Raw genomic sequence first — 57,671 nt, 5'->3', positions numbered from 1 at the left:
GCCGGTGGCGATGTTCTGGATGTAGATGGCCGAATTGCCGCGCTCGAAGCTGACGTAGGCCAGCTTGCCGCCATCCGGGCTCCACGAAGGCGACAGCAGCGGTTCGGCCGAACGCACGATGGTCTGCGGGTTGTAGCCATCCGAATCGGCCACCATCAGCGCGTAGCGCATGGCATCGCCGCGGCCACTGGCGGTGATGTAGGCGATCCGGGTCCAGAACGCGCCACGCACGCCGGTGATCTTTTCGTAGATCGCATCGGCCATCTGGTGGGCGACATCGCGCATGGCGTTGCCGCGTGCGGTCATCGCCAGGCCCAGCAGGCGCTCGCCCTTGGGCACGTCATACAGCTCGTACTCCACGCGGTACGCGCCGGCCCCGGCGTCCTGCACGCGCCCGACCACGATGTAGTTCTGCTTCAGCGCGCGCCAGGTGGGGAACTGGATGTCACCGCCGCGGGTGGGCTTTTCCACGATCTGCGCTTCGGGCAGCGTGCGGAACTGGCCCGAACGGTCCAGGTCGGCGCGGATCACCGCGGCCACGTCGGTCTGCGGCGCAGCGGCCGAACCCTCGTAAGGCATCGGTACGACGGTGATCGGCGTGGCCGAGGCACTGCCGCCCACGATGTCGATCTCAAGGCCCTTCTGCTGCGCGAGCGCGGCAAAGGGAAGCAACAGGGCCGCGAACGCGACCATCCAGCGGGGCATCTTTTTCATGGAATGCTCAGTCAAGGAACCACAGCGAGGGATAGCAGGAACGGGGTGAACGGTTTCGCAATCATGAACCAGACCGGTGTGAAAGCAAGGTCGGTACGAGGTCACGGGGCTTCGGTGGGTGCCGGGGGCTTCGGTGGGTGCCGGGGGCTTCGGTGGGTGACGACCGTTGGTCGTCACGCTCCTTCTGTCCAAGGCGTGACGACCAACGGTCGTCACCCACCGGCACTCAATCCGGGCGGAAGTTGAGGATCAGCTCGCGGTTGAACACCTGCTCGAAGCCCGCGTATGGCAGCGGCTGGGCATTCAGCACCGCCGCTTCGATCGAGCGCTTGCCGGCCTCGTCGTAGGGACAGCTGGCGCCGACCTTGGCCGACAGCACGCGGCCACCGCGCAGCTGGGTGATCACGATCTGGCAGCGCTGGCCGGAGGCGATGTTGTCCGGACGGATCCACGCGTCCTGCACCTTGGCCTGGATCGCCGCGGCGTACTTGGCGGTCAGGTCGTCACTGGTGCCGCCTGCCCCACCCGCCGGCTGCGAGGCCGCACTGCTGCTGGCACTGGCATTGGACGCGGCCGCCGCGTTGCGCGCGGCCGCCACCTGGCGCAGCCGCTGCTCGGCCAGCTTGGCTTCCTTCTCGGCCTGCTCACGGCGCGAACGCAGCTCGGCGATCTTCTTCTGCTTGTCCGCCTCGGCTTTGGTTTCGTTGGCCTTGCGCTCGTCCTCGGCGATCTTCTTCTGGCGGTCCGCTTCCTGCTGCTTGGCCAGTCGTGCGCGTTGTTCGGCCTCTTCCTGGCGCTTGCGCTCGGTCAGGTCGATCTGCTCCTGGCGACGCTTCGCCTCCTGTTCCTGCTTGGCCTTTTCCTGCGAAATGGCCAGCGCGCTGACCGCGTCCTGATCGACCTTGTCCGGCTGCGCCACGCGCTCCTGCGCCTGCGACTGCTGCGGCGTGGGCGCGTCCATCGGGCGCGGTTCGGGGGTCGGCTGCGGCGGCGGGATGGTGTCTTCCGGGATCGGTTCGGGCTCTGCGATGGGCTCGGGGATCGGCTCGGGCAGGGTTTCCAGGCGCTCGGACTGGCGCAGGGCCTGCCGTGCCGCCGACGCCTCGGCGCTGGACAGGGCCATGTCGGCCTGCACCGCCGGGTCCCCGGCAGCGGCTTCGGTGTTGCGCTCGGGCGACCACAGCCAGGCCACGATGAAGACCAGCGCAAGCAGCAGGTGGACCAGCGCGGCCAGGCTTACCGGCCAGGCCCAGCCCTGTTCTTCGTCGCGCGGCGGCGGCAAGGCGTCACTGTGCATCGGTGGCCAGGCCAACCTTTTCCACGTTCGCGCGCTTCAGCACGTCCATTGCCGCCACGACCTTTTCATAGGCCACGGCACGGTCGGCGGCGACGATCACGCGGACCGACTTGTCCTGCGCCACGATGCCGCCCAGCCGGGCCTGCATCTCCTCGGCGGACATCGCCGTGGGCTGCTTTTCGTCGGACAGCTTCAGGCTCAGCTGGCCGTCCGCGCGCACGGAAACGACGATCGGATCCTGCTTGCTCTCCAGCGCCTTCGCGTTGGAACGGGGCAGTTCAACCTCGAAGCTCAGCGTCAGCAGCGGCGCGGTGACCATGAAGATGATCAACAGCACGAGCATGACGTCGATGTACGGCACGACGTTGATTTCGGATTTGAGCTTGCGCCGCTTGCGGCGACCGATGGCACTCATGGTGGGCTCCTCGCCTGGGCTCAGTCGTCTGCGCCGGTCTGGCGCTGCAGGATGGAGCTGAACTCATCGGCGAAGGTTTCGAACCGCACCGCCATGCGCTCCACGCGCGTGGTGAAACGGTTGTACGCCCACACTGCGGGGATGGCCACGAACAGGCCGATGGCAGTAGCGAACAGGGCTTCGGAGATGCCCGGCGCCACCGACGCGATGCCGGCCTGCTCACCGCTGTTGATCATGTCGTGCATGGTCACCATGATGCCGAACACGGTGCCGACCAGGCCCACGTAGGGGGCGGTGGAGCCGATGTTGGCCAGCAGCTCCAGGTTGCGCTCCAGGCGGTCCACTTCGCGGGTGTAGGTGGTCCGCATGGCGCGCTGCGCGCCTTCCAGCAGTGCACGGCCGTCCAGCCCGCGACGGTCGCGCAGACGGTTGTACTCGCGGAAACCGGCTTCGAAGATGGCTTCCAGGCCGCCCACGCTGCGGTTGCGGTCGGTGGCGGAGGAGTACAGCTTGCCGAGGTCGGCGCCGGACCAGAAGCGGTTCTCGAACTCATCCGCTTCCCGGGTGGCCTGCGAGAACACGCGGGCCTTGCGGAAGATGATCACCCAGCTGATGAACGAACCGGCCAGCAGCAGCAGCACGATGATGATCACCGGAATGCTGGCCTTGGTCATCAGCTCCCAGTAATTGATGCCGCTGCGCGAGGCCTGTACGGCGGTTTCGGCGGCGGCGCTGGTGACGTCCTCCGGCAGCGCCTCGACCACCGTGGCCTGCAGGCCCAGAAGCATTGCGATCATCGTTGTTCCTCAGTCTGCAAATCAGGATTGTGTGGAGTAAGGGGGTGTTCGTGCGACTTCAGGACCGCCAGCAGCGCATCGTCCATGCCGCGCGGGCGGAAGGATTCCGCATCCAGTGCGGCAATCCTGACCTGCGCGTCCAGCAGCACCTGGCCATCGCGCAGCACCTGCTGGGCAAAGACCATGCTGGCGCGCCGGCACTGCACCAGCGTGGCGCTCACCTGCAGCGCATCGTCCAGTCGCGCCGGCCTGATGAAGTCCATCTCCATGGAGCGGACCGCGAACACCATGCCGTGTTCGCTGCGCATGCGCTCCTGGCCGAAGCCCAGCGCCCGCATCCATTCGGTGCGTGCCCGTTCCATGAAAGCCACGTAGCGGGCGTGGTAGACCACCCCACCTGCGTCGGTATCTTCCCAGTAAATGCGTGTCGGCCAACTGAACCGCGGCTCACTCATTGTCGGATTGCTCGGCGAAAAGGTCTACCGGGGGGGCCTTCGGCTTCAGGCCGAGATGGCGATACGCGCGATGCGTGGCCATCCGGCCACGTGCGGTGCGCACCAGGAAGCCCTGCTGGATCAGGTAGGGTTCGACCACGTCTTCCAGCGTACCGCGTTCTTCGGACAGCGCCGCAGCCATCGATTCCACGCCCACCGGGCCGCCATCGAAGTAGTCGACCAGGGTGCGCAGGAAGCGCCGGTCGAGCTCGTCGAAGCCCTCCGGATCGACCTTCAGCATCACCATTGCAGCCTGCGCCACGTCCTGGTCGATGTGCCCGTTGGCCTTGACCTGGGCGTAGTCACGCACGCGCCGCAGCAGCCGGTTGGCGATGCGCGGGGTGCCGCGCGAACGCCGTGCGATCTCCCCTGCCCCGTCGGCGGTGCAGTCGATGCCGAGGATCTTCGCCGAGCGGCGCACGATGCGCGTCAGTTCTTCGGCGGTATAGAACTCCAGCCGCTGGACGATGCCAAAGCGGTCGCGCAACGGCGCGGTGAGCAGGCCGGCGCGGGTGGTCGCCCCGACCAGGGTGAACGGCGGCAGGTCGAGCTTGATCGAGCGCGCTGCGGGCCCCTCGCCGATCATGATGTCGATCTGGAAGTCTTCCATCGCCGGGTACAGCACTTCCTCGACCACCGGCGACAGGCGGTGGATTTCATCGATGAACAGCACATCGTGCGGCTGCAGGTTGGTCAGCAGCGCGGCCAGGTCACCGGCCTTTTCGATCACCGGCCCGGAGGTCACCCGCAGCGCCACGCCCAGTTCATTGGCGATGACATGGCTGAGGGTGGTCTTGCCCAGTCCCGGCGGCCCGAAGATCAGCACGTGGTCCAGCGCATCGCCGCGTGCCTTGGCGGCCTGGATGTAGATGTCCATCTGCTCGCGCACCGGCACCTGGCCGAGGTAATCGGCCATGCGTTTGGGGCGGATGCTGGCATCGACGGCGTCATCCTCGCGGGTGGCGTCGGCGCCAATGATGCGGTGTTCGGTCATCTGCCGATTATGCGGCAAATCGGGCGCGCGCCGTGCGATTGGGGGGTGATCGAACGGGTGATGCCCCCTCGCGGGTGGGGCTTTAAAGCTGCTTCTGGGGTTGGGCCGGGCGGTGGGGCTGGTCGGGGGACGGCAGAAACTGCATCCATGCGGGCCTCGTTTCGCGCCATCCATGGCGCTCAACGCCCCCGCCCAGCCCCACCGCCCGGCCCCTGACAGGTTCCGGTGGCCGCCACCCGCGTATGAAAAAAGAAGAAAAGCGGTAGCGCCGAAGGCAGCGGCAGGAGCCGCTGCCAACGTCGCCTGCGACGGCCCGTAGGGTGCCGGTCAGGACGACCGGCATAGCCACGCTCGGCGAGCGCAGCGGGCCGTTGGCGGAAACATCCGCCGACCATGGGTCGGCCCTACCATGGCCACCATGGACCTGTCGAAGGTGGGGCGGGGAGGCTGTGCAGGACCGTCTGTTGCCATGGATGGCAACAGCGAGCCCCCAGGGAGGGGTTCACGGCGTGTCCTGCACAGCCTCCCCGCCCCGCCTCCAAGCAGCCCGCAGCTTTTGCGGTTGCCTTTGCCGTTGCTCGCGCCTGAAAGCCGCGCGCAGCGCAATAAAAACTAGATCTCGACCTGAGCGCCCAGTTCCACCAGCCGGTTGCCGGGAATCCGGAAGAACCCCGTCGCCGGCGCGGCGTTGCGATGCATCAGCGCGAACAGCTTGTCGCGCCAGATCGGCATGCCGCGGTTGGCGGTGGCCACGATGGTCTCGCGGCTGGCGAAGAACGTGGTGTCCATCGGATCGAAGTAGATCCCGCCGTGGTCGCACGAACGCATCAGCGCCAGCGGCACGTCCGGGGTCTCCATGAAACCGAACTTGACGTAGACCCGGTGGAAATCATCGCCGACCGATTCAATCTTCAACCGATGCCCCTCCGGCGCGTACGGCACCGGCAGGGTCACCACATGCAGGAACACATTGCGCTCGTGCAGCACCTTGTTGTGCTTCAGGTTGTGCATCAGCGCATGCGGCGCCACGGTCGGATCGGCGGTCAGGAACACCGCCGTGCCCGGCACCCGGACCGGCGGCGCCAGCATCAGCCCCGGCAGGAAGGTATCCAGGCGGATGCCGTCCTTGCGGATCTCATCGCGCAGCAGCTCGCGGCCGCGGCGCCAGGTGCGCATCAGGGTGAACAGCAGGATGCCCAGCACCACCGGGAACCACGCGCCCTGCATCAGCTTGGCGCCGTTGGCGATCACGAAGCCCAGGTCGATGATGAAGAACACCACGCACAGCGCGACGATCCAGTGCCGCGATTTCGGCCACAGACTGCGCGCCACCAGGGCCAGCAGCAGGGTATCGATCAACATCGTGCCGGACACCGAAATGCCGTAGGCCACCGCCAGGTTGGACGAGCTCTGGAACGCCAGCACCAGGCCGATCACCATCACCGCCAGGCCCCAGTTGATGCCCGGGATGTAGATCTGGCCGATGGTGTCATGCGAGGTGTGCTTGATCCGCATGCGCGGGATGTAGCCCAGCTGCATCGCCTGGCGGGACACCGAGAACGCCCCGGTGATCACCGACTGCGAGGCGATCACCGCCGCCATCGTGGCCAGGATGATCATCGGGTACAGCGCCCAGTCCGGCACCGCTTCGAAGAACGGGTTTTTCACCGCTTCGGGATGCTCCAGCACCAGCGCGCCCTGGCCCAGGTAGTTCATCACCAGGCATGGCAGCACGAAGAAGTACCAGGCGTGGCGGATCGGCTTGGCACCGAAGTGGCCCATGTCCGCGTACAGCGCCTCACCACCGGTGACCGCCAGCACCACTGCGCCGAGGATGAACACCCCGTGCCAGCCATGGTCCATGAAGAACCGGATCGCCCACCACGGGTTGAAGGCTTTCAGCACTTCAGGAGCGTCGAAGATGTTGTACAGGCCGATCGCCGCCAGCGAAATGAACCAGATGCTGGTGATCGGCCCGAACGCCTTGCCGATTTTCTCCGTGCCGAAACGCTGCGCGGCAAACACCGCCAGCAGCACCACGATGGTGATCGGCAGGATGAAGCGATGCAGGCCGGGCGCGGCGATTTCCAGGCCTTCCACGGCGCCCAGCACCGAAATGGCCGGCGTGATCACGCCGTCGCCGAAGAACAGCGAAGCGCCGAAAATGCCGAGGATGCCAACCACGTAGGCCGAGCGCGAGCCCTTGCTCAGCGTGCGCTGGGTCAGCGCCATCAGCGCCATGATGCCGCCCTCGCCTTCGTTGTCGGCGCGCATGATGATGGTGACGTACTTCAAGGTCACCACCAGGATCAGCGCCCAGAACGACAGCGACAGCACGCCCAGCACGGTGTCATGGTCGCTGGTCAGCCCGTAGTGGCCGGAGAATGCTTCCTTCAGGGTGTACAGTGGGCTGGTGCCAATATCACCGAACACCACGCCGATCGCACCGACGACCAAGGCCATGCTGCTCCCGGTGGGGGCATGGCCGTGGCTGCCATCTTGCGGGTTGCTGGGGGTGGACATGGCGGGACTCGGTGGGGGTATCGAAAGGTAAGGGCAGGCTCAGCGCAGCGCCGACTGCAGGGCCTTGCGGATGACCATGGCGACGTCGTCGCCCTCGGCATTGGCATCGCGCGCCATGCGCGCCGCCTCGGCCGGCTTGTAGCCCAGCTGCTGCAGCGCGACGGTGGCTTCGGACACCGGATCGGCCGCGGCCGGCCCACTGCTGGAGGGCAGCGCGCCGCCGGCGCCCAGCTGGGCAGCACGGTCGCGCAGTTCCAGCACCATGCGCTCGGCGGTCTTCTTGCCGATGCCCGGGATGCGGGTCAGCGCGGTGACGTCCCCGGACTGCACCATCCGCACGAACTCCTCCACGCTGGCCGCCGACAGCACCGCCAGCGCGATCTTCGCGCCGATGCCGCTGACCTTCTGCACGTCACGGAACAGGCGGCGCTCGCCATCGCGCAGGAAGCCGTACAGCGACACGCTGTCTTCCTTCTGCGCGTAGTGCGTGTACAGGATCACCTCGCGGCCGATGTCGGGCAGGTCGTAGAACGTGCTCATCGGGGCTTCCAGCTCGTAGCCGACCCCGTTGACGTCCACCACCAGCCACGGCGGCGCCTTGTAGGCGACGATTCCACGCAGGCGACCGATCATGCAGCAGTGCTCCTCATTTCCGGCCCCACGCCTGGCGGGCGCTGAGCCCCAGGCGGTTGGCCGTGGCCCGTACGTGGGCATGGGTGATGGCCACGGCCAACGCATCAGCGGCGTCGGCCTGCAGCTTCGTCTTCAGGCCGAGCATGAGCCCGACCATGTGTTGGACCTGTTGTTTTTCCGCTCCGCCGCGCCCCACCACCGCCAGCTTGATCTCGCTGGCCGCGTACTCGCTGACCGGCAGGTCACGCAGCACCACGGCCGAAATCGCCGCCCCGCGGGCCTGGCCGAGTTTCAGCGCCGAATCCGGGTTGCGCGCCATGAACACCTTTTCGATGGCCACTTCCTGCGGCTGGTACTCGATGATCAGATCGGCCAGTCCCAGCACCAGGATCTTCATCCGCTGCGGGAAATCGTCAGCGCCCAGCAACACCAGCGGCTGGTGGTGTACATGGCTGACACGGCCGGCCGCATCGACGTCGATGATGCCGACCCCGGTACGTTGCGAACCGGGGTCGATGCCGAGGATGCGGGTCATCGACGGGCTTAGGCGTGCGCGCCGAGATCGGCGTTGGAGTAGACATCCTGCACGTCGTCGAGGTCTTCCAGCATGTCCAGCAGCTTCTTCACCTGCAGGGCGGTGTCGCCCTCCACGGCAATGTCGTTGTCGGCGCGGAAGGTGATCTCGGCGTGGTCGCTCGGCAGCCCCGCGGCCGCCATCGCATCGCGCACGGCGTGGAAGGCATCCGGGGCGGTAACCACGTCGATGGAGGCGTCATCGGGGTACACCACGATGTCGTCCGCACCGGCCTCGATGGCGGCTTCGGTGATGCGGTCTTCATCGGCACCCGGCGCATAGCTGATCACGCCCAGGCGCTTGAACATGAACGCCACCGAGCCTTCGGTGCCCATGTTGCCGCCGCACTTGCTGAACGCATGGCGGACATCGGCGACGGTACGCACCTTGTTGTCGGTCAGGCAGTCGACGATCACGGCCACGCCGCCGGGCGCATAACCCTCGTAGCGGATCTCTTCGTACTCCACGCCTTCCAGCTCGCCGGTGGCCTTCTTGATCGCCCGCTCGATCACGTCCTTGGACATGTTCGAGGACAGCGCCTTATCCATGGCCACGCGCAGGCGCGGGTTGTTGTTGGGGTCGCCTCCGCCACCGCGCGCGGCAACGCCGATCTCGCGGATGATCTTGGTGAAAATCTTGCCGCGCTTCGCGTCAGACGCGTTTTTGCGGCCTTCGATGGAGGGACCTCTACCCATGGGGGCTTCCGTTTGGCAGCTTCAGGAACAGGGCGCGGATTCTACCTGATCGGGCGCCACAACCGTGTCCACCCTGCCGCAGGACCTGGCGCGGTCAGGCCGCCGCGGAGGCCTGGCCCGGATGAAAGCGTCCGTGGCGCAGGAACTGCGCGGTCTGCCGCGCTGCCTCCAGCGAGAACACCAGCCCGCTGTGGGAACAGCGCACGACACAATGGTCGGCCAGTCCCGGCAAGCGGGTTTCAGCCAACGCCACGGTGCCGTCGGAGTCACCTTCCAGCGCGCCCAGCAGGCTGCCGAGGCCGTGCGGCACGCAACCGGCGACCAGTCCCACCCTCGCCTCGCCCTGCCAGTCCGGCAGCCCGTCCAGCAGCAGTCCGCTGCTGCGCCCGAGCGCTGCGGACCAGCCGTGTTCGGCCAGGATGCGCGCGGTGCCACTGCCGCGCAGCGGCGAGCCCAGGCAGACCACGCGCTGCACCTGCAGGTCCGGCGCCTGACGCAACGCCTCCAGCGCCACCAGCCCGCCCAGGCTGTGGCCCACCAGCGAGACCGGCCCGCGCTGTTGCAGACGTTCCAACAATTGCGGGACGGCCACTTCGGGGCCGCCCAGCACGCTTGAATAGCCGAAAGTCTCGACCTGGAAGCCGCGCGCACGCAGGCGCCAGGCGAGTGGACCGACCCAGGCGCGGGCGTTCCAGATGCCATGCAGGAGCAGGACGGAAGCAGTCATCGATGTAGGCTGGCTGTGTGGCGTGGCATGCAGGTGCATGGTGCCACGATTGAGCGCCAGCACGCAGAAAGCGTCAGTGAAACTACGCCCTCAGCCGGACGACGGTTCACGCCGCAGGATGAACTCCAGATCCTGGGTCTCACCGACCGGGAACAGGTATTCGCCCACCTTGTGGAAGCCGTAACGGGCATAGAAGCGCTGCGCGCCGAAGTTTTCCGACCATACCCCCAGCCACAGCGGGCGTGGGCCGTCGCGCTCCAGCCAGGCCAGCGCGGTCTCCAACAGTCGGCTGCCCCAGCCGCAGCTCTGCTCGGCCTTGATCAGGTACAGCCGCTTCAATTCACCGTCGCCGGGCTGCACGTCCGGGTGCGGCAGGCCGCACGGACCGGCCGCCGCATGGCCGATCGCCACGCCTTCGTGCTCCAGCAGCCAGACCGCGTAATCCGGGTGCGCCAGGATGATGCGCTGGCGCTCCACCGCGTAGTTTTCGTCGAGGAAATCCTGCAGGTGCCGGGGCGGATACAGATGGCCGAAAGTCTCGGTGAAGGTGCGCGCGGCCAGCACCGACAGGATTGCCGCGTCGTCCACGCTGGCACGGCGGATCGCATAGGAACCCAGGACCATGTGCTTGCCTCGTAGCGTCGAGCCGTCGCGACGGCGTGGTGGGAAAGGCTGCCGGCCCGTGCACGGCAGCCCTGGAGCGACCTCAGCCCTTCTTTGGACGCACCTGGATGTGCACTTCAGCCAGCTGCGCATCGGCGATCGGCGACGGCGCATCGGTCATCAGGCACTGCGCACCGGTCGTCTTCGGGAACGGGATCACGTCGCGGATCGACTCGGTACCGGCCATCAGCGCGGCGATGCGGTCGATGCCGAAGGCGATGCCCCCGTGCGGCGGCGCGCCGTAGTTCAGCGCATCCAGCAGGAAGCCGAACTTGGCACGGGCTTCTTCGGCGTCGATGCCGAGCAGCTCGAAGACCGCGCTCTGCATGTCCGGACGGTGGATACGGATCGAACCGCCGCCGATCTCGTTGCCGTTGAGCACCATGTCATAGCCACGCGACACCGCGGTCTTGGCATGCGCGCGCAGGTCGGTGATGTCATCCACCGCCGGTGCGGTGAAGGGGTGGTGCAGGGCGACGTAGCGCTGCGCTTCCTCGTCCCATTCGAACATCGGGAAGTCGGTCACCCACAGCGGTGCCCAGCCATCGGCGACCAGGCCGAAGTCCTTGCCGGCCTTCAGACGCAGCGCGCCCATGAAATCGGACACCTTGTTGTAGCCGCCCGCGCCGAAGAACACGATGTCTCCATTGCCGGCGCCGACGTGGGCCAGCAGTGCGGCGAAGCCGTCTTCGGTGAAGAATTTCTGGATCGGCGAGCTGACCTCACCGGTGTCGCTGATCTTGATGTAGGCCAGGCCCTTGGCACCGTATTTGGCGGCGTGGGCGGCGTATTCGTCGATCTGCTTTCGGCTCAGGCTGCCACCGCCCGGGATGCGCAGCGCGGCCACGCGGCCATCGGCATCGCTGGCGGCCGCGCTGAACACCGGGAACTCACTGGACTTGACGAGCTCGGCCACGTCCACCAGTTCCAGCGCGATGCGCAGGTCCGGCTTGTCCGAGCCATAGCGACGCATCGCCTCGGCCCAGGTCATGCGCGGGAAGCGTGCAGCCAGCTCCACCTGGACCACTTCCTTGAAGATGCCGCGGATCATGTCCTCGACGAAATCCTGCACGTCCTGCTCGCGCACGAAGGCGAATTCCATGTCGAGCTGGGTGAACTCCAGCTGGCGGTCGGCACGCAGGGCCTCGTCGCGGAAGCAGCGCGCGATCTGGTAGTAGCGGTCGAAGCCGGCCACCATCAGGATCTGCTTGAACAACTGGGGGCTCTGCGGCAGGGCGTAGAACTCGCCCGGGTGCATGCGCGCCGGCACCAGGAAGTCGCGCGCGCCTTCCGGGGTGGCCTTGGTCAGGATCGGGGTTTCGATGTCCTGGAAGCCACGCTCGTCCAGGTGGCGGCGCAGCGCCTGCACCAGCTTGATGCGGGTGCGCTGCATGCGCTGCATTTCCGGGCGGCGAAGGTCCAGGTAACGGTACTTCAGGCGGGTTTCTTCGCCCGGATTCTCGTGCGCGTGGAACGGCAACGGCGCGGCCTTGTTGAGCACGGTGATGGCGGTGGCGATCACTTCCACCTTGCCGGTGGCCATCTTGTCGTTGACCGCGTGACGGGCACGCACCACGCCTTCCACCTGCAGCACGTCCTCGTAACCGAGCGAGGCGGCCACGGCGAACACTTCGGCGTTGTCGACCTCCACCGTCACCTGCACGATGCCTTCATGATCGCGAAGATCGATGAAGCACACGCCGCCCTGGTTACGGGCCACGTCGGTCCAGCCGGCGAGGGTGACAGTCTGGCCGATCAGGGTCTCGTCGACCAGGCCGCAGAAGTGGGTACGCATGGGGGAAAGCTCCGCTGTTGTACGCCGGCGCCAGGAAGGACCGGAAAGCCGGTTATTCTGGGGCCGAGCCCCCACCGGGGGCAAATCCTTGGCAGTCACACCGATTTAATCCAGTTCGTACCTATATTCGCGGACCATCGACCGCTCGGGGATGTCGCCATGAACCGCTGGACCCTGGCCTGCCTGGCCACCGCGCTTGCCTGCTCTGCCCCGCTGTTTCCCGCCCATGCCCAGATCGGCACCCGTGCCTATGCGCCGGAGAACCTGGCCCAGCTTTCCAGCAACGACCGGACCCGGGTGATCAGCCAGGAGTACGCCGAACAGTCCAACGGACGCCGCATTCCCGACGACCAGCTGCAGTTCTACCTGGCACAGGTCAACTCCGGCTGGGGCTTTTCGCGCATCAAGCAGGACATCGCCACCTCGCTGCGCGGAGGCGGCAATGGGGGTAGCGGCGGGAACTGGGGCGGCGGCGGGCAGCACAGCGGCAGCATCCGCTGCGAGAGCCAGAACAACCGCGAGCGGGTGTGCAATACAGGCTGGCGCAATGCCCGGCTGGTCCGGCAGATCTCCGGCACGGCCTGCGTGGAAGGCCGCACCTGGGGCACCCGTGATGGCGCGGTCTGGGTCAATGGCGGCTGCCGCGGCGAGTTCGCCCAAGCCCGCGGCTCCAGCGGGGGCAACTGGGGCGGCGGCTGGGGCGGGGCCAACAACAACTACAGCGTCACCTGCAGCAGCAACGACAAGCGCCGCTCCACCTGCGCGTGGGAAGCACGCCGCGGCCGGCCGGTGCTGATCGAACAGCTGTCCGGCAGCGCCTGCCGTGAGAACCAGACCTGGGGCTACAACAATGACAGCCTGTGGGTCAGCAACGGCTGCCGCGCGCGCTTCGGCGTGCGCTGACCCAGCCACGCCGCTTCCGGTAATGACGGCCGCTGGCCGTCCGCTCCCCGTCCTGGTGGGTGACGACCGTTGGTCGTCACGCTCTCGCCGCTGCGCTGGCCGAGCATGGCTCGGCGCTACCCGCCGTTACCCACCCGGCCGGCGGGCTTGTCGGCGCCCCAGGGTGCCGGCGGCAATGCCACCGGCCGCGACAGGTCGAACACCACGCGGAAGCGTCGCCCATCGGGCCGGGTCAGTTCGTAGACGAACTGCCGATCCGGATCGATCTCCATCGCCCAGGTGTTGTGCGTGGACGCCAGCATGTCCGCCTTGCGGAACATCGCCACCGAATCGGTATCGGCCGGGAACTCCTGGCGCTGCGCCGTGCCCGGACGCCTGCTGTCGCCGCCATACAGGCTGATCGCATCCGGGCTGCCGTCGGCATGCCGATGGTCGTGCTTCAGGCGCAGCCCACTTTCGGTTCGGCTCAACACCCAGGTGCGCGAGTGGTCATCGCCGACATGGAACGGGATCCGCAGCTGATGGGCCGGGTCTTGGCAACCACGCACGTGCATCACCAACCGTTTGCCCGCGAACGGGTCCGGCCCGGTGCTGGCCGGGTTGTCTTCCACCACCTGTCCAGCAAAGGCCTTGCCACAATAGGCGGCCACGCTGGCAAGGAAGGCATCGGCCGGCGCGTTGGACACCTCGTGCGCCACCGGATCAGGGGAAGGGTTGCTGCACCCTGCAAGGGCCAGCAGCATAGCGAGGGAAGACGTCCGGAGCAGGTTCATCGCTCCACCCTACCCAGCCACGCGGCATGGCGCAAACCCTCTGTGCTTACTCGCTCTTCGCAGGTGCCGCGGCTGCGGGTTTTTCCGCCAGGTTTTTCTTGTTGGAACCAAAATCGGTCTCATACCAGCCTCCGCCAGCCAGCCGGAACGAGGGCGCGGTGATCTGCCGCTTCACCGTTTCCTGGCCACAGGACGGGCACTGCGTCGGGTCTGCATCAGCAATCTTCTGCAGGCGGTCAAAGGTGTGGCCGCAGTCGGCGCAGGCGAATCCGTAGATCGGCATCGTAGTCGTCAGGTAGGAAATCAGGCGCGCATGTTAAGGCATTGCAAGCGGCCCGGCAGACCCCCTGTGTTAAGGTCGGTGACGTGTTTGCCAAACCTTCCCCACGAAGGTCGCACCCATGTTGCGGCTGACTTCACTGCTGCTTGGCGTGGCTTTGCTGCTCACCGGCGGCGGCCTGCTGGGCACCCTGCTGGCCGTGCGCGGCGGGCAGGAAGGCTTCAGCGCCAACGCGCTGGGCTGGGTGATGTCCGGTTATTTCGCCGGCTTCTTCGTCGGCACCTTCACCGCCCCGCCGTTGATCCGGCGCATGGGCCACAGCCGCGCCTTCGCCTTCCACGCCGCCCTCGCCACCATGGCCGTGCTGCTGCATCCGCTGTGGCTGGACCCGTGGGGCTGGGGCCTGCTGCGGGTGGTCACTGGCATCGCGCTGGTCGGCCTGTATACCGTCATCGAAAGCTGGCTCAACGCCGAGCCCGATCCGCAGCGGCGCAGCCGGGTGTTTTCGCTGTACATGATGATCAACCTGTCCGCGCTGGCGCTGGGGCAGGTGCTGCTGATGCTCGGCGATGCCGGCGCGGCGGCGATGTTCACCGTCACCGCGCTGCTGGTGTGCGCGGCGATGCTGCCGGTCACCGCCACCCGCCTGCAGCAGCCGGACGTGCCCAACGTGCCGCGCCTGAAACTTGGCAACCTGTACGCCCTGGCACCGGTGGCCACCGTGGCCGCCGGCCTGTCCGGGCTGGCGATGGGCCCGTTCTGGGGCCTGCTGCCGGTATTTGCCGGGGACATCGGCCTCAGCGGCGATGGCGTGCCGTTGTTCATGCTGGCCGCCATCGCCGGCGGTGCCCTGCTGCAATGGCCGCTCGGCCGCATCAGCGATGGCCACGACCGGCGCATCGGCCTGATGGCGGTCAGCCTGGCCGCCGCCGGACTGGCGGTGCTGGCGGCCATGCCGCTGATCCAGCAGCAACTGCACGTGATGTTCCTGCTGGTGTTCTGCTACGGCGGGCTGGTGTTCGCGCTGTACCCCTTCGCGGTGGCGCACATGCTCGATTACCTGGCCAGCGAAGACCTGCTGTCCGGCTGCAGCAGCCTGCTGCTGGTGCATGGCGTCGGCGCGGCGGTCGGCCCGGCCATCGCCGGCGCGCTGATGAGCCGCTTCGGAGCCCCCGCGCTGCCGCTGTACTTCGCGGCCGTGTTGACCTGCCTGGCCGTCTTCACCGGCATGCGGCTGCTCTCGCATGCCCGCCTGCGCACCCATCCGGCACCGTTCCGCGCGATGCTGCGCACCACGCCGTCGGCACTGGAACTGATGCCCGAAACCGAAACTCCCCTCCACCCTGAAAAGGAAACGCATTGACTGTTGGAAGCCCTCCCTCTGCTACCGAACCCGTAATCCCCGCTGTTGAAACCGCAGCACCGCCGCAACTGATATTGGCCACCGACCTGGATGGCACCTTCCTGGCAGGCAGCGCCGAACAGCGCCACCGCCTGTACCGGCTGATCGACCAGCATCCCGGCATCAAGCTCATCTTCATCACCGGCCGCGGCCTGGAAGCGGTGATGCCCCTGCTATCCGACCCCTCGATCCCGCGCCCGGACTACATCGTCTGCGATGTCGGCGCCACCGTGGTCGATGGCCACACCCTGCAACCCCTGCAGCCGCTGCAGTCGATGATCGAAGCGCACTGGCCCGGCGAGCACGTAGTGGCTGCCGCTATGCGCCCCTACACCGCGCTGCAGCGCCAGGACGTGCCACAGGAACGCCGCTGCTCGTACTTCTGCGACCCGAAGACGCTCGCCCCGCTGCGCGCGCAGATCGAACAGACCGCACGCTCGCTGGGCTGCGATGTGCTGTATTCGGCCGACCGTTATCTCGACATCCTGCCGCCGGGCACCGACAAGGGCCGCACGCTGGCCGCACTGGCGCGCACGCTGGGCCTGCCGGTCGAACGCATCCTGGTCGCCGGCGATACGCTCAATGATCTGTCCATGTACGTCGCCGGCTTCCGCGGCGTGTGCGTCGGCCAGTCCGAACCGGCCCTGCTGGAGGCCACCGCCGGCCAGCAGCGCACGCTGCACGCGCAGGCGCCCGGCTGCGGCGGCATCCTCGAAGCGATCACCCATTTCAACCTGCTGGACGCGCGCGATCCGCACCTGGCCGCCCCCGCGCCGGTGTCGCACGAAGGCGCCCAGTTGCTGATGGTCTACCACCGCCTGCCCTTCGATGAAGCGATCGAGGACGGCAAGCTGGTGCAGCGTCCGCCGCGTTCGCCGAACGGCATCATTCCCTCGCTGCTGAGCTTCTTCAAGGGCGGGCAGAAAGGCAGCTGGATCGCCTGGGGCATCGATGATCCCAAGCACCGGCCGTTCCAGCGCCACGTGCAGGTGGACGAAACCCAGTACCCCACCCTGCGCGCCACCCGCGTACCGCTGAGCCGGCAGGAAGTGGACATCTTCTACAAGCGTTTTTCCAAGGAAGCGTTCTGGCCGATGCTGCATGTGTTCTGGGAACGCGCGCGCTTCCGCGAAGACGACTGGCAGGTGTTCCTGAAGGTCAACCGCAAGTTCGCCGAAGCCACCGCGGCCGAAGCGGCGCACGGGGCAACGGTATGGATCCACGACTACAACCTGTGGATGGTGCCGGCCTACCTGCGCGAGCTGCGCCCGGACGTCAAGATCGCCTTCTTCCACCACACCTATTTCCCTTCGGCGGATGTGTTCAACGTGGTGCCGTGGCGCCGCGAGATCATCGGCAGCCTGCTGTCCTGCGACTACATCGGCTTCCACATCCCGCGGCAGGTGGAGAACTTCGTGGACGTGGTCCGTGGTGCCGCACCGGTGGAGCGCCTGGCCTGGGAAAACTGCGCCCCGCGCTTCCTTACCTACGGCTGCGCGGTGGGGCTGGACACTATGACCACCCGCCTGCGCGTGGGCGACCGTGACGTCGCCTTGGGTGCCCACCCGGTCGGCACCGACCTTCGCCGCATCCATGACACGCTGGCGCGAAGCGACGTGCGCAACGACATTTTCAAGCTCCGCCGCGAAATCGGCGCGCGCAAGCTGGTACTGTCGGTGGAACGGCTGGACTACACCAAAGGCACGCTGGCAAAGCTGGAAGCCTTTGAACGGGTGCTGGAGCAGCATCCGGAGCAGTGCGGCCAGGTCACCCTGCTGATGGTCTGCGTGCCGGCCGCACGCGAAATGACCGTGTACCGCACCCTGCAGAACCAGATCGAGCAGGCGGTGGGCCGCATCAACGGCCGCTTCGCACGGCTGGACTGGACGCCAGTGCGCTTCTTCGCCAAGGCCCTGCCGTTCGAGCAGGTGGTGGCGCACTACGCCGCTGCGCAGGTGATGTGGATCACCCCGCTGCGTGACGGCCTGAACCTGGTGGCCAAGGAGTTCATCGCCACCCACGGCATCGAAGGCAGCAACGGGGTTCTGGTGCTGAGCGAGTTCGCCGGCGCGGCCGCCGAGCTGAAAGGCGCGGTGCTGACCAATCCGCATGATCCGGCCGATCTGGCCGCCGGCCTGATGCAGGCGCTGCTGATGCCCGAAGAAGAGGCCGAAGCACGCCAGCGCCAGTTGCACGGCATCGTGGAGTACTACGACGTGGACCGCTGGGGACGCGAGTTCCTGGAAGCAGTGGAAGGCAGCAGCAGGGCCGCCTAGCGGCGGCACCCGTAGCGGGCGAGCTTGCTCGCCCTGCGTCAGCCGATCATCCCGTCGGCCAACGCGGCCACCCGGGCCAGCACCGCGTCGCGCTGGCCGCTGTCCACGCTGGCGCCCTGCAGGTAAGCGGTGAGTACCCACGCGGTGCCACCGCCCAGTGGCCACAGCACGCCGATGTCGTTGCGCGTGTCCTTGCCGTTGCTGCCGGTCTTGTCACCGACCCGCCATCGCTTGCCCAGCCCGGCCCGCAGCGTCGCATCGCCGGTCTCGTTGTCGATCAGCCAGTCGGCCAGCTGCTGCCGCGATGCCGGCCGCAGCGCAGCGCCGAGCACGAACCGCCGCAGGCTGACCGCGCTGGCGGCGGGACTGGTGGTGTCGCGCGGGTCGCCCGGCGTGAACCGGTTGAGTTCCGGCTCGTACCGATCACTACGGGTCACCGCGTCACCGTGGGAACGCATGAAGACCGTCAGCGCCGGCGGCCCGCCCAGGTGCCGCAGCAGCAGGTTCGCCGCCGGATTGTCGCTGGTCACCATCGCAGTGCGGCAAAGGTCGCGCACGCTCAGGTCCTTGCCCACGTGCCGGCGGGTCGTCGGCGCATGGTCGATCAGGTCCTCCGCGCGCATCGGCAGGCGCTCGTCGAGGAAGCCCGGCTGGCCATCGGCCCGATGCAGTGCCGCTGCGGCGAGCATCCACTTGATCGTGCTGCACATCGGGAAGCGTTCGTCCTGGCGGTGCCCCACCCGCTTGCCGGTGCGGGTGTCCAGCAGGGTCACCCCGAGCCGCCCGCCGCTGGCCTTTTCCAGCGCAGCGAAGTCCGCAGCCGTGGCGATGCTGGCCGCGGCCGGGCCGGGCGCGCTGCGTGCCAGGGCCGGAACCGCGAGTGATGACGCCAGCGCGACGGCACTGGTCTGCAGGAAATGGCGGCGCGACAGCATGGGCGTTCTCCAGATGGTGAGACCCATGGTGGTCGCTGGCAGACCTTCCGACCAGCACGACGTTTCAGGGGGAGCTCCTTGAAATTCTCATGGCAGTTCCCTCAGGGCCCACGCCCAGCGACCTGATGATCGCAGCGCGCTACCATCCGACATCAATCCAGCTCATTACGACATGGCATGTTGTCACCTTCGCTACCGCTCAACGCCCTGCGCGCCTTCGAGGCCGCCGCGCGCCACCAGAACCTGACCCGCGCCGCGCTGGAGCTGTGCGTCAGCCAGGCCGCGCTCAGCCACCAGATACGCGGCCTGGAAGAACGCCTGGGTGTTCGCCTGTTCCATCGCCTGCCCCGTGGCGTGGCGCTCACCGATGAGGGAGCGGCGCTGTATCCGGTGATGAACGAGGCCTTCCAGCGGATCACCCTGGCGCTGGCCCGCTTCACCGGCAGTGGGGAGAAAGAAGTGCTGACGCTGGGCGTGGTCGGCACCTTCGCCACCGGCTGGCTGCTGCCGCGGCTTGCCGGGTTTGAAGCCTCCCATCCGGACATCGAGCTGCGCCTGCAGACGCACAACAACCGCATCGACCTGGCCGGCGAGGGCCTGGACCTGGCCATCCGCTTTGGTGAGGGCGACTGGCAGGGTCAGGTCTGCACCCGCGTGCTGGCCGCGCCATTCGCGCCATTGTGCGCACCCGGTCTGGCGCGCCGCCTGCGCGTGCCCGCCGACCTTGCCGGTCTGCCGTTGCTGCGTTCCTACCGCGCTGATGAATGGCCGCGCTGGCTGCAGGCCGCAGGCGTCACGGGGCTGGAAGCGCGCGGGCCGGTATTCGACTCTTCATTGACCCTGGCCGCCGCCGCGACCAGCGGCGCGGGCATCGCGCTGCTGCCGCTGTGCATGTTCGAACAGGAACTGGCTGAGGGCCGGCTGCAGCAACCGTTCGCGCAGACTGTCGAACTGGGCAGCTACTGGCTGACGCGGCTGCGTTCGCGCAGTGAGCGCGAACCCGCGCGGCGGTTCGCCGCGTGGCTGCAGGGCGCGGCCTGACACACGGTGCGTGCGGACCAAGGTCCGCACCTGCCAGGCCCGGCGCATCTGTAGGTGCGGACCTTGGTCCGCACGCGCATCGACGATCAACCTTCCAGCAGCGCCAGCCAGGCCGCTTCGGCCTTCTCCAGCTGCGCTGCGGTCGCTTCGCGATCGCGTCCCAGCACCGCCATGCGCGTGGCATCGGCGTAGTTGGACGGATCGGCCAGTTGCCGGTCCAGCTCGGCAAGGCTGGCTTCCAGCTCGGCCACCTTGCCCTCTGCGGCGGCCAGCTTGTGCGGGTTGGGCGCCTTCTTCTGCACCACCTGCACCACCGGCTCGGTCTTCACCGCCACCGGTGCAACGGCCTCGGCCAACTTGGCCTTGGTACCCTGCGCCTGCGGACGCGTACGCAGCCACGCTGCATACTCGTCCAGGTCGCCATCGAACGGTTCCACCACGCCATCGGCCACGCGCCAGAACGTATCGCAGACCAGCCCGATCAGGTGCCGGTCATGCGACACCATCACGATGGCGCCCTCGAAATCACTCAGTGCTTCGGCCAGTGCCTCGCGCATTTCCAGGTCAAGATGGTTGGTCGGCTCATCGAGCAGCAGCACGTTCGGCTGCTGGTAGGCGATCAACGCCAGCGCCAGCCGTGCACGCTCGCCACCGGAGAAGCCATCCACCGACTCGAACGCGCGGTCGCCGGCGAAATTCCACTTGCCAAGGAAATCGCGGAACGACTGGTTCGGCGCGTCCGGGGCGATGTCGCGGAAGTGCTCCATCGGCGACTGGCCCTCGTGCAATGACTCCACCGTATGCTGGGCGAAGTAACCGATCTTCAGGTCCGGATGCGCGGCACGATCACCGCTGATCGGATCCAGTTCGCCGACCAGGGTCTTCACCAGGGTCGTCTTGCCGGCGCCGTTCGGGCCCAGCAGGCCGATGCGCTGGCCCGCTTCCAGGCCGAAGCCGACATTGTGCAGGATCACCGAATCGGCGCCGTAACCGGCCTCCACATGGTTGAGGCGGATCAGCGAGAACGGCAGCTTGGCCGGCGGCGCGAACTCGATGCGGAACTCGCGCTCGGCCCGCACCGCTTCCGTACCGGCCATCTTCGCCAGGCGCTTCATGCGGCTCTGCGCCTGCGCGGCCTTGGACGCGGTGGCCTTGAAGCGGTCGATGAAGCTCTGCAGGTGGGCGCGCTCGTTCTGTTCCTTTTCGTGCGCGATCTGCTGCTGGCGCAGCTGCTCCGAACGCTGGCGTTCGAAGTCGGTGTAGCCGCCGGTGTACAGCTTGGCGCCGCCGTTGTGCAGGTGCAGCGTGTGGGTCGCCACGTTGTCCAGGAACTCGCGGTCATGCGAGATCAGCAGCAGCGTGCCGGGATACTTCAGCAGCCACTGTTCCAGCCAGTACACCGCATCCAGGTCCAGGTGGTTGGTCGGCTCATCGAGCAGCAGCAGGTCGCTGGGCATCATCAGCGCGCGTGCCAGGTTCAGGCGCACGCGCCAGCCACCGGAGAACGAAGACACCGCACGGTGATGCGTGTCAGCGGGGAAACCCAGGCCATGCAGCAGCTTGCCGGCACGCGCTTCGGCATCGTAGGCACCGACTTCGGCCATCTTCGTATGCGCTTCGGCCACCGCTTCCCAGTCCTCGCGGGCGGTCGCGGCGGCTTCTTCGGCCAGCACTGCGGCCACCACCACGTCGCCGCCCAGCACGAAGCTCAACGCCGGGTCCGGCAGTGAAGGCGTTTCCTGGGCCACGCTGGCAATACGCACCTTGCCGGGCAGGTCGACGTCGCCCTTGTCGGCTTCCAGTTCGCCCTGCACGGCGGCGAACAGACTGGACTTGCCGGCACCGTTGCGGCCAACCACGCCCACCCGGTAACCGGCATGCAGGGTCAGGTCGACGTTGGACAACAGCAGCCGCTCGCCGCGGCGCAAGGCGAAATTACGGAGGGAGATCATCGGGGGGGTCCATATAACGGAATGGAATGTGCTGGTGAGCACCTTTCCTGCGACGCAATTCTAACGTTAACGAATACTTGACGTATCCCGGCAGCGCGCCAAGGTCGTTCCTCTCTCTCCCACGGAGGTCGGCCAGCGCCCTTCCGGGCCCCTCCCCACGACGCTGTCCTTGCGGCTAAATGGTTGCTTCTGCAACGATTTTTTGACGTTACCGTCATTTGACAGCGGATTAAATTGTCGTTAATTGCTGTATTGCGCACCGCAACAACGCCGTCCCGCTCCCCGAGATGTCGCCCCGGTGCCTCCCCCAACCGGAGCCACGTCCTGATGACCCGCAAGACCAGCCAACTCGCCGCCGCCGTCGCCCTGGTGCTCAGCGCGTCCGCTTTCTCCGCCGCCGCACAGACCGCCAATACGCTCGACACGGTGATCGTCACCGGCACCCGCGTGGCCGACCGTACGGTCGCCGAATCGCAGTCGCCGATCGATATCATCACCCCTGAGGCACTGCAGTCCACCGGCACCTCCGAACTGGCCACCGCGCTCTCGCGCGCCCTGCCCTCGCTGAACTTTCCGCGGCCGGCGCTCACCGACGGCACCAGCGGCATCCGCCCGGCGCAGCTGCGCGGGCTGTCTCCGGACCAGGTGCTGGTGCTGGTGGACGGCAAGCGCCGCCACACCTCGGCGATGATCAACGTCAACGGCAGCATCGGCCGTGGCTCTTCGGCGGTGGACATCAACGCCATCCCGATCGGCGCCATCGAACGCGTGGAAGTGCTGCGTGATGGCGCCTCGGCCCAGTACGGTTCGGACGCCATCGCCGGTGTCATCAACATCGTGCTGAAGGGCAGCGGCAGCGGCGGCAGCCTGGCCATCGATCACGGCCAGTACTCCGCCGGCGACGGCAACAAGAACCAGCTCTCCGGCGATGCCGGTTTCACCTTCGGCGACGGCCGCGGCCAGGTCCACCTGGCGGGCCAGTACAGCCAGCAGGACGAAAGCAACCGCGCCGGCCCCTACCTGGGCACGACTCCGAATACCGGCAACTTCCCCGATATCGGCGAAAAGACCTTCGTGGTCGGCGATCCGCAGGTTGACGCATCGGCGGTCTCTGCCAACGCCAGCTTCGCCTTCAGCGACAACGTCACCGGTTACGCCAACGCGCTGCTCAGCAACCGCGACATCACCTCCTTCGCGTTCTACCGTTCGCCCAACCACAGCGGCCAGACCGCCTTGCTGGCCCAGGTCTACCCGGACGGCTACGTACCGCAGATCAACCAGTACTCCAAGGACCGTTCGGTCGTGGCCGGCGTCAAGGGCAGCACCGAAAGTGGCTGGACCTGGGACCTGAGCGCCAACCACGGCGAGAACACGCTGGACTTCCACACCCGCAACAGCATCAATTACAGCCTCGGCGCCACCAGCCCGAGCGACTTCTACGACGGCACCCTGAAGTACACCCAGGACATCTTCAACGCCGACTTCACCAAGTCACTGGACTGGGGCCTGGCCTATCCGGTCACCCTGTCCTTCGGTGGTGAATACCGCCGCGAGACCTGGGAACAGCGTCCGGGCGAACCGGACTCCTACACCGGCAGCGGCGCGCAGGGCTTCGCCGGCTTCACCCCAATCAATGCCGTCGACGAAGACCGCGACAACTACGCGGTGTACGCCGGGCTGGAAGCGGACCTGACCGACAAGTTCTCCGCCGGCGTCACCGGTCGCTACGAGGACTATTCGGACTTCGGCGACAAGTTCTCCGGCAAGCTGTCGGCGCGCTACGCCTTCACTGACAAGGTCGCCCTGCGCGCCACAGCCTCCAGTGGCTTCCGTGCGCCTTCGCTGGCCCAGCAGAGCTACCAGGCGGTCACCAGCACGATCGTCAATGGCAGCTTCGTCGAGCGCGGCACCTTCCCGGCCGCCAGCGCCGCTGCACAGGCCCTCGGTTCGGCACCGCTGAAGGCGGAAACCTCCACCTCCTACAGCGTCGGCCTGGTGCTGCAGCCGATCGACCGCCTGTACCTGACCGTGGACGCGTACCAGATCGAGATCGACGACCGCATCGCGCTGTCGTCCAACATCACCACCACCGGCAACACGGCGGTGGCCGACCTGCTGACCGGCCTGGGCCTGCCGCAGGTGACTGCGTTCTCCTACTTCACCAACGGCCTGGACACCCGCACCCGCGGCGTCGATGCCGTGGCCAGCTACACGGTGCCGTTCAGCGCCAGCAGCCTGGAACTGACTGCCGCCTACAGCTACAACGACACCGAAGTGCAGAAGTTCGACGCCTCGCCGGCGGCCTTCCAGGCCCTCGGCATCACCCAGGCGCTGATCGGTCGCGATGAGATCGGCCGCATCGAAGACAGCTTCCCGCGCGACAAGGCCATCGTCAGTGGCACGTGGCGTTCGGATCATTGGGAACTCGGCCTGGCCGCCACCCGCTACGGCAGCTTCACCGTGCGCAACTCGGCCACCGCCACCCGCGACCAGACCTACGATGCGAAGTGGGTGCTGGATGCTTCGGCCAGCTACAAGCCCAGCGAGAACTGGACCCTCACCCTGGGTGCGGACAACCTGCTGGACGAGTACCCGGACCTCACCACCGACCTGCAGAACTCCACCTGGGGCATGCTGCCGTACAGCAACTATTCGCCGTTCGGCTTCAACGGTGCGTACGTGTACGGGCGTATCCGCTACACCTGGTAACGGCGCCCGGGCTCGGCTCGGCGCCGTCGCATGGAACTGCAACAGACGCCGGGCAATGCCCGGCGTTTGCTGTATCCGGGCCCATCGGTGAAAATCGGGACATCCCCCGATTTACCTGCGAGACCTGATGCACCATGACACCGACCTGATCAACATCGTTGCCGTTGGCCTCGGGCTCGCCTTCATCTTCGGCGCGCTGGCCAACAAGCTGCGTTTGTCTCCGTTGGTGGGGTATCTGGTTGCTGGGATCTGCGTGGGGCCATTCACTCCCGGCTTCGTCGCCGACCAGGCGCTGGCCAACCAGCTGGCCGAGCTGGGCGTGATGCTGCTGATGTTCGGCGTTGGCCTGCATTTTTCGCTGAAGGACCTGATGGCGGTGAAGGCCATCGCCATCCCCGGGGCGATCGGCCAGATCCTGGTCGCCACCCTGCTCGGCTGGGGCGTGGCCAGCCTGATGGGCTGGCCGGCCATCCATGGCATCGTGTTCGGGTTCTCGCTGGCCACTGCCAGTACCGTGGTGCTGCTGCGGGCGATGGAAGAACGCCGCCTGCTGGAAAGCCTGCGCGGCAAGATCGCGGTGGGCTGGCTGATCGTCGAGGACCTGGCCTGCGTGCTGGCCCTGGTGATGATGCCGGTGCTGGCCGGCGTGTTCGGTCCCGATGCCGCCAAACAGAACCACAGCATTGGCAGCGTGCTGGCCGACATCGGCTGGACCTTCGTGCAGCTCGGCCTTTTCGTGGCGGTGATGCTGGTGGTCGGTCGCCGGGTCATTCCATGGATCCTGGAGCGCATCGCCGGCACCGGCTCGCGCGAACTGTTCACCCTGGCCGTGCTGGCGATCGCGCTGGGCGTGGCGTTCGGCTCGGCGATGCTGTTCGGCGTGTCCTTCGCGCTGGGCGCGTTCTTCGCCGGCATGCTGCTCAACGAATCCGAACTCAGCCACAAGGCGGCCACCGATTCACTGCCGCTGCGCGATGCGTTCGCCGTGCTGTTCTTCGTCTCGGTCGGCATGTTGTTCAACCCGATGATCATCGTCGAGCACCCGTGGCAGGTGCTGGCGACGGTGTTGATCATCATGTTCGGCAAATCCGCCGCGGCGTTCTTCATCGTGCGCGCGTTCGGCCACCCGACCAGCACCGCGCTGACCATCTCGGCCAGCCTGGCGCAGATCGGCGAGTTCGCCTTCATCATCGCCGGCCTCGGCGTGGCGCTGCAGATCCTTCCGCCCACCGGGCAGTCGCTGGTGCTGGCCGGCGCGCTGGTGTCGATCATGCTGAACCCGCTGGTGTTCGGCCTGCTGGATCGCTGGCAGGCCCGCCAACTGGCCCTGCAACCGGCCGTGCCGGAGCCGGAAGAAGCCGACGGCCCTTCGCGCGACCTGCATGACCATGCCATCGTCATCGGCTACGGCCGGGTCGGCAGCGAACTGGCCCAGGTTCTGCGCGACAAAGGTGTGCCGGTGCTGGTCATCGATGACAACAAGGAACACGTGGAAAGCGCGCACGCCGCCGGCATCGCGGCCATCCGCGGCAGTGCCGCCGCTGATCGGGTGCTCGCCGAAGCACACCCGGAACGCGCCAAGATCGCGGTGTTGGCCATTCCGCAGCCGCTGGAAGCCGGCGAGGCACTGGCCAAATTGCGCGCGATCAATCCGGGTCTGACCCTGCTGGCGCGTGCGCACAGCGACGCCGAAGTGCGTCACCTGCTGGAACATGGGGCCGATGGCACGGTGATGGCCGAACGCGAGCTGGCGTACTCGCTGGCCGAGATGATCATGTCCACCCCGCCGTATCGCACGATGGGCCAGCAGCACAGCATTCCGGTGGTGTGAACGCCGGACCAGCACGGCCCAGCTGCCCCGCTGCAAAATGTCCCCGGCCGACCCGCATCGGCCGGGGATCGCCTTGCCACGCCCTTGGAGAGGCAGCTCCAGCGTAGCGCAGCGCACCGCCGATGGTGATGGCGCGCGGCGATGAGGACCAAGCCGGAAATCATCAGCACTCCGCTTGCAGGCCGCGAGGCGCGAAGCCTGCTGCCCGCTGGACAGGAGCCCTGTCAGAAAAGCCGCATCTGCAGCAGTGGGTCGCTTTCGCCCCTTCCTGAGTCGCTCGCTCCGCCGCCACGCTGCAGGCTGATTCCTGAGGAGCGCGCGCAATGCCAATTGACGATGTCAGCCGTGCAAGAATAGTCAACGGCAGGTTCCTAAACGCTGGCGGGGCGCCGCCCTCGCGTGCCACGCGCCAACGCGCCGCATGGGGAGCACGTGTGGCGCCCCTGCGGCTTCTCGACGGGCCAGCCAACCTGTTCGTCGGCACCTTGCTTGCAACCACCCTGGCCGCGCCGCGCGCGCCGCGCCCGGGCGGTCTGCCGGTAGCTGGATCCAGCGGTACCGGCGTACCTGGTGGGGGTCCTGCAGTGGCGCTGCTGCCGGCCGCCGGCGCCCACTCGGACTATCGCCCACTGACGACTGGACACCGCACAGCGCCCTGCACCGCGCTGACCGGCATCGCCAACAGTGCGGCCGCCGCCTGCATCGCTTCTCCCCGCCTGTGCGGAACCGCATTGGGCGTCGGCGCCGCGACCGCGATCGCGGCAACCCTGTACTGCGCGGCACGCGATGCCCTGGGTGGCCCGGTACCGGTCGACCCGGGCAGGCCGGCGTTCCCGGACGCTGCGAGCCAGGAGCGCCAGGCGCTGCGGGAAGCCGCGCAACAGATCAGCGTAGTGGATGCCAAAGGCGAGGAAGAGCCACTGGAGGCCGCGCTGCTGCGGATCTACCGCGACTGCGACGGCAACCGGACGTGTCGCGCCGAGGGCATCAACCCGCTGTTGGAGCGCTTGCCCGCCAGCGACGTGGCGCGGCTGGTTCGCATCCTGGTACCGGCTGCCCCCGTGAGCCCCAGGCCCGCGCAGGGGACCTGGCCCCCCATGGCCGATGCGGCAGCGTTCGATGCCAGCGGCGATCTGCTGGCGCTGGTGGATGCACTGAGCAATCTGTACTCGCCGGAACAGGCCGCCTTCCAGTATTACCTCGAGCGCATCGTCGCCAGCACGGTGAGCGGCGGCGGCGGGCGCGAGGGCAGTCCGGCCGAGATCCAACAACGCTGGATCGATGCCAACCTGCGCCGGCAGGAGACCATGGTTGAACTGCTCGAGCGCGACGTCGGCCCGGTAGCCCGCCTTCCCTACACACTGTCCGGGCTGGCCCATCTGGGCATCGCCGAAGGCACTACCGGCATCAATCTGCATGTCACCCTTCCCCCCGCCGGCGGACAGCCGCCCGTGCACCGCGTGCTGCTGGTCGCCCATGGCGACATGATCGGTCGTTCCTTAGGGTCCGAAGGCGCCCTGGACAATGGTTCCGGGCTGGCCACGCTCCTGCTCATGGGCACCCGGTTCCGGGACAACCCGGCCCCGGATGGCACCCAGATAGAGCTGCTGGTGACTTCCTACGAGGAGCTGGGCTTCATCGGCGCGCGTGCATACGTCAACCAATGCCTGGATCGACAGGATTGTCCTGCGTTCGTGATCAACATCGACATGACCGGGCGCGGTGGCCACGGCTACGCAATGTCAGGCACCGACGCATTGGCCGGCTCGCTGCACCTGGGCCAGCCTACGCTGTACCTGCAGGCACCGCCGGTCACGCCCATCGAGCAACACGCACGCCAGCAGCTGGAGCGGCGCCTCGCCGCGCATGGCTTCACACCGGCCCCAGCGCAGGACACGCCATGGCTCACCTCGGACAACATCCCGTTCCAGAACGCCTCCATTCCCTGCGTAGGCATCAGCCAGATGAGCGCAGACGATGCCCGGCTATGGAAACAAGTGGAAGACGCGCGCAAGGCATGGAACCTGCGTGATGCGCAGGTGGACTGGACACTCTGGCAGGCGCAACGCAATGGCACGGTCGAGCTGTCGCCCGACAAGGCCCGGGCGCTGAAGGAAACCTACCGGGCTGCAAGCGATGCGTACCATGCGTACCGGCAGCTGCGCGATGCACACCCGAACGCGCTGCCCGTCATGATCCACAGCCAACGTGATCGCCTGCACCGGGTCAATCCGGCGATGGGGGCGGCCCTGGCAGAGGCACTGGAGGATGGAATCCGCAACCTGCAATGGGACGCGCAGGGCAGCCGCGCCGCCCCCCTCCCGCCGACCCACTGAGCGACGCCATGCCCATCGACTCCATCCAGGCCCGTCAGAAGAACGAGGCCCACCATGCCAGGTACGGCGGCGTGGCAGCGCCATCGCATCTGGCGGCGTGCCAGCGCCGCTTTGGCCGCCCGGCTGCCCGGCTGAATGTAGACGGGATCAGCAACCTGTTCACGTTCGCCCTCGCGATGAGCACCGCCCTGCCCGCACATGCAGGGCTCCCAACGGTGCCACGCCGGTTGCCCGCGGCGCCGCCGCCCGCACCGGCCGCTGGCGGGTGGCCGCCCGGCGCCCACGCGCTGCAGGTTCCGCTGGAAATGGGGACCCTCATGGCCGCGCCCGTCCCCGCTGCGGCGCAGGCGCCGCTGCTCGCCCCGCCTCCGTCGGCCATCGTCAATGCCGTTTCGGACGCGGCGTTGGCCGGTTGCCTGCGCAGCCCCCGCCACTGCGGCACCGCGTTGTGGACAGCCGCCGGCGTCACCGCGTTCTGGGCGGGTGCTGCGGCGGCGGGTTACCTGCTGCATCGTCCTGCCGTGCCCGCTGCAGGTCCCGGACCGCTGCCCACCGACCCGGCGGTAACCGCGCACTACACGTTGGATCCAGACCGCCTGCTTCCGCCCATCCGCTTCAACGCCAGTGAACTGGACAGGGCCGTTTCGCCGTGCGATTCGCTCGGTGCGCACGTCAACGGGCGATGGGAGGCGTCCAGCTCGCTGCAACCCAGCCGCACCCAGTTCGGGACACTGGACCATCTACGCAGCATTGCGTTGCTGCAGTGCCAGCAACTGGCCGAGCAGATGGCGGCGCAAGCCGATCCGGTTGCGCCGGCGAAAGTGATAGGAGATCTGTGGGCGACGGGCATGGACGAAGCCGGCATCGAGGTCGCCGGCCGGGGCCCGCTGCAGCCGCTGCTGGACGAGATCGAAGCCATCGACGACCTGCAGGGCCTGGTCGCCCATCTGTTCCATTCCAGCGCGCGCGGTTCCAACCCCCTGTTTGAGTTCAGCGTATTGCCCGACCAGCTCGATCCCTCGAGGAACACCGCCTACCTGGCGCAGTCGGGCCTTGGCCTGCCTGACAGCACCTGGTACGGCAACCCGGATAAACACGAAGTCCTGGAGGCCTACCGTGCCCATGTCTCCGCCACCCTCGTGCTGTCCGGCATGCCGCCCGATGCAGCAGCACGTTCATCCCACGACATCGTCTCGCTTGAACGTGCACTGGCCGCCGCGTCCCTCCCCTTTGCCGCGTACGCGACCGATCCCGGTGCATACCACAACCCGGTAAGCCCCGCAGAGGCCCACACGCAGACGCCGACCATCGACTGGCAGCAGTTTTTCCGGGCACAGGGCGTCGAACCACCCGCCACGTTTTCGCTGGGCATGCCGGGCTTCTTTCGAGGTATGGACGCATTGCTGGGTGGCGTGCCGCTGGACACCTGGAAGGCCTACCTGCGCTTCCACGCCACCGACAACGCCGCTCCCTGCCTGGCCAGTGCCTTTGTCGACCAGCACGACGCCTACCATGGGGGTGTCCTGAAGGGCCGCCGATCGCGGGTGCCGCGTTTTGCCCGCGTCATGGGCATCATCCAGCAGCACGCCGGCGATGCGCTCGGTCCTGCCTACGCCGAGGTCGCCTTCCCGGCAAGCACGCGCCGCGCTGCCGAAGACATAACCGCGCAGATGACCGCCGCACTCAGGCGCCGGTTGCAGCAGTGTGAGTGGATGGACGACAGCAGCCGCGCAAGGGCATTGGGCAAGGCCGCCACGCTGCAGATCGACCTCGGCCATCCGCGGAAATGGCCCATCTGGGACCACGTCGGCACCAGCCGTTCAAGCTTCCTGGCCAATGTCCAGGCGGCCCGAGCGCATGCGCAGCGCCGCAATGTGGCCCAGCTCGGCAAGCCAGTGGATGCCACCCACTGGAAGCTGACCCCACAGACCGTCGACGCCTACCAGGACGTCTCGCTCAACCGGATCGTGATTCCCGCCGCGTTGCTGCAGCCGCCCCTGCTGGATCCCGCCGCCGATGCCCCGCTCAACTATGGGGCCATCGGGGCCATCATCGGGCACGAAATGGGCCACGCATTCGATTCCGTCGGCACCCATTTCGATGCCGAAGGCCAGGAGAACGATTGGCTTTCGCCGCAGAGCCGGCAGCAACTCGGCGCGCTCGCAGCCAGGATGAAGGCGCAGTACGCAGCCTATGTGCGTGACGGACGGGCGCTCGACGGCGAGTTGACCCTCGACGAGAACCTGGCGGATCTGGGCGGGTTGAGCCTTGCGATGGATGCGATGCTGCATGCCACGGCGGGTTCTCCTGATCCGATGATCGACGGCCTGACGCGCCAGCAGCGCCTGCTCGTCAGTTACGCGCTGATGTGCCGCACGATCACCACGAAGGAGCGCGCCGAAGCACAGCGCGCGACCGACAGCCATGCCCCCGGGCAGGTGCGTGCGGATATGGCACCGTCCAATCTTCGCGATTTCGCCCGCGTGTTCAACTGCACCGAGGGAGCGCCGATGGCGCGCCCTGCGAGTGAACAGGTACGGTTTCTGTAGGTGATGGCGCCGGGACCTGCCCGGCGCCCCTGCCATGTTCACTGCCTGCTGAAGACCAGCTGGCCGCTGCCCGCATCCACGCCGATGGTGTCGCCGCTGCTGAACTCACCGGACAGGATCTTCTGCGCCAGCGGATTCTCCAGTTGCGCCTGGATCGCGCGCTTGAGCGGACGCGCGCCGTAGATCGGGTCGAAGCCAACAGTGCCCAACTGTTCAAACGCCGCATCGCTTACCTGCAGCTTGAGACCGCGTTCGGCCAGCCGCGATTCCAGGCCACGCATCTGGATCCTCGCGATCTGTTTGATCTGCTGCTTGTCCAGCGGGTGGAACACCACGATGTCGTCCAGGCGGTTGATGAACTCCGGACGGAAGTGCGCCTGCACCACGCCCATCACCGCGGCCTTCATCTGCGTGTAGGCCTCCGGCGAATCGTCCCCGCTCATGTCCTGGATCTGGTGCGAACCCAGGTTGGAGGTCATCACGATCACCGTGTTGCGGAAGTCGACCGTACGTCCCTGGCCATCGGTCAGGCGGCCATCATCGAGCACCTGCAGCAGGATGTTGAACACATCCGGGTGTGCCTTCTCCACCTCGTCGAGCAGGATGATCGAGTACGGGCGACGACGCACCGCTTCGGTCAGGTAGCCGCCTTCTTCATAGCCGACATACCCCGGGGGCGCACCGACCAGCCGCGCCACGCTGTGCTTCTCCATGAACTCGCTCATGTCGATGCGGATCATCGCGTCGGTGCTGTCGAACAGGAATTCGGCCAGCGCCTTGCACAGCTCGGTCTTGCCCACGCCGGTCGGTCCCAGGAACAGGAACGAGCCACTGGGGCGATCCGGATCGGACAGCCCGGCACGCGAGCGACGCACCGCATCGGACACCACCTTGATCGCTTCTTCCTGGCCCACCACGCGCCGGTGCAGCTCGTCTTCCATGCGCAGCAGCTTCTCGCGTTCGCCTTCCAGCATCCGGTTCACCGGAATACCGGTCCAGCGCGAGACCACTTCGGCGATCTCCTCGGCGGTTACCCGGTCCTGGACCAGCTTGAACTCGGTGTTCTCCGCCTCCTGCGCGACCGCCAGCTGTTTCTCCAGCTGCGGCAACTGGCCATACTGGATCTCGCTCATGCGGCCGAAATCCTGTCGGCGCTGTGCCGATTCCAGGTCCAGCTTCGCCTGCTCGATCTGTTCCTTGATCTTCGTTGCGCCCTGCAATGCGGCTTTCTCGGATTTCCAGATTTCGTTGAGATCGGAGAACTCCCGTTCCAGCGCATCGATATCGTTTTCCAGGTCCGCCAGACGCTGTCGCGATGCCTCATCCTTCTCTTTCTTCAGCATTTCGCGCTGGATCTTCAGCTGGATCAGACGGCGCTCCAGCCTGTCCAGTTCTTCCGGCTTGGAATCGATCTCCATGCGGATGCGCGAGGCGGCTTCGTCCATCAGGTCGATGGCCTTGTCCGGCAACTGGCGGTCGCTGATGTAGCGATGAGACAGGGTGGCGGCCGCCACGATCGCCGGATCGGTGATCTCCACGCCATGGTGCACGGCATACTTTTCCTTCAGCCCGCGCAGGATGGCGATGGTGTCCTCCACCGTGGGCTCGCCGACCAGCACCTTCTGGAAACGACGCTCCAGCGCGGCGTCCTTTTCGATGTACTTGCGGTACTCATCCAGCGTAGTGGCACCCACACAATGCAGCTCGCCACGTGCAAGCGCCGGCTTGAGCATGTTGCCTGCATCCATCGCGCCGTCGGCCTTGCCGGCACCGACCATGGTGTGCAGCTCGTCGATGAACAGGATGACCTGTCCTTCGTTCTTGGCCAGGTCGTTGAGCACACCCTTCAGCCGTTCTTCGAACTCGCCGCGGAACTTCGCGCCGGCGATCAGCGCGCCCATGTCCAACGACAGCACACGCTTGCCACGCAGGCCTTCGGGAACTTCGTCGTTGATGATGCGCTGGGCCAGGCCTTCGACGATCGCGGTCTTGCCCACGCCTGGCTCGCCGATCAGCACCGGGTTGTTCTTGGTGCGTCGTTGCAGCACCTGGATGGTCCGGCGGATCTCTTCATCGCGGCCGATCACCGGATCCAGCTTGCCGCTCTCGGCGCGCGCGGTCAGGTCGATGGTGTACTTCTCCAGCGCCTGGCGCTGTTCTTCGGCACTCTCGGACTGCACTTTCTCCCCGCCGCGCAGCTTGTCGATGGCGACCTGCAGCCTCGCCTTGTCCGCACCGGCCGCACGCAGCGCCATGCCCAGGCTGCCGCCGTCTTCCAGCGCCGCAAGCACGAACCACTCGCTGGCGATGAAGGCATCGCCCTGCTGCTGGGCCAGCTTGTCGGTGTGGTTGAGCAGGCGGTTCAGGTCATTGCCGATGGACAGGTTGCCGGCCTGCCCGGACACCTTCGGCAACGCCGCCAACGCCTCGTCCAGCCGCTCGCGCAGCACCGTCACGTTGACACCTGCCTGCGAAAGCAGCGGCCGGGTACTGCCGCCGGGCTGGTCGAACAGTGCACTGAACACGTGCACCGGTTCGACGATGGAATTGTCGCGGCCCACGGCCAGCGACTGCGCGTCGGCCAGCGCCTGCTGGAAACGCGAGGTGAGCTTGTCCATCCGCATGTCGAATCCTCGATCAGAGAAGCCGGCCACGCCGGCACTACCCATCAGATGCGGCTGCCGCCGCGCGTTTCAAGGGTCCCTGAGATCATCGTCCCCGATAAGGAAACATCGCGTGTAGGGCATGCTCACCGGGCCCTGCCATTGCGCGCGGGATACTGCCCGGGCCTTCACCTCACGGGACCGACATGCATTACGAGCTCTATTACTGGACCGGCATCCAAGGACGCGGCGAGTTCGTGCGCCTGGCCCTGGAAGACGCCGGTGCCGACTACGCCGACATGGCGCGGGTCCACGGCGATGCCGTCATGGATCCGTTCCTGGCCGGCACCTCCGAGGGCGGTCGCCCGTTCGCCCCGCCCTTCCTGAAGGCAGGCCGCCAGGTGGTGGCCCAGGTGGCTGCGATCCTGGACTTCCTCGGGCCGACCCTGGACCTGGTGCCACATGCGGCCTCGCGCCGGGTGCAGGCCATCCAGCTGCAGCTGACCATCGCCGATCTGGTGGCCGAAGTGCACGACACCCACCACCCGATTGCGGCCTCGCAGTACTACGAAGACCAGAAAAGCGAAGCCATCGCACGAGCGGCCTCGATGCGCGGCGAACGCCTGCCGAAGTTCCTTGGTTACTTCGAAGACATGGTCAAGGACAACGGTGGCCGCCACCCGCTGCGCGAGCACTCCTACGTCGATCTTTCCCTGTTCCAGCTGCTGGCCGGGCTGGACTACATGTTCCCGCAGCGGATGCGGGCGCTGTGGCCCAGGCTGCCGCTGCTGGCCGCGTTGAAGGAACGGGTGGAAAAACGCCCGGGCGTTGCCGCCTATCTGGCATCCGATCGCCGGCTGGCGTTCAACGCCAACGGCATCTTCCGCCATTACCCGGAGCTGGACGGCCCGGCCTGACCCTGCCGCTGCGCTCGCGAGCACGGCTCGGCGCTACCCCCGCCTGACCCGGTTGTGACGGCCGCTGGCCGTCATGCCCCTGCCGTGGTGGGTGACCACCGTTGGTCGTCACGCTCCTGCCGTGGTGGGTGACGACCGTTGGTCGTCACGCCCCTGCCGCTGCGCTCGCCGAGCATGGCTCGGCGCTACCGCTACCTCTGCATGGCCACCGGCTGCTTCTGCAATGACAGCAGTCCCAGCAGCACCGCAAGCGCCACGTAAGCCCCGGCGAACTGCCAGCTGATGATCCGCGCCAGGCCCTGCAGGTCCCAGGGCAGGTAGATGCCACCGCGCGGGTCCACCGAGTGGATCAACCCGAACACCGTCAGTCCGGCAGCCACCAGCAGGAAGCCACAGGCGCGGCGCAGGCGCCCGTCCACCATGGCCGCCACCGTGGCGATCCACAGCATCGAGGTGATGATGAAGCCATTACCCAGCGCGAAGATCACGGCCAGCTCCGGCAGGCCGTGGCCGTCCACCTTGGTCAGCATGGCGACCATCTGGTCCGGCGCTATCCAGCCCGGTGCCTTGATCGCCAGCAGGTAGGCCGCGGAGGGCAGGAAGCCCAGCACCATCGCGCCGGCATGCTGCTTCGGCGTGGCCTGGAAGGCCTGGGTGGTGATGTCGATGCCCACGTACACGATGATCGGCGCCAGCACCGCCAGCGGCAGCCACTGCACCAGCCCGGAGACGATGCCAAGCATCCCACCGATGCCGATGAACAGGCCGGTCAGCAGCGTGTAACCGCTGCGTGCGCCCATGTGCTTGTACGCCGGCTGGCCGATGTAGGGCGTGGTCTGGGCCACGCCGCCGCAGACGCCAGCCACCAGCGTGGCGATGGCCTCCACCAGCAGGATGTCGCGGGTACGGTAGTCATCGCCGGCCGCGCGTGCGCTTTCGGAAACATTGATGCCACCGACCACCATCAGCAGGCCGAACGGAAGCAGCAGCGGCAGGTAGGTCATCGCCGTCGGCATGCCTGCAAGGAAGCCAAGCGAAGGCAACGGCAGCACGATCTGCGGGGCGTTCCACACTGGCACTTCAAAGCCCGGCGCACCCAGCCCGGCCAATCCCAGCCCGTAATACAGCACGGTGCCGAACACGAAGGCCAGCAGTACCGCCGGACCCCGCACCGGCAGCTTGCCCTTGGCGATCAGCACGTACAGCAGCAGGCCCAGGGTGACGAAGCCGACCAGCGGGGAACGCAGCGTTTCCAGCAGCGGCAGCAGGCCCATCAGCACCAGCGCGATGCCGGCGATGGAACCCAGCAGCGCCGCCCGCGGCAGCGCGCGGGTCACCGCTTCACCGAAGAAGGACAGCACCAGCTTCAGCAGACCCATGATCACCAGCGAGGCCATGCCGAGCTGCCAGGTGGCGATCGCCGCCGCGTCCGGGTCCAGGCCCTGCGCCTTGAACGCCACGAACGCCGGGCCGAGCACCAGCAGCGCCATGCCGATGCTGGTCGGCGCGTCCAGGCCCAGCGGCATCGCGGTGACGTCGTCGCGACCGGTGCGCGCAGCCAACCGGCGCGCCATCACCGTGTACAGCAGGTTGCCGACCAGCACGCCGAAGGCGGTGCCGGGGAACATGCGGGTGAACACCACCTCGGCCGGGAACTGGAACATTCCCACCAGCGCCATGGCGATGAAACCGAGGATGGAGAGGTTGTCGACCACCAGGCCGAAGAAACCATTGAGATCGCCGGCGACGAACCAGCGCCGCGGAGCGGCAGGAGCAGGAACGGACATGTGGGGGCAGGAAGGGTGTGGGGACCGCCGATGGTAGGCCCCGCAGCACGTGGATGCCAATGAGGGTTGGCAGGGGTCAGGTTCCTTTTCCTGCTGACCCCTTCTGCGCCCCTTCTGCATTCGATATTCAGCGCTTGAGGAAGTTGTCCGCCAGCAGCTCCTTGACCTCGCCGATGCGCCCGGCCAGCACCGCCTTGGCCATGTAACGCGCGGTCCCGATCACCTGCCCCGCCTCCACCTGCGGCGGCATCACCAGCTCGGTCGGGGCGGTATGCACGTCCAGCAGGGCCGGCCCCGGCTGGGCCAGCAGGTCCTGCACGGCCAACGCCAGGTCCTGGCTGCGGGTGACCGTACGGCCATGGAAGCCGATCACTTCGGCCAGCTTGCCAAAGTCCGGATTCTTCAGCTCCGTGTAGTAGTCCAGCAGCCCTTCGACCTTCTGTTCCAACTCCACGAAGTTCAGCGAACCGTTGTTGAACACCACGATCTTGATCGGCAGATTCTCCTGCACGGCAGTAAGCAGGTCGCCCATCAGCATGCTCAGGCCGCCGTCGCCGCACAGCGCCACCACCTGGCGGCCGGGGAAGGCCTTCTGCAGGCCCAGCGCCTGCGGCATCGCGTTGGCCATCGTGCCGTGCAGCAGGCTGGTCAACGTACGGCGGCGTCCGTTGACACGGATATGCCGCAGCACCCACACCATCGGCGAACCGCAGTCGGCGGTGAACAGCGCATCGTCTGCGGCGTGCTGGTCCAGCAGGGCGGTGAGGTACTGCGGATGGATCAGCTCGCCCTCGCCGGGGGCCTCTTCGTCGGCACGCCTGTCCAGGGCCTTTTCGCGGTGCCCGATGCACTCGTCCAGGAAGCCGGTGTCTTCGCGCGGCGGCAGCATCGGCAGCAGCGCCTCCAACGTCGGCCCGATATCACCGACCACTCCGAGGGTCACCGGGTGGCGCCTGCCCAGGTGGCTGCCGTCGTGGTCGACCTGGATGATGGTGGCTTTGTCCGGGTAGTACTGGCCCCAGGCGAAGTCGGCGCCGAGCAGCAGCAGGGTGTCGCACTCCATCACTGCATGGAAGCCGGATTCGATGCCGAAAATACCGGTCATGCCCATGTTGAAGGGGTTGTCTGGTTCAACGAAATCCTTGGCCCGCGAGGTATGTGCGATCGGGGCCTGCAACCTGCGCGCCAGTTCCAGCAGCGGCGCGTGGGCGCCCTGGCAGCCCGCACCGGCGTAGATGCCGATCCGTTTGCCTTGGCCCAGCAGTTCGGCGATCCGCAGCAGTTCGGCATCACCTGGCCGAAGTACCGGCTGGGTGTAATGCACCGCGAACGGCGGATCGTGCTTGACCACCTGTTCGCTGATGTCCGACGGCAGGATCACCACCGCCACGCCCCGCCGGCTGATCGCCGCCTGGCAGGCCAGGGTCACCACGCGGCGCGCCTGTTCGGCGCTGTACACCTGTTCGCAGAACACGCTGCACGTGGAATAGACCGCCTTGAAGTCCACTTCCTGCGGAAACTCCATGCCCAGTTCACTGGTGACCACCTGGCTGGCGATCAGCACCATCGGTGCCTTGTTGCGGTTGCTTTCGAACACCCCGTTGATGAAGTGCAGGCTGCCCGGCCCGCAGGAGCCCGCGCAGGCCGTCAGCTGCCCGCTGATCAACGAATCGGCGCCGGCAGCAAAGGCGGCCACCTCTTCATGGCGCACATGCACCCAGTCGATCTCACTGCCGTGGATGGCCGTGGTCACATGGTTGAGGGTGTCACCGACAATGCCGTAACAGCGCCGCACGCCGGCCTGCTGCAGAGTCTCGACGACGATATCGGCAACGCGCTTGCTCATGGCCTGGGCTTCCTGGGACGGGGGAAGCCTCAGCCTAGACCGCGGCAGGTGACACCGCCGTGGGGATCACCCCTGTTCCGGCAAAGTGAGCTGTATCCAGCCGATCACCGGCCCGCGCGTGGGGTTGCGGTAGCGCACCTGCAGCCAGCCATCGCGCTCGTCCAGCAGCTCCACGCGGTCACCGGCAACCAGGTAACGGCGGGTGTCGGCATCGCCAACGGCGCGGTACAACGCAAGGCGCGCCGGCACCACGCGCGCTTCCCTGGCACGCAATGGCACGCCGCTGACCGGCGGTGACAAGCCATCGCCGATGGCATGCTCCAACACGCGGCCTGCCGCATCAAAGGTGGTCCACACCGCCAGCGGGCCGGCGTCCTCTCCGCCCTCATCCATCGCCAGCACCGCAGCCAGCGCCTGCGGGTCGAGCATCAGCAGCTGCTCGGCGCGGTAGAGGTAGAGCTTTTCGCCTTGGTATCGGTAGAAATCGGTGTACCACATCGGCCCACCGCGGCAGGTGCTGACCAGGGTGCGGGTGGGCACATCCACGCGCAGAGACCAGAACCCATCGCAGTTGGCCGGGGTGCCGGTGGGCGGCGCAAGCGGCTGCAGCCGCGCCGTCCGGGCATCGAATCGATACGCCGCCACCGCTTCGTTGACCTGGCCGACGCTGGCGCGCACCAGCAGGTCCTGCACCCCATCGAAGTCGACGTCCTCGTGGTCCAGCCGCGAGCGGCCTTCTTCGTCCGCCACCCCGTCCAGGTACTGCAGCACAGCGTCCTTGCCGATGCGCACCTCCACGCGGCCGTCGTCCAGCGCGCGTGCCCGCACCGGCACGCCGGGCGCGGCGTCGAACGCCACGCCTTCTGCGTCCTGCGCCTGCGCCTGCATCGCCATACCGGCGCTGCACAGCGCCATCATCAGCAAGCTGGCGCGCATCCGGTTCAGAAGGACACGTCCACCGGCTGGCGCGACCACAGCACCGACTGATGATTGGTGGCGGTCTTCCAGGCCAGGCGGATGGCTTCGATGTCGGCCCGGCGCTGCGGGCTGTCTTCGTGCAGCACCACCAGCACCTTGGTGCGCAGGCGGTTGGGTTCGGGATCACCGCGGAACAACCACTGGCCGTAGGCGTCGAAGACGGTCAGCCCATCCGGGAAACGCGGGGTTACTTCCTTGTCCAGGAAGGCACGCCACTGCGCGTCGCTGATGGTGTTGGCCTGCTCACGCTCACCGGCGCCGCGTTCTTCGCCCACCCCGAAGTACAACTCGCTGCGCACCCAGCCCGCAGCCTGCGCCGGCCGTGCCGCATCGCCCTGCATCGTGGCCGTCGTCGCTGACGTGCCCGGCCCGCTGGCGGGCAGGCTGGCGCAACCGCTGGTGGCCAGCAACACGGCAAAAACAAGGGACAAACGCTTCATATCGATCACTCTCCAAGGGCAGGTGTGCCCATCGCGCCGTGCACGACAGGCAAAACAGCGCAGCAGCGTACACGGCCCAGCCAGTTGCATCTGCAACCACCTACATGCCGTGCGGTCATCTGCTGATGCCTAAAAAAGCGGGACTTGCGTCCCACAACCCATCACGCCAAGATAATATATCGCTATATCCGGATGGATGTAATTGAAACCATCCCCCTCCCCCTTCCCCACGTTGTCACTCCCGGAGCCCGCATGTCCCACCGCCTGTCCGCGTCGCCGCTTGGCCTGTCCATCGCGCTCGCGCTTTCCTCGTTCGCCGCATCGGCACAGGACGCCACCAACCTGGACACGGTGATCGTCACCGGCACCCGCGCCTCTGACCGCACCGTGCTCGAATCGACATCGCCGGTGGACGTGTTGACTGCCGAAGACATCCGCAAGGCCGGCGTCATCAACGGTGAGCTGGGCAGCGCGCTGCAGTCGCTGCTGCCTTCGTTCAATTTCCCGCGACAGTCCAACTCCGGCGGTGCCGACCACGTGCGTGCTGCACAGTTGCGCGGTCTGTCGCCGGACCAGGTGCTGGTGCTGGTCAACGGCAAGCGCCGCCACCACAGCGCCCTGGTCAGCACCGGCAGCAAGATCGGCCGCGGCACCACGCCGGTGGACTTCAACGCCATCCCGGTCAGCGCGATCAAGCGCATCGAAGTGCTGCGCGACGGTGCTGGTGCGCTGTACGGTTCGGACGCGGTGGCCGGCGTGATCAACGTCATCCTGGACAACACCCCGGAAGGTGGCGCCATCGAAGCCAGCTTCGGTGCCCACCACACCGACCTCAAGCCGATCGGCCGCACCCTCACCGACGGCCAGACCGGCAACTTCAGCGCCAACGTCGGCACAGCGCTGAGCGATGACGGCGGCTTCCTGCGCGTCGGCGTGGAATACAAGAACCGCGAAGCCACCAACCGCGCCGGCTTCGACCAGATTCCGCCGTGGGACCAGACCGATGCCAACCTGGCCCTGCAGGGCCAGCGCAACTACGTGCTCGGCGATGGCGCCAGCAAGGACCTCAATGCCTGGTTGAACACCGAAATTCCGTTCGGCGAAACCAGCACGTTCTACGCCTTCGGCACCTACAACCAGCGTGACAGCGAAGGCGCCAACTACTTTCGCTATCCGGATGGCGAAGCGAACTGGAAGGAGATCTATCCGAACGGTTACCAGCCGATCTCCGAAGGCGAGAACCGCGATGTGCAGGCCGTGGCCGGTGCGCGTGGCCAGTGGGGTGAGTGGACCTACGATGCCAGCCTGGACTTCGGCCAGAACAACTTCACCTACCGCATGCGCAACACCTTGAACGCCTCGCTGGGCCCGACCAGCCCGACGCACTTCAAGACTGCCGATTACCAGTACGCGCAGTCGGTGGCGAACCTGGACCTGGGCCGGGTGTTCGAGCAGGGCGAGGGCATCACCCACACCCTCGGCCTGGGCGCGGAAGCCCGGCATGAGCGCTACGAAACCCGTCCCGGCAATCCGGCCAGCTACGCTGCAGGTCCGTTCACTGATCGTCCCACCGGCTCGCAGGCCGGCGGTGGCCTGACCCCGCAGGACGCGGCGGACCTGGCGCGCGACGTGGCCAGCGTGTACGCAAGCGTGTCCAGCCAGATTGGCGACCACTTCTCCAGCGATATCGCCGCGCGCTACGAACACCACGATGATTTCGGCGGCGAACTGACCGGCAAGCTGGGCCTGCGTTATGCGTTCTCCCCGGCCTTCGCGCTGCGTGGCTCGGTCTCGAACAACTACCGCGCCCCGTCGCTGGCGCAGATCGGTTACGAGTCCACCTCCACCGGCTACAACGCGGCCGGCCAGCTGGTGCAGGGCCGCCTGCTGTCGGTGAACAATCCGATCGCCCGCGGGCTCGGCGCCACCGACCTGAAGCCGGAAAAGTCGCTCAACACCAGCCTCGGCTTCACCAGCCGCATCGGTGACAACTTCGACGTCTCGCTGGACCTGTTCCAGATCGACATCGATGACCGCATCGCGCTGTCCGAAGCGATCACCGGCGATGCCCTGACCGATTTCGTGCAGCAGCAGTACGGCGTGACCGGCCTGGAGAGCGCCAGCTTCTTCGTCAACGCCGCCGACACCCGCACCCGTGGTGCCGAACTGGTGGCCAACTGGCGGCATGCGCTGGGCGACGGCCAGCTGCAGCTGACCGGCACCTGGGCCTACGCCAAGACCGAGCTGAAGAACGTACTGCCGACCCCGGCCGCGTTGCAGGCGCTGGACCCGGCGTATGTGCTGTTCGGCGTGGAAGAAAGCAACACGCTGACCGATGCCACGCCGCGTACGCGCGCGCAGTTCTCTGCTTCATGGAGCAACGACCGCTGGTCGCTGACCAGCCGGGTCAGCCGCCACGGCAGTGCCACGCGCGTGTTCAACTTCGGCGGTGGGTTCGAACCGACCCAGACCTACCAGGCTGAGTGGCAGCTGGATGCGGAAGCCGAATACCGCATCACCCCGCAGTGGAGCGTGGCCATCGGTGGGCAGAACCTGACCGACAACTACCCGGACCTGTCCAACGAAGACATCTACTACTACGGCAACCTGCCGTACGACGTGCTGTCGCCGATCGGCAGCAATGGCGCGTATTTCTACGGCCGCGTGCGCTACACCTTCTGACCGCGGGCAGACGACCTGGTGGTGACGACCGGGTGGGTGACGACCGTTGGTCGTCATTGCTTCAGTGGCGTGACGACCAACGGTCGTCACCCACCAATAGCGTCGTCACTCGCCCTGCGATGACCCCATGCTCACGCCTGCGCTGGCATCGTGCCCGGCATGGCAAACGACCTCCCCCTTCGTCCGCCACCGCCGTTGCTGGACGATGCCTGCGCATTGTTCCTCGACGTGGATGGCACCCTGATCGAGTTCGCCGACCGCCCCGATGCGGTCACCCTGCTGCCGGAAGTGCGCGAGGCCATCGGTCGCATCAGTGACCGCCTGGAAGGTGCCGTGGCACTGGTCAGCGGCCGTCCGCTGGAACAGCTCGATGCCCTGTTCGCTCCGCTTCACCTGCCCGCCGCGGGCCTGCATGGCCACCAACTGCGCGACGCAGGCGGCACGGTGCATGACAACGCGGAAGATGAAAGCACCACCGAGTGGCTGCATGCACTGCACCAGCAGGCGATGCACTTCGCCCACGGCCATCCTGGCGTGCTGGTCGAAGACAAAGGCCCCAGCATGGCCCTGCACTGGCGCGGTGCCCCGCACGCCGCCAACGACGTCCGCGCCTTCGCCAACCGCCACATCCGCGGCAATGCCGGCTATCGACTCCAGCCGGGCGACCACGTCGTCGAATTCGTCCCGGTCGGCAGCGACAAGGGACGCGCGGTCCGCCGGATGATGCAGTACCTGCCCTTCCGCGGTCGCCTGCCGGTGTTCATCGGCGATGATCTGACCGACGAACACGGCTTCGAAGCCTCCAACGGGCTGCATGGCTGGAGCGTGCTGGTCGGTGAACGCGAGCCCAGCGTGGCGGTCTTCCAGTTATCGGACATACGCAGCGTGCACGCATGGTTGCGTGAGAATGCGTGGTAGGCCGGCCCCCACGGCCGCAGACGAGAAGCTTCGCCCATGTCCCAACCTGATCTCAACCTCGGTGTCGTCGGCAACGGTAGTTTCGGCGCGTTGATCGACCGCCAGGCGCGTGTTGTATGGAGCTGCCTGCCCACCTTCGACGGCGACCCCACCTTCTGCGCGCTGCTCAGTCCCAACCAGCAGGAAGGCGGCGATTTCGCCATCGAACTGGAAGACCTGGCCAGCACCGAGCAGGAATATCTCAGCAACACCGCGATCCTGCGCACCGTGCTGCGCGACAGCCACGGCGGCGCGCTGGAAATCATCGATTTCGCGCCACGCTGGCGCCAGAACGACCGCTTCTACCGCCCAGTCAGCCTGATCCGCCAGGTGCGCCCGATTGCCGGCAGCCCGCGCATCCGCGTGCTGGCGCGTCCGCTGGCCGACTGGGGCCAGCGCGTGCCCGACTCGACCTGGGGTAGCAACCACGTGCGCTGGGTACTGCCCGACCACGTGCTGCGACTGACCACCGACGTGCCGATCCGCTTCGTGCGCGACGGCCTGCCGTTCGTGCTCAACCACCCGGTGCACCTGGTGCTGGGCGTGGATGAATCACTCAACCGCTCGCTGAGCGGCTATGTGCAGGAATCCTTCCAGCGCACGCGCGATTACTGGCGCGAGTGGGTGCGCTACCTGTCCATCCCGCTGGAATGGCAGGAGGCGGTGATCCGCAGTGCGATCACCCTGAAGCTGTGCCAGTACGAAGACAGCGGCGCGATCATCGCGGCGATGACCACCTCCATCCCGGAGGCGCCGGGCAGCATCCGCAACTGGGATTACCGCTACTGCTGGCTGCGTGACGCAGCCTTTGTGGTGCGCTCGCTCAACCGCCTCGGCGCCACCCGCACCATGGAGCAGTTCCTCGGCTACATCTTCAACCTGGCCACCGCCGACGGCACCCTGCAGCCGCTGTATGGCATCGGCTTCGAGGCCACCCTGGACGAGCACGAGGTGCCTTCATTGTCCGGCTATCGTGGCATGGGACCGGTGCGCCGCGGCAACCTGGCCTGGGTGCAGCGCCAGCACGATGTCTACGGTAGCGTGGTGCTGGCCTCCACCCAGCTGTTCTTCGACCGCCGCCTGCAGGACCCCGGTGACGCACACGCGTTCGCGCGGCTGGAACCGCTGGGCGAGCAGGCCTTCCTGCTGCACGACGTTCCCGATGCCGGCCTGTGGGAATTCCGCGGCCGCACCGAAGTGCACACCTACACCGCCGCGATGTGCTGGGCCGCCTGTGACCGCCTGTGCAAGATCGCCGTGCGCCTGAAGCTGGACGACCGCGCGTTCTACTGGCGCGAGCGCGCCGACACCATCCACCGGCGCATCATGAAGGAGTCGTGGAACGAGGAGCTTGGCCATTTCACCGATGCCTTCGGTGGGCACCGCCTGGATGCTTCGCTGCTGCTGCTGGCCGACATCGGGTTCATCGAACCCATGGATGCACGCTTCATCACCACGGTGGAGGCCATCGGCCGCGACCTCAAGCATGGCGACGCGCTGTACCGCTACGTCGCACCCGACGACTTCGGCGAACCGGAAACCAGCTTCACCATCTGCACCTTCTGGTACATCGATGCGCTGGCGGCGATCGGTCGCATGGAAGAAGCCCGCGCGATGTTCGAGGTGCTGCTGTCGCGGCGCAACCACCTGGGCCTGCTCTCGGAAGACCTTTCCTTCGAGAACGGCGAGGCTTGGGGCAACTTCCCGCAGACCTATTCGCACGTCGGCCTGATCACCGCCGCGATGCGGCTTTCGCGTTCCTGGCAGGAGGCTTCATGAGTCGTCTGGTCGTCGTTTCCAACCGCGTCGCCATTCCCGGCGATACCCGTCCGGGAGGTCTGGCAGTGGGCCTGCTGGCCGCGCTGAAGGAGCGCGGCGGCCTGTGGTTCGGCTGGAGCGGCAAGTCGGTGAAGGACAACAGCGGCGCGCTGCATGAGCAGGTCGACGGCGATATCCGCTACGTCACCATGGACCTCAACAAGCGTGACGTGGACGGGTATTACAACGGCTTCGCCAATCGCACGCTGTGGCCGCTGCTGCACTTCCGCCTGGACCTGGTGGACTACGATCGCGGTACCCGCGAAACCTACCACCGGGTCAACGAGCTGTTCGCCAGCAAGCTGGCGCCGCTGCTGCGCGAAGACGACATCGTCTGGATCCACGACTACCACCTGATCCCGCTGGCGGCGATGCTGCGCGCACGCGGCATCGGCTGCCGGATCGGCTTCTTCCTGCACGTCCCGCTGCCCTCGGCCGATCTGCTGCAGGCGATGCCCGACCATCTGCGGCTGTTCTCCGCGCTGTACGCCTGCGATCTGGTCGGCTTCCAGACCCAGCGCGATGCAGACCGCTTCCAGACCTACCTGCGCTTGTTCGGCGGTGGCCGCGTGCTGGGTGATGGCAAGCTGGAGGCTCCGGACGGCCGCACTTTCCGCGCGGCCGCCTTCCCCATCGGCATCGACACCGAACGCATTGCCCAGCAGGCCAAGGCCGCGGCCAACAAGCCGGCGGTGAAGGATCTGCGCAACAGCCTGCGCGACCGCCAGTTGGCGATCGGCGTGGACCGGCTGGATTACTCCAAGGGCCTGCCGGAGCGCTTCAAGGGTTTCGAGCGCTACCTGGAACGGCATGCCGACCAGCATGGCAGTCTGACTTACCTGCAGATCGCCCCGGTATCACGCGGCGACGTCACCGAGTACCGCGACCTGCGCAGCCAGCTGGAGCAGATCGCCGGGCACATCAACGGCGGCCACGCGGCGCCGGACTGGACACCGCTGCGTTACGTCAACCAGAACTTCACCCACGCCACGCTGACCGGCTTCTACCGTGCCGCCGCGGTGGGCCTGGTGACACCGCTGCGCGACGGCATGAACCTGGTCGCCAAGGAATACGTGGCCTCGCAGGACCCGGACAACCCCGGCGTGCTGGTGCTGTCACTGCTGGCCGGTGCGGCCGATGAAATGAAGCAGGCGCTGCTGGTCAATCCGCACGACCTGGACGGCGTGGCCGATGCCATCGCCACCGCCGCCACCATGCCGCTCAAGCGCCGCCAGGAGCGCTGGAACGCGATGATGGACCACCTGCGCCGCTACGACATCAACCATTGGCGGCAGACCTTCCTGCAGGCCCTGGAGGCCTGACATCCCGGTAGCGCCGACCCATGGTCGGCGAGCGCAGCGGGCCGTTGGCGGACACATCACGGTAGCGCCGACCCATGGTCGAGCGCAGCGGGCCGTTGGCGGAGCCGTTCCGCCGAGCACCGCTCGGCGCTACGTGATCCAGGCCAAGGTCGCCATGCGCCCCGTGCGGCGGTCGCGGCGGTGCGAGAACAGGCCCGGGTCGGCCATCGTCGAGTACGTGCCGCCATGGATGTCAGCCGCTCCTACCCCCGCCGCCTGCAGACGCATCCTCGCCAACGCGTACAGATCCACTTTCCAGTGCCCCGGACGCGTCGCCACGAAGGCCGCCGTTGCGGCAGGGTCATGGCCCACGAATGCATGGTGGACCTCTTCGCCGATCTCATAATCGGCCGGTCCGGCCGCCGGCCCCAGCCAGGCCAGCAGCCCGGACGGCGGTGTCTGCATTGCCGCCACGGTCGCTTCCAGCATGCCATCTGCCAGCCCCCGCCAGCCTGCATGCGCGGCCCCCACCTCGCTGCCATCGCGTGCGGCCAGCACCACCGGCAGGCAGTCTGCGGTCAGGATCGCCAGCACCACGCCGGGCACCGAGGTCACCGCCGCATCGGCCACCGGCTCACTCGCACCGGCCACCGGCGCCGCGTCGAACCGCAGCACGGTGGTGCCATGCACCTGGCGCAGCCAGTGCGCGGGCGAAGGCAAGGCCAGGCCGGCGTGCAGCAGCGCGCGGTTGCGCTCCACGTGCGCCGGCTGGTCGCCATCGGCGGCATGCCGATTGCCCAGGTTGAACTGGTCGAATGGCGGCAACGACACCCCCGCCCCATGCCGCCGCGTGGTCAGCGCGCGCACTCCGGCCGGGGCAGGCCACTGCGGCATCAGCAGGGGCAGCGCGCCGTCCATCAGCGGCGGTCGCGACCGCGCTCGCGCTCGGCGAACAGCTCGCTGTCTTCGCGCAGGGCTTTCAACAGCTGCAGCATGTCGGCCGGCGCCGGCGCGGTGTTGCGCACCGTCTCGCCGGTGATCGGGTGCACGAACTCCAGCGTTTCGGCATGCAGGGCCTGGCGCTTGAAGCCACGCAGCGCGGCGACCAGTTCATCGCTGGCGCCCTTCGGCAGTTTCAGCGCCCCGCCGTACAACTGATCCCCGACGATCGCGTGGCGCAGGTGCGCCATGTGCACGCGGATCTGGTGGGTACGGCCGGTTTCCAGCCGGCATTCCAGCGCGGTGTGCGCGCGGAAGCGCTCGCGCAGGCGGTAGTGGGTGATCGCTTCCTTGCCGTCTTCGCGCACGCCCATCTTCAGACGGTCGCGCGGATGCCGGTCGATCGGCGCATCGGCGGTGCCGCCCGCTACCAGCGCACCCACCACCACGGCCAGGTACTGGCGATGCACCTGGCGTGCGGACAACTGCTCCACCAGCGCAGTCTGCGCCTGGATGGTGCGGGCGATCACCATGACACCGCTGGTGTCCTTGTCCAGCCGGTGCACGATGCCCGCGCGCGGCAATGCTGACACCGATGGATCGCGGAACAGCAGCGCGTTGACCAGGGTGCCGCTGGAATTGCCGGCGCCCGGGTGCACCACCAGGCCCACCGGCTTGTTGATCACCAGCAGGTGTTCGTCTTCGAACAGCACGTCCAGCGGGATGTCTTCCGGCTCGGCGTGGGTCTGGGTTTCCAGCACCGCATTGAGCGTGGCGACCTCGCCCCCGCGCACCGGGTCACGGCCGCGCACGGTCACCCCGTCCAGCAGTACATCGCCGGATTTGATCCATTCGGTCAGCTTGGAGCGGGAGTACTCGGGGAACAGTTCGGCCAGCACCGCGTCGAAACGACGGCCGGCGGCGGTATCGGGGACAACGGCCTGGCGGGCCTGTTCAGCAGCAGATTCGGACATGGCGGCAACTTTTGGAGACGAAATTGGGGGTCCCGTGGACAGGTTTCAGTCGCGGGACAGGACACTAGGCTATCATCGACCCTTCGTATTCCAGCCGCGTCCCGCCTTGACACCATGATCCGACGCTCTTCCCCGCTCTTTGCGCCCGTCCGCCTGACCGCCCTGCTGCTGGTCCTGGTGATCGCCGCCACTGGTTGCAACCGTGGCACCAAGGGGGACAACCCCGATGAAGGCCAGCCGGTCGAGACGTTGTACCAGAAGGCCCACGGCCTGATGGAAGGCGGCAACTGGAGCGGCGCGGAAACCAGCTTCCGCCGTCTGGTGGCCCAGTATCCGTACGGCCCCTACACCGAACAGGCGATGATCGAAACGGCCTACGCCCAGTTCAAGGCCGGCAAGCACGACGATGCGGTCTCCAGCATCGACCGCTTCATCCGGACCTACCCGACCCATCGCAACGTGGCCTACCTGTACTACCTGCGCGGCTTGTCCAACAGCAACCGCGATACGGTTTTCCTGCGTCGCGTATGGTCGCTGGACGCCAGCCGCCGCGACCTGTCCACGCCGCGCCAGGCCTATGCCGATTTCAACATCGTCATCGACCGCTACCCGAACAGCCGCTACGCCGAAGACGCGCGCCGCCGCATGACCGAGCTGCGTGACGTGTTCGCCCAGCACGAGCTGGACAACGCGCTGTATTACCTGCGCCGTGAAGCGTGGCTGTCGGCCGCTGGCCGCGCCAACTATCTGCTGGAAACCTACCCGCAGAGTGCCTATCAGTACGATGCGGTGGCGGTGCTGGCCGAGGCCTACACCCGCGCCGGCAATGAAACCCTGGCCGGCGATGCCCGTCGTGTGCTGGAGCTCAACGCCCCGGACCACCCGTGGCTGCAGAACGACTGGCCGAATTACCCGTGGATGATCCGCAAGCTGAACCCGTTCGCGGGTGAGAAGTCGGCCACCACCGGCATGCGCAATGCGACGATGAACCGCAAGTAATTCCACGCAGCATCTGGTTCACACATGAAAGCCCCGCAGTCGCACTGCGGGGCTTTTTTGTGGGTAAAAGGGCGATCAGTCGGTCGCGCGGCTCCCTTCGCGTGGCGGGATGCGCGCATTGATGTGCTCCACCATCAGGCCGATGACATGCCGACGCTGGTGCGCCGTGATCGGCAGGTCAGGATCATGCGGGAAGTTACGGCCCCGCCATTGGTCAAGCTCTGCATCGAGATCCATCGGGTAGTGCTCGGGCTTGGCGTTTATCACTTCCTGCCCGATCTTCCCCAGCAACGCACCCAGCTGAAGCCCGGCGGCCTTGGCCTGCCAGTCGAATCGCTCCATCGTGCTGGCCCCCACCACTTCGCCGCTGTCACTGTCGCGCAGCACCTGCAGCACGCTGGCCACGGTCAGCGGGACAGTGATTGCCTTCATGTCCAGCCCGGTGCGATCGGTGAACTCGATTTCCAGACCCTGCATCGCCTCCTGGTAGACCAGCGCATGGGTGAACTCGGGATGGATATCCTTACGCAGCTGATCCAGCGAACGATAGCTCGCCGTAGGCAGGGGCCCGGGCTCAAACGAAGCGGCCAGTCTCCTGCCCGCCTTCGGGATCACATCGGTCGCAGAGCGCAGCAACGCATCGATGCACCAGGCATCGTCACCCTCGGTGCAGGTATCGGCGGCCAGCTCCAACAGGCACAGCGCCGTACTCCGCTCATTCGGCAGGCCGCGCGAGGAAACACGGTGCAGGCAGTTCTCGAACCCGATTTCCAACTCCGCGAAGCCGATCGGGGCATCACGCAACTGAGGTTCCACGCCGAAGGGCGCCATCCAGTGCCCGCCCTGGTTGCAGATATCGGATATAGGCAGATCCATCAATCTGTGGGTATCAGAAGCCAGGCTGGCGCGCTGCTTAGGGGAGTGCTGCAGTCCAGCCACGGCGCCCAGGCCGGCCACGATCATCTCGGCAAGTCTCATTCCTGACGCTCCTTACGGGGAAGAGATCCCAAGATAGTCAGCGTTGATCCGTCTTGGGCGATGGCAGTCACAACTCTGATCCCGTCGCGATGCGGATGCAGCAAATCTGCAAGCCTCGTCGTATCGACCGGGACCGGCAGTGACGGCCGCTCCTCGGCGCGTGGTTCCTACACGCCGACACGCGCCTGGATATCATCGACAACCGCTTCTTCGAACGCTGCGTCCGCCGCTTCGGAACCGTCGCCCGCATGGATCCGATGCTGGCCCTGCACGAACGTCTGCAGATTCTTGACCCGGCCTGATTGGTAGAACTGAGCGGCATTCGCGCGCCGCAGGTCCACGCGCAACGGAGGGTGGAGCATGCCGCTGCTGCAGGCTTCATCGCGCAGCACGGCCTGCAGGTCCGCGCGGATGAACACTCCCGGCTCGCCGACGCCATTGTTGTCCACGCGTTCACGCAGGTTGCAGCGGCCGATGATGCCTGCGGCATCTTCTGCGACCCGCCGTCGGACGGGAGGCAGGTGCATCGCCAGCTGCGCGGCGTCGTGGACATTGACTGCTGCCGTGTTCGCCGTCGGCAACGTGACGGCCCGGTGCATGCCTCGCTCGACCAGCGACAGGTACCGGGCAGTTTCCGAACCTACATCCGGCTCCTCGCGGGCCATCTCACGGAAGACACCGGGCTGGAACCCCTCGCCCGTTGCCTGGTTGAATGCCACCTGGCCAAGGCAATGCGCTTCGGTGTCCCGGACATCAAGCCCGATTACATGGCGTGCACGACCGCACTCGGCGATCATGCTGCCTATCTGCCGGCCGGCGTACTCCCAATCATTGTCCGCCCCGGCAGTGAGTCCTGCGCTGGGCAAGGCCTCTTGGCCGGGACGGGCAGCTGCATAGGGAGCGGCGGCGACCGAGCGCAGGCAGGCCAGCACCCCGGCCACCCGCGTGAGTGTGGCGCCCGGCTGGCGCAGCACCGCTTTCAATCCGCACGTGGTTGCCCCAATGGCGCTGTTGGCAAGCTGCAGCACGCGCCCTGCAATCGTCGTGGGGCCGATCAGCGGCGCTGCAGTGGGAGGGGCGCGTCTGGACTGCGGCGTGCACACTGCACCGCGTGAAGGCAGGGTCGGTTCCAGCGCCATCGTGATGCCCTCCTCGAGATTGGAGCCCCCACGCTATCGGCTCCCCTCCGTCCCCTCCATGCAGGTTCCGCTCAGATGGCCAGGGTCAGCTCTGGTATCCGTTGGTGATCGGATAGCGTCGCTCCCGCCCGAATGCACGGCGCGAGACCTTCGGACCTGGCGCGGCCTGGTGGCGCTTCCATTCGCTGATGCGCACCAGCCGCAGCACACGCTCCACCACCTCGGTGGCGTAACCGGCGGCGATGATTTCCTCGCGCGATTGTTCCTGGTCGACGAAGCGGTACAGGATGCCGTCCAGCACGTCGTAGGCCGGCAGCGAATCCTGGTCGGTCTGGTTCTCGCGCAGTTCGGCCGACGGCGGCCGGCTGATCACCGCCGGCGGAATGACCGGTGCGCCGCCCACGGTATTGCGCCACTTGGCCAGCCCGAACACCTCGGTCTTGTACAGGTCCTTCAGCGGTGCGTATCCGCCGCACATGTCACCGTAGATGGTCGCGTAACCCACCGCGTACTCGCTCTTGTTGCCCGTGGTCAGCAGCAGGCCACCGAACTTGTTGGCCAGCGCCATCAGGATCACCCCGCGGCTGCGGCTCTGCAGGTTTTCTTCGGTGATGTCCGGCGTGGTGCCTTCGAACATCGGCCCGAGCGCCTCCATCAGGCCCTTGAACGCGGGCTCGATGGAGATTTCTTCCAGCTTCACGCCAAGCGCCTCGCACTGTTCGCTGGCCAGGTCGTTGGACAGTCCGGCGGTGTAACGCGAGGGCAGCCGCACGGCGGTCACGTTCTCCGCGCCCAGTGCATCCACGGCCATCGCCAGCACCAGCGCCGAATCGATGCCACCGGACAAGCCCAGCCAGACTTTCTGGAACCCGTTCTTGCTGCAGTAGTCCTGCAGGCCGCGGGTGACCGCGCGCCATGCCAGCGCGTCCATGCTCTCATCGCCGTCGTCCATCCACTGCAGCGGCATGAAGCGCCGGGCTTGGCTTTCGTACTCCACCACCAGCCACTGCTCGGTGAAGGCCGCTGCGGCCGGGTGCACGGTGCCGTCGGCGTCGGCCACCACCGATGCGCCATCGAACACCAGCGCGTCCTGGCCGCCGACCACGTTGAGGTAGGCGATGGCGGCCCCGCTTTCGCGCGTCCGCGCGGCCAGCACGGCATCGCGCTGCGCATGCTTGCCACGCTCGTAGGGCGAGGCATTGGGGACCACGACCAGCTGCGCGCCATTGCGCACGGTATCGGCCAGCGGCTCGGCGAACCACAGGTCCTCGCAGATCAGTACGCCTACCGGCACGCCGTTGACGTCGAACACGCAGCTCGGGCCGTCCGGGTCGATATCGAAGTAACGTCGCTCGTCGAACACCGCATAGTTGGGCAGCTCGCGCTTGCGGTAGGTTTTTTCCACGATGCCATCGCGCAGCACGCTGGCCGCGTTGTAGACCACCGCCCCGGCCGGTTCGGGCCAGCCGACCACGGCGGTGATGCCGGTACAGGCCAGCGCGATGCGCTGCATGGCCTTTTCGCAATGCTGCAGGAAACCCGGCCGCAGCAGCAGGTCTTCCGGCGGATAGCCGCTGACGGCCAGTTCCGGGAACAGCACCAGGTCGGCGCCGTGGTCCTCGCGCGCCTGCTCGATCATCTCGATGATCCGGTCGGTATTGGCGGCGACTGCGCCGACCGGGAAATCAAACTGCGCCATCGCGATGCGGATCGAAGCCATTAGGGATTCCAGCCTGTGGTTGCCATGCCGCCATTGTAGCGCCGCGCCCAAACGCAGAAAGCCGCCCGGAGGCGGCTTTCTGTTTGCTCCTGCAGCCGCCGCGCATGGCGCGGCGCTGCAGAACCGCATCGGCCGGGGCCGGCTGCGGTCTTATTTCACCAGCTTGGCGATGGCAGCGCCGAGGTCGCCCGGCGAACGGACGGTGACAACACCGGCCGCTTCCATGGCGGCGAACTTGCCTTCCGCGGTGCCCTTGCCGCCCGATGCGATCGCACCGGCATGGCCCATGCGCTTGCCGGCCGGAGCCGAAGCACCGGCGATGAAACCGACGACCGGCTTCTTCACGAACTGCTTGATGTATTCGGCACCGGCTTCTTCGGCGTCACCGCCGATTTCGCCGACCATGATGATGCCTTCAGTCTGCGGATCTTCGTTGAACAGCTTCAGGCAGTCGACGAAGTTCAGGCCGTTGATCGGGTCACCACCGATGCCGATGCAGGTCGACTGGCCCAGGCCCACTTCCGTGGTCTGCTTGACCGCTTCATAGGTCAGCGTGCCCGAACGGGACACGATGCCGATCTTGCCCGGCTTGTGGATGTGGCCCGGCATGATGCCGATCTTGCATTCGCCCGGAGTGATGACGCCCGGGCAGTTCGGCCCGATCAGCACGGTGTCCGCATGGGCGCGGGTCAGCACGTTCTTCACGCGCAGCATGTCCAGCACCGGGATGCCTTCAGTGATGCACACGATGACCTTGATGCCGGCAGCAGCGGCTTCCAGGATCGCATCAGCGGCATACGGCGGCGGCACGTAGATGACCGAAGCATTGGCGCCGGTGCTCTGCACGGCGTCGGCCACGGTGTTGAAGACCGGCAGGTCGATGTGGGTGGTGCCGCCCTTGCCGGGGGTCACGCCGCCAACAACCTGGGTGCCGTACTCGATCATCTGAGTGGCGTGGAAGGTGCCCTGCTGGCCGGTGAAGCCCTGCACGATCACCTTGGTGTTCTTGTTGATCAAAACTGACATTGGATTTCCTTCGGTGTCGGATCAGGCGGCGTTCTTGACAGCTTCAACGACCTTCTTGGCGCCGTCGTTGATGTTGTCAGCCGGGATGATGGCCATGCCGCTGTCACGCAGCAGCTGCTTGCCTTCTTCCACGTTGGTGCCTTCCAGGCGCACCACGACCGGAACCTTGACGCCCACTTCCTTGACCGCGGCGATGATGCCCTCGGCGATCATGTCGCAGCGGACGATGCCGCCGAAGATGTTGACGAAGATGCCTTCGACCTTGTCCGAGGACAGGATCAGCTTGAACGCTTCGATGACGCGCTGCTTGTTGGCACCGCCGCCCACGTCCAGGAAGTTCGCCGGCTCGCCGCCGTTGAGCTTGATCACGTCCATGGTGGCCATGGCCAGGCCTGCGCCATTGACCATGCAACCGATGTTGCCGTCCATGGTGACGTAGTTGATGTCCAGCTCCGAAGCGGTCACTTCGGTTTCGTCTTCCTGGGTCTTGTCGCGCATCGCAACCAGCGCCTTCTGACGGAACGCGGCGTTGTCATCGCTGTCGAACTTGCCGTCCAGCGCGTACAGGTTGCCATCGTCCAGGATCGCCAGCGGGTTGATTTCAACCAGCGCCAGGTCCTTTTCGTTGAACAGCTTGTACAGGTTGACCATGATGCTGGCGAACTGGCCAGCCTGCTTGGCGGTCAGGCCGAGCTTGAAGCCGAAATCACGGCCGTGGTAACCCTGCACGCCTTCAACGAAGTCGACGTTGAGCGAATGGATCAGCTCCGGGGTTTCAGCAGCGACCTGCTCGATTTCCACGCCGCCTTCCGAAGAAGCAATGTAGGTGATGGTCTTGGTGCCGCGGTCGACGAGGACCGACAGGTACAGTTCCTTGACGATCTCACCGGCGGTGGTCACCAGCACCAGGTTGACCGGCAGCTCGACGCCGGCGGTCTGGTAGGTGGCCATCTTGGTGCCAAGCATCTTGGCCGCAGCGGCCTTCACCTCGTCGGTGGTCTTGCAGAACTTGACGCCGCCTGCCTTGCCGCGACCGCCAGCATGGATCTGCGCCTTGACCATCCAGGGGCCCTGGCCCAGCGAGGTCGCTGCTGCGACTGCTTCGTCCGGGGTAGCCGCGACCTTGCCGGCCGGGACGGGAATGCCGTACTCGGCAAGCAGCTGTTTTGACTGGTATTCGTGGAAATTCATGCGTCACCGTGGGAATAGGAACGACCGCACGCATCTCCTCCAAGGCTCCCTCACGGGCACCGGCACGGACCGCGGCGGGCCCGCTATTGTGGCTGACCCCGGCGCGTGGCGCAAAGACAGCGGGATGACACGCCGCCTGGCGCCGGATTTTTCTGGTTTTTCAGTTATTTGTGGCTGGCCTCCTGGATTGCCCTGACGCCATCCAGGCCACGGGCGGGCGTTCGTTGCGCAGTGATCGGCCGGCCGGGCCCCCATCCATGCCTATACTGCACGCAAGCCAGAAGGGGAGTTTTGGCGTGGCACCGACCACATCCTTGATCGACCGCATCGAGTCCATTCCTCGACGCGAACTGTATTTCTTTGCCCTGTACCGGCTGCTGATCGCCACCGCGATCGCCGGGCTGATGTTCAGCCCGATGGCCGACCTGCTGGGGCAGGCCGAGCACCCCGAACTGGCCGCTTACGTGTCCGGCGGCTACTGGCTTTTTTCGGTGCTGATGCTGCTGCTGGGGCGCAGCGAACGCTGGCTGCGGCAGTTCGTGCTGGTCGGCGTCAGCCTGGACATCGTCGCCGCTTCGCTGCTGGCCCATGCCCTGCCCGGGGCCAGCGCCGGCATCTCGATGTCGCTGCTGTTCAACATCGCCGCCGCCGCGACGATGCTGCCGTTTCCGATGGCCCTCGGGCTGGCAGTGGGGGCCAGCGTCGCCACCGTCGCCGAGTACCTGTGGAAGCTGCTGGAAGGCGGCGCCCCCACCCGTACGCTGGCCGAACTGGCGATGTTCACCACCAGCTACCTGGCGCTGGCGTTCATCAGCTCGCAGGTCGCCCACCGTGCCCGCCGCAGCCAGCAGCTGGCCAACCAGCGCGGCGACGAAGTGGCCAACCTGTACCAGATCAATGAACTGATCATCCGCCGCATGCGCACCGGGGTGATGGTGGTGGACGGCCAGAACCGCATCACGCTGGTCAACGAAGCCGCATCGGCGCTGCTCGGCGATCACGAAGGCGGCAGCGGCGGTGAGCGGCCGGGCCTGACCCGCACAGCGCCTGAACTGGCACGCAGGCTGCATCGCTGGCGCACCGGCGGTAACCAGGAAGAGACCCCGCTGATGCTGTCCCCGGACCAGCCCGAAGTCCAGCCGCGGTTCGCCCGCCTGTTGGCCGGCAGCGATCTCACTCTGGTGTTCCTGGATGACTCTACCGTGGTATCCAAGCGGGCCGAATCGCTGACGCTGTCCGCGCTGGGCCGGTTCTCGGCCAGCCTGGCGCATGAAATCCGCAATCCGCTGGCGGCGATCAACTACGCGGTGCAGCTGCTGGAAGAAGAAGACGGCAATTTCAGCGAAGGCGACCGCCGCCTGCTGCAGATCATCCACCAGCAGTGCCAGCGCACCAACGGCATCGTCGAAAGCGTGCTGGGACTTGCCCGCCGCGAGCGTGCCAATCCGGAGAACGTGGACCTGGCCGCGCTGATCCGGCGCTTCGTGCTGGAGTACAAGCAGGGCCTGTCGCTGGAAACGGACAGCGTGGAATCGATCATCTCCGAAACCTCGGTCGCCGCGATGGTCGATCCGCGCCACCTGCACCAGGTGCTGACCGCGCTGGTCCACAACGCGTTGAAATATGGCCGCATCGGCGAACAACCGGCGCGCGTACGGCTGCGCCTGGCACGGCTGGAAGGCAGCCCGGTGATCGACGTGATGGACCGCGGCCCCGGCATTCCCGACGCTGTCGCCGCGCAGTTGTTCAATCCCTTCTTCACCACGTCCGAGCACGGCACCGGGCTGGGTTTGTACATCGCCCGCGAGCTGTGCCGCGCCAACCAGGCACGTCTGGAATACGTGCCCGTGCCCGCAGGCGGCGCCTGTTTCCGCATCATCCTGTCCGCCCCGCATACCTTGGCGTCAGGATGACGGCCTGCACCATGCGTCAAACATTTGTCGGTATCGCCCCCCTCCGCTATCTTCTCAACCATGAACGAAACCCGTAGCGCACTGGTCGTCGATGACGAGCGCGACATCCGCGAACTGCTGGTGCTGACCCTGGGCCGGATGGGCCTGCGCATCAA

Annotated in this window: 45 protein-coding genes (2 of these 45 running past the window's edge); 16 read left to right on the top strand and 29 right to left on the bottom strand. The window is 66.8% G+C overall.

All coding sequences use genetic code 11. The annotated features are described in order from the left end of the window. The 13 genes from tolB to aspS form a co-directional block, all read right to left on the bottom strand. A protein-coding gene (gene tolB, locus SOM47_RS08170) for a Tol-Pal system beta propeller repeat protein TolB (protein WP_042613820.1) crosses the window boundary here: on the bottom strand, positions 1-714 show its 5' portion. It extends 606 nt beyond the left edge of the window; only the first 714 of its 1,320 coding nucleotides appear in the window; it begins with the start codon at positions 712-714; its stop codon lies beyond the left edge, outside the window. 226 nt (positions 715-940) lie between these two features. Next, the gene (gene tolA / locus SOM47_RS08165; protein WP_042613821.1) at positions 941-2,011 is read right to left on the bottom strand and encodes a cell envelope integrity protein TolA; all 1,071 of its coding nucleotides are present in this window, start codon (positions 2,009-2,011) and stop codon (positions 941-943) included. Then, positions 2,001-2,426: a protein TolR gene (gene tolR, locus SOM47_RS08160; RefSeq protein ID WP_192084034.1), complete on the bottom strand. Its 426-nt coding sequence runs from the start codon at positions 2,424-2,426 to the stop codon at positions 2,001-2,003. The genes tolA and tolR overlap by 11 nt, the downstream gene beginning before the upstream one ends. Before the next feature lie 20 nt (positions 2,427-2,446). Next, positions 2,447-3,223, bottom strand: a complete 777-nt coding sequence (gene tolQ / locus SOM47_RS08155) for a protein TolQ (protein ID WP_042613823.1) — start codon at positions 3,221-3,223, stop codon at positions 2,447-2,449. Beyond that, complete coding sequence (ybgC, locus tag SOM47_RS08150) at positions 3,220-3,678, bottom strand: tol-pal system-associated acyl-CoA thioesterase (protein WP_320505289.1); 459 nt, start codon at positions 3,676-3,678, stop codon at positions 3,220-3,222. Before ybgC ends, tolQ begins: the two co-directional genes overlap by 4 nt. Continuing rightward, complete coding sequence (gene ruvB / locus SOM47_RS08145) at positions 3,671-4,711, bottom strand: Holliday junction branch migration DNA helicase RuvB (RefSeq protein WP_042613825.1); 1,041 nt, start codon at positions 4,709-4,711, stop codon at positions 3,671-3,673. Before ruvB ends, ybgC begins: the two co-directional genes overlap by 8 nt. Positions 4,712-5,323: 612 nt before the next feature. Beyond that, positions 5,324-7,234 (bottom strand): potassium transporter Kup, encoded by a 1,911-nt coding sequence (locus SOM47_RS08140; RefSeq protein WP_042613466.1) that lies wholly within the window; start codon positions 7,232-7,234, stop codon positions 5,324-5,326. Between the two features lie 39 nt (positions 7,235-7,273). Then, positions 7,274-7,867: a Holliday junction branch migration protein RuvA gene (ruvA, locus tag SOM47_RS08135; RefSeq protein WP_042613465.1), complete on the bottom strand. Its 594-nt coding sequence runs from the start codon at positions 7,865-7,867 to the stop codon at positions 7,274-7,276. A 13-nt stretch (positions 7,868-7,880) separates the two neighbouring features. Then, the gene (gene ruvC / locus SOM47_RS08130; protein WP_042613464.1) at positions 7,881-8,402 is read right to left on the bottom strand and encodes a crossover junction endodeoxyribonuclease RuvC; all 522 of its coding nucleotides are present in this window, start codon (positions 8,400-8,402) and stop codon (positions 7,881-7,883) included. 8 nt (positions 8,403-8,410) lie between these two features. Beyond that, positions 8,411-9,136, bottom strand: coding sequence for a YebC/PmpR family DNA-binding transcriptional regulator (locus tag SOM47_RS08125; RefSeq protein WP_042613463.1), 726 nt, complete (start codon positions 9,134-9,136; stop codon positions 8,411-8,413). 94 nt (positions 9,137-9,230) lie between these two features. Then, on the bottom strand, positions 9,231-9,863 hold the full coding sequence (locus SOM47_RS08120) for an esterase/lipase family protein (protein WP_042613462.1): 633 nt from the start codon (positions 9,861-9,863) through the stop codon (positions 9,231-9,233). Between the two features lie 90 nt (positions 9,864-9,953). Continuing rightward, a complete protein-coding gene (locus tag SOM47_RS08115) occupies positions 9,954-10,487 on the bottom strand; it encodes a GNAT family N-acetyltransferase (protein ID WP_042613461.1) in 534 nt (177 codons plus the stop codon). A gap of 82 nt (positions 10,488-10,569) precedes the next feature. Further along, positions 10,570-12,321, bottom strand: coding sequence for an aspartate--tRNA ligase (aspS, locus tag SOM47_RS08110; RefSeq protein ID WP_042613460.1), 1,752 nt, complete (start codon positions 12,319-12,321; stop codon positions 10,570-10,572). Positions 12,322-12,480: 159 nt separating this feature from the next. On the opposite strand from aspS, the gene SOM47_RS08105 reads away from it, so the two are divergent. Continuing rightward, entirely contained in the window at positions 12,481-13,224 is a 744-nt protein-coding gene (locus SOM47_RS08105; protein ID WP_042613459.1) for a DUF3011 domain-containing protein, read from the top strand. A 116-nt stretch (positions 13,225-13,340) separates the two neighbouring features. Here the strand turns inward: SOM47_RS08105 and SOM47_RS08100 are convergent, their stop codons facing one another. Both SOM47_RS08100 and SOM47_RS08095 read right to left on the bottom strand, forming a co-directional pair. Beyond that, positions 13,341-13,997 (bottom strand): hypothetical protein, encoded by a 657-nt coding sequence (locus SOM47_RS08100; RefSeq protein WP_042613458.1) that lies wholly within the window; start codon positions 13,995-13,997, stop codon positions 13,341-13,343. Positions 13,998-14,043: 46 nt separating this feature from the next. Next, positions 14,044-14,280 carry an FmdB family zinc ribbon protein gene (locus SOM47_RS08095; protein WP_042613457.1) on the bottom strand — a complete coding sequence of 79 codons (237 nt, stop codon included), beginning with the start codon at positions 14,278-14,280 and terminating at the stop codon, positions 14,044-14,046. Positions 14,281-14,398: 118 nt separating this feature from the next. On the opposite strand from SOM47_RS08095, the gene SOM47_RS08090 reads away from it, so the two are divergent. Next, complete coding sequence (locus tag SOM47_RS08090) at positions 14,399-15,640, top strand: MFS transporter (RefSeq protein ID WP_042613456.1); 1,242 nt, start codon at positions 14,399-14,401, stop codon at positions 15,638-15,640. Positions 15,641-15,708: 68 nt separating this feature from the next. Beyond that, the gene (gene ggpS, locus SOM47_RS08085; RefSeq protein WP_042613475.1) at positions 15,709-17,955 is read left to right on the top strand and encodes a glucosylglycerol-phosphate synthase; all 2,247 of its coding nucleotides are present in this window, start codon (positions 15,709-15,711) and stop codon (positions 17,953-17,955) included. Between the two features lie 38 nt (positions 17,956-17,993). Here the strand turns inward: ggpS and blaL2 are convergent, their stop codons facing one another. Next, positions 17,994-18,890: a L2 family extended-spectrum class A beta-lactamase gene (gene blaL2, locus SOM47_RS08080; RefSeq protein WP_320505288.1), complete on the bottom strand. Its 897-nt coding sequence runs from the start codon at positions 18,888-18,890 to the stop codon at positions 17,994-17,996. Between the two features lie 177 nt (positions 18,891-19,067). Here blaL2 and SOM47_RS08075 point away from each other — a divergent pair, with 177 nt between their 5' ends. After that, entirely contained in the window at positions 19,068-19,931 is an 864-nt protein-coding gene (locus SOM47_RS08075) for a LysR family transcriptional regulator (RefSeq protein ID WP_320505287.1), read from the top strand. Between the two features lie 86 nt (positions 19,932-20,017). On the opposite strand, the gene SOM47_RS08070 is transcribed toward SOM47_RS08075, so the two are convergent. Next, positions 20,018-21,883: an ABC-F family ATP-binding cassette domain-containing protein gene (locus tag SOM47_RS08070; protein ID WP_320505286.1), complete on the bottom strand. Its 1,866-nt coding sequence runs from the start codon at positions 21,881-21,883 to the stop codon at positions 20,018-20,020. A gap of 327 nt (positions 21,884-22,210) precedes the next feature. Here SOM47_RS08070 and SOM47_RS08065 point away from each other — a divergent pair, with 327 nt between their 5' ends. The 4 genes from SOM47_RS08065 (at position 22,211) to SOM47_RS08050 (ending at position 31,308) form a co-directional block, all read left to right on the top strand. After that, entirely contained in the window at positions 22,211-24,592 is a 2,382-nt protein-coding gene (locus SOM47_RS08065) for a TonB-dependent receptor plug domain-containing protein (protein WP_320505285.1), read from the top strand. Positions 24,593-24,719: 127 nt separating this feature from the next. Next, positions 24,720-26,423, top strand: coding sequence for a YbaL family putative K(+) efflux transporter (gene ybaL, locus SOM47_RS08060; protein WP_192084042.1), 1,704 nt, complete (start codon positions 24,720-24,722; stop codon positions 26,421-26,423). A gap of 434 nt (positions 26,424-26,857) precedes the next feature. Continuing rightward, complete coding sequence (locus SOM47_RS08055) at positions 26,858-28,759, top strand: M28 family peptidase (RefSeq protein WP_320505284.1); 1,902 nt, start codon at positions 26,858-26,860, stop codon at positions 28,757-28,759. Positions 28,760-29,076: 317 nt separating this feature from the next. Further along, positions 29,077-31,308 carry a M13 family metallopeptidase gene (locus SOM47_RS08050; RefSeq protein WP_320505283.1) on the top strand — a complete coding sequence of 744 codons (2,232 nt, stop codon included), beginning with the start codon at positions 29,077-29,079 and terminating at the stop codon, positions 31,306-31,308. A gap of 38 nt (positions 31,309-31,346) precedes the next feature. Here SOM47_RS08050 and clpB read toward each other — a convergent pair whose 3' ends face one another. Continuing rightward, positions 31,347-33,932 carry an ATP-dependent chaperone ClpB gene (gene clpB, locus SOM47_RS08045; RefSeq protein WP_320505282.1) on the bottom strand — a complete coding sequence of 862 codons (2,586 nt, stop codon included), beginning with the start codon at positions 33,930-33,932 and terminating at the stop codon, positions 31,347-31,349. A 185-nt stretch (positions 33,933-34,117) separates the two neighbouring features. Here clpB and SOM47_RS08040 point away from each other — a divergent pair, with 185 nt between their 5' ends. Next, complete coding sequence (locus tag SOM47_RS08040; RefSeq protein WP_320505281.1) at positions 34,118-34,828, top strand: glutathione S-transferase; 711 nt, start codon at positions 34,118-34,120, stop codon at positions 34,826-34,828. 191 nt (positions 34,829-35,019) lie between these two features. Here SOM47_RS08040 and SOM47_RS08035 read toward each other — a convergent pair whose 3' ends face one another. From SOM47_RS08035 to SOM47_RS08020, 4 genes are all read right to left on the bottom strand, one after another. Continuing rightward, positions 35,020-36,615, bottom strand: coding sequence for a SulP family inorganic anion transporter (locus tag SOM47_RS08035; RefSeq protein ID WP_042613447.1), 1,596 nt, complete (start codon positions 36,613-36,615; stop codon positions 35,020-35,022). Positions 36,616-36,742: 127 nt separating this feature from the next. Continuing rightward, on the bottom strand, positions 36,743-38,461 hold the full coding sequence (locus SOM47_RS08030) for a thiamine pyrophosphate-dependent enzyme (protein ID WP_320505280.1): 1,719 nt from the start codon (positions 38,459-38,461) through the stop codon (positions 36,743-36,745). Positions 38,462-38,527: 66 nt separating this feature from the next. Beyond that, positions 38,528-39,397 (bottom strand): XAC2610-related protein, encoded by an 870-nt coding sequence (locus SOM47_RS08025; RefSeq protein WP_320505279.1) that lies wholly within the window; start codon positions 39,395-39,397, stop codon positions 38,528-38,530. Between the two features lie 5 nt (positions 39,398-39,402). Beyond that, entirely contained in the window at positions 39,403-39,879 is a 477-nt protein-coding gene (locus tag SOM47_RS08020; RefSeq protein ID WP_042613444.1) for a DUF3574 domain-containing protein, read from the bottom strand. 252 nt (positions 39,880-40,131) lie between these two features. Here SOM47_RS08020 and SOM47_RS08015 point away from each other — a divergent pair, with 252 nt between their 5' ends. The 4 genes from SOM47_RS08015 to otsA all read left to right on the top strand — a co-directional run bounded on the left by SOM47_RS08015 (position 40,132) and on the right by otsA (position 46,658). Continuing rightward, the gene (locus tag SOM47_RS08015; RefSeq protein ID WP_320505278.1) at positions 40,132-42,561 is read left to right on the top strand and encodes a TonB-dependent receptor plug domain-containing protein; all 2,430 of its coding nucleotides are present in this window, start codon (positions 40,132-40,134) and stop codon (positions 42,559-42,561) included. A 159-nt stretch (positions 42,562-42,720) separates the two neighbouring features. After that, a complete protein-coding gene (gene otsB / locus SOM47_RS08010; RefSeq protein WP_320505277.1) occupies positions 42,721-43,479 on the top strand; it encodes a trehalose-phosphatase in 759 nt (252 codons plus the stop codon). Positions 43,480-43,515: 36 nt separating this feature from the next. Then, positions 43,516-45,297: a glycoside hydrolase family 15 protein gene (locus tag SOM47_RS08005; protein ID WP_042613441.1), complete on the top strand. Its 1,782-nt coding sequence runs from the start codon at positions 43,516-43,518 to the stop codon at positions 45,295-45,297. After that, positions 45,294-46,658 carry an alpha,alpha-trehalose-phosphate synthase (UDP-forming) gene (otsA, locus tag SOM47_RS08000; RefSeq protein ID WP_042613440.1) on the top strand — a complete coding sequence of 455 codons (1,365 nt, stop codon included), beginning with the start codon at positions 45,294-45,296 and terminating at the stop codon, positions 46,656-46,658. Before SOM47_RS08005 ends, otsA begins: the two co-directional genes overlap by 4 nt. Positions 46,659-46,787: 129 nt before the next feature. Here the strand turns inward: otsA and pgeF are convergent, their stop codons facing one another. Continuing rightward, positions 46,788-47,555, bottom strand: a complete 768-nt coding sequence (gene pgeF, locus SOM47_RS07995) for a peptidoglycan editing factor PgeF (protein ID WP_042613439.1) — start codon at positions 47,553-47,555, stop codon at positions 46,788-46,790. Then, positions 47,555-48,550 (bottom strand): 23S rRNA pseudouridine(1911/1915/1917) synthase RluD, encoded by a 996-nt coding sequence (gene rluD, locus SOM47_RS07990; protein ID WP_042613438.1) that lies wholly within the window; start codon positions 48,548-48,550, stop codon positions 47,555-47,557. The genes pgeF and rluD overlap by 1 nt, the downstream gene beginning before the upstream one ends. 114 nt (positions 48,551-48,664) lie before the next feature. On the opposite strand from rluD, the gene bamD reads away from it, so the two are divergent. Next, positions 48,665-49,549 (top strand): outer membrane protein assembly factor BamD, encoded by an 885-nt coding sequence (bamD, locus tag SOM47_RS07985; RefSeq protein ID WP_042613437.1) that lies wholly within the window; start codon positions 48,665-48,667, stop codon positions 49,547-49,549. A gap of 75 nt (positions 49,550-49,624) precedes the next feature. Here the strand turns inward: bamD and SOM47_RS07980 are convergent, their stop codons facing one another. The 5 genes from SOM47_RS07980 to sucC all read right to left on the bottom strand — a co-directional run bounded on the left by SOM47_RS07980 (position 49,625) and on the right by sucC (position 55,603). Next, complete coding sequence (locus tag SOM47_RS07980; protein WP_192084052.1) at positions 49,625-50,527, bottom strand: hypothetical protein; 903 nt, start codon at positions 50,525-50,527, stop codon at positions 49,625-49,627. A 167-nt stretch (positions 50,528-50,694) separates the two neighbouring features. Then, positions 50,695-51,666, bottom strand: coding sequence for a hypothetical protein (locus SOM47_RS07975; protein WP_320505276.1), 972 nt, complete (start codon positions 51,664-51,666; stop codon positions 50,695-50,697). An 85-nt stretch (positions 51,667-51,751) separates the two neighbouring features. Beyond that, positions 51,752-53,386, bottom strand: coding sequence for an NAD+ synthase (locus SOM47_RS07970; protein ID WP_320505275.1), 1,635 nt, complete (start codon positions 53,384-53,386; stop codon positions 51,752-51,754). A gap of 150 nt (positions 53,387-53,536) precedes the next feature. Further along, on the bottom strand, positions 53,537-54,412 hold the full coding sequence (gene sucD / locus SOM47_RS07965; RefSeq protein ID WP_042613433.1) for a succinate--CoA ligase subunit alpha: 876 nt from the start codon (positions 54,410-54,412) through the stop codon (positions 53,537-53,539). Between the two features lie 21 nt (positions 54,413-54,433). Then, entirely contained in the window at positions 54,434-55,603 is a 1,170-nt protein-coding gene (gene sucC / locus SOM47_RS07960) for an ADP-forming succinate--CoA ligase subunit beta (protein ID WP_042613432.1), read from the bottom strand. Positions 55,604-55,899: 296 nt separating this feature from the next. Between sucC and SOM47_RS07955 the strand changes: the two genes are divergently transcribed. Then, a complete protein-coding gene (locus SOM47_RS07955; protein WP_080335116.1) occupies positions 55,900-57,516 on the top strand; it encodes a sensor histidine kinase in 1,617 nt (538 codons plus the stop codon). Between the two features lie 60 nt (positions 57,517-57,576). Next, positions 57,577-57,671: the beginning of a sigma-54-dependent transcriptional regulator gene (locus SOM47_RS07950; protein ID WP_042613430.1), read on the top strand. 1,285 nt of this gene lie beyond the right edge of the window; only the first 95 of its 1,380 coding nucleotides appear in the window; its start codon is at positions 57,577-57,579; the stop codon falls past the right edge of the window.

The organism is Stenotrophomonas sp. CFBP8980 (assembly GCF_034046095.1).
Lineage (GTDB): Bacteria > Pseudomonadota > Gammaproteobacteria > Xanthomonadales > Xanthomonadaceae > Stenotrophomonas > Stenotrophomonas lacuserhaii.
Note: the sequence above shows the minus strand (reverse complement) of the source record. Positions and strands in the feature narration are given on the sequence as shown.

Coding starts and splice junctions, on each gene's coding strand:
- SOM47_RS07970 (WP_320505275.1), bottom strand. CDS start 53,386: ATGGCTTCGATCCGCATCGCGATGGCGCAGTTTGATTTCCCGGTCGGC.
- otsB (WP_320505277.1), top strand. CDS start 42,721: ATGGCAAACGACCTCCCCCTTCGTCCGCCACCGCCGTTGCTGGACGAT.
- SOM47_RS08100 (WP_042613458.1), bottom strand. CDS start 13,997: ATGAACCTGCTCCGGACGTCTTCCCTCGCTATGCTGCTGGCCCTTGCA.
- SOM47_RS08015 (WP_320505278.1), top strand. CDS start 40,132: ATGTCCCACCGCCTGTCCGCGTCGCCGCTTGGCCTGTCCATCGCGCTC.
- SOM47_RS08090 (WP_042613456.1), top strand. CDS start 14,399: ATGTTGCGGCTGACTTCACTGCTGCTTGGCGTGGCTTTGCTGCTCACC.
- SOM47_RS07980 (WP_192084052.1), bottom strand. CDS start 50,527: ATGAGACTTGCCGAGATGATCGTGGCCGGCCTGGGCGCCGTGGCTGGA.
- SOM47_RS08120 (WP_042613462.1), bottom strand. CDS start 9,863: ATGACTGCTTCCGTCCTGCTCCTGCATGGCATCTGGAACGCCCGCGCC.
- tolR (WP_192084034.1), bottom strand. CDS start 2,426: ATGAGTGCCATCGGTCGCCGCAAGCGGCGCAAGCTCAAATCCGAAATC.
- tolA (WP_042613821.1), bottom strand. CDS start 2,011: ATGCACAGTGACGCCTTGCCGCCGCCGCGCGACGAAGAACAGGGCTGG.
- rluD (WP_042613438.1), bottom strand. CDS start 48,550: ATGTCCGAATCTGCTGCTGAACAGGCCCGCCAGGCCGTTGTCCCCGAT.
- SOM47_RS08075 (WP_320505287.1), top strand. CDS start 19,068: ATGTTGTCACCTTCGCTACCGCTCAACGCCCTGCGCGCCTTCGAGGCC.
- blaL2 (WP_320505288.1), bottom strand. CDS start 18,890: ATGCTGTCGCGCCGCCATTTCCTGCAGACCAGTGCCGTCGCGCTGGCG.
- ybgC (WP_320505289.1), bottom strand. CDS start 3,678: ATGAGTGAGCCGCGGTTCAGTTGGCCGACACGCATTTACTGGGAAGAT.
- SOM47_RS08065 (WP_320505285.1), top strand. CDS start 22,211: ATGACCCGCAAGACCAGCCAACTCGCCGCCGCCGTCGCCCTGGTGCTC.
- otsA (WP_042613440.1), top strand. CDS start 45,294: ATGAGTCGTCTGGTCGTCGTTTCCAACCGCGTCGCCATTCCCGGCGAT.
- SOM47_RS08040 (WP_320505281.1), top strand. CDS start 34,118: ATGCATTACGAGCTCTATTACTGGACCGGCATCCAAGGACGCGGCGAG.
- pgeF (WP_042613439.1), bottom strand. CDS start 47,555: ATGGACGGCGCGCTGCCCCTGCTGATGCCGCAGTGGCCTGCCCCGGCC.
- aspS (WP_042613460.1), bottom strand. CDS start 12,321: ATGCGTACCCACTTCTGCGGCCTGGTCGACGAGACCCTGATCGGCCAG.
- ruvC (WP_042613464.1), bottom strand. CDS start 8,402: ATGACCCGCATCCTCGGCATCGACCCCGGTTCGCAACGTACCGGGGTC.
- SOM47_RS08020 (WP_042613444.1), bottom strand. CDS start 39,879: ATGAAGCGTTTGTCCCTTGTTTTTGCCGTGTTGCTGGCCACCAGCGGT.
- clpB (WP_320505282.1), bottom strand. CDS start 33,932: ATGCGGATGGACAAGCTCACCTCGCGTTTCCAGCAGGCGCTGGCCGAC.
- SOM47_RS08025 (WP_320505279.1), bottom strand. CDS start 39,397: ATGCGCGCCAGCTTGCTGATGATGGCGCTGTGCAGCGCCGGTATGGCG.
- bamD (WP_042613437.1), top strand. CDS start 48,665: ATGATCCGACGCTCTTCCCCGCTCTTTGCGCCCGTCCGCCTGACCGCC.
- sucD (WP_042613433.1), bottom strand. CDS start 54,412: ATGTCAGTTTTGATCAACAAGAACACCAAGGTGATCGTGCAGGGCTTC.
- sucC (WP_042613432.1), bottom strand. CDS start 55,603: ATGAATTTCCACGAATACCAGTCAAAACAGCTGCTTGCCGAGTACGGC.
- ruvB (WP_042613825.1), bottom strand. CDS start 4,711: ATGACCGAACACCGCATCATTGGCGCCGACGCCACCCGCGAGGATGAC.
- SOM47_RS08050 (WP_320505283.1), top strand. CDS start 29,077: ATGGCCGCGCCCGTCCCCGCTGCGGCGCAGGCGCCGCTGCTCGCCCCG.
- SOM47_RS08035 (WP_042613447.1), bottom strand. CDS start 36,615: ATGTCCGTTCCTGCTCCTGCCGCTCCGCGGCGCTGGTTCGTCGCCGGC.
- SOM47_RS08105 (WP_042613459.1), top strand. CDS start 12,481: ATGAACCGCTGGACCCTGGCCTGCCTGGCCACCGCGCTTGCCTGCTCT.
- SOM47_RS08095 (WP_042613457.1), bottom strand. CDS start 14,280: ATGCCGATCTACGGATTCGCCTGCGCCGACTGCGGCCACACCTTTGAC.
- SOM47_RS08115 (WP_042613461.1), bottom strand. CDS start 10,487: ATGGTCCTGGGTTCCTATGCGATCCGCCGTGCCAGCGTGGACGACGCG.
- SOM47_RS08125 (WP_042613463.1), bottom strand. CDS start 9,136: ATGGGTAGAGGTCCCTCCATCGAAGGCCGCAAAAACGCGTCTGACGCG.
- SOM47_RS08140 (WP_042613466.1), bottom strand. CDS start 7,234: ATGTCCACCCCCAGCAACCCGCAAGATGGCAGCCACGGCCATGCCCCC.
- ybaL (WP_192084042.1), top strand. CDS start 24,720: ATGCACCATGACACCGACCTGATCAACATCGTTGCCGTTGGCCTCGGG.
- SOM47_RS08070 (WP_320505286.1), bottom strand. CDS start 21,883: ATGATCTCCCTCCGTAATTTCGCCTTGCGCCGCGGCGAGCGGCTGCTG.
- SOM47_RS08005 (WP_042613441.1), top strand. CDS start 43,516: ATGTCCCAACCTGATCTCAACCTCGGTGTCGTCGGCAACGGTAGTTTC.
- tolQ (WP_042613823.1), bottom strand. CDS start 3,223: ATGATCGCAATGCTTCTGGGCCTGCAGGCCACGGTGGTCGAGGCGCTG.
- ruvA (WP_042613465.1), bottom strand. CDS start 7,867: ATGATCGGTCGCCTGCGTGGAATCGTCGCCTACAAGGCGCCGCCGTGG.
- SOM47_RS08030 (WP_320505280.1), bottom strand. CDS start 38,461: ATGAGCAAGCGCGTTGCCGATATCGTCGTCGAGACTCTGCAGCAGGCC.
- SOM47_RS07975 (WP_320505276.1), bottom strand. CDS start 51,666: ATGGCGCTGGAACCGACCCTGCCTTCACGCGGTGCAGTGTGCACGCCG.